This window comes from Nocardiopsis sp. NPDC057823 (assembly GCF_042797335.1).
Taxonomy (GTDB): domain Bacteria; phylum Actinomycetota; class Actinomycetes; order Streptosporangiales; family Streptosporangiaceae; genus Nocardiopsis; species Nocardiopsis changdeensis.
In genome coordinates this window covers 57672-113006 of the sequence record NZ_JBHVLR010000013.1, presented here as the reverse complement: position 1 = coordinate 113006, position 55335 = coordinate 57672, and the positions used below count along the sequence as shown (strand labels likewise).

General features: G+C 70.3%; 53 protein-coding genes, 1 tRNA gene and 2 pseudogenes (2 of these 56 running past the window's edge). 26 read left to right on the top strand and 30 right to left on the bottom strand.

Annotation, left to right across the window (positions count from 1 at the left end; genetic code table 11):
- Together ACFVNO_RS20855 and ACFVNO_RS20850 are read left to right on the top strand one after the other, a co-directional pair.
- Positions 1-643, top strand: the 3' portion of a protein-coding gene (locus ACFVNO_RS20855) for a protein phosphatase 2C domain-containing protein (protein ID WP_355262068.1). 197 nt of this gene lie to the left of the window's left edge; 643 of the gene's 840 nt are visible here — the last part of the coding sequence; the start codon falls outside the window, past its left edge; it ends in the stop codon at positions 641-643.
- The gene (locus ACFVNO_RS20850; RefSeq protein ID WP_355262065.1) at positions 640-1134 is read left to right on the top strand and encodes a hypothetical protein; all 495 of its coding nucleotides are present in this window, start codon (positions 640-642) and stop codon (positions 1132-1134) included. Before ACFVNO_RS20855 ends, ACFVNO_RS20850 begins: the two co-directional genes overlap by 4 nt.
- 25 nt (positions 1135-1159) lie before the next feature.
- On the opposite strand, the gene ACFVNO_RS20845 is transcribed toward ACFVNO_RS20850, so the two are convergent.
- Together ACFVNO_RS20845 and ACFVNO_RS20840 are read right to left on the bottom strand one after the other, a co-directional pair.
- Positions 1160-1648 carry a hypothetical protein gene (locus ACFVNO_RS20845; protein WP_355262063.1) on the bottom strand — a complete coding sequence of 163 codons (489 nt, stop codon included), beginning with the start codon at positions 1646-1648 and terminating at the stop codon, positions 1160-1162.
- Between the two features lie 178 nt (positions 1649-1826).
- Entirely contained in the window at positions 1827-2975 is a 1149-nt protein-coding gene (locus ACFVNO_RS20840) for an LPXTG cell wall anchor domain-containing protein (RefSeq protein WP_378894892.1), read from the bottom strand.
- Between the two features lie 583 nt (positions 2976-3558).
- On the opposite strand from ACFVNO_RS20840, the gene ACFVNO_RS20835 reads away from it, so the two are divergent.
- A complete protein-coding gene (locus ACFVNO_RS20835) occupies positions 3559-3990 on the top strand; it encodes a Fur family transcriptional regulator (RefSeq protein WP_220559484.1) in 432 nt (143 codons plus the stop codon).
- Positions 3991-4030: 40 nt separating this feature from the next.
- Positions 4031-6256 (top strand): catalase/peroxidase HPI, encoded by a 2226-nt coding sequence (gene katG, locus ACFVNO_RS20830; RefSeq protein ID WP_355262057.1) that lies wholly within the window; start codon positions 4031-4033, stop codon positions 6254-6256.
- Positions 6257-6387: 131 nt separating this feature from the next.
- Here the strand turns inward: katG and ACFVNO_RS20825 are convergent, their stop codons facing one another.
- Positions 6388-7071, bottom strand: coding sequence for a hypothetical protein (locus ACFVNO_RS20825; protein ID WP_378894888.1), 684 nt, complete (start codon positions 7069-7071; stop codon positions 6388-6390).
- A 268-nt stretch (positions 7072-7339) separates the two neighbouring features.
- On the opposite strand from ACFVNO_RS20825, the gene ACFVNO_RS20820 reads away from it, so the two are divergent.
- The gene (locus tag ACFVNO_RS20820; RefSeq protein ID WP_355262054.1) at positions 7340-8065 is read left to right on the top strand and encodes a CPBP family intramembrane glutamic endopeptidase; all 726 of its coding nucleotides are present in this window, start codon (positions 7340-7342) and stop codon (positions 8063-8065) included.
- Positions 8066-8072: 7 nt separating this feature from the next.
- Here the strand turns inward: ACFVNO_RS20820 and ACFVNO_RS20815 are convergent, their stop codons facing one another.
- The 4 genes from ACFVNO_RS20815 to ACFVNO_RS20800 all read right to left on the bottom strand — a co-directional run bounded on the left by ACFVNO_RS20815 (position 8073) and on the right by ACFVNO_RS20800 (position 13163).
- On the bottom strand, positions 8073-8474 hold the full coding sequence (locus tag ACFVNO_RS20815) for a hypothetical protein (RefSeq protein WP_378894884.1): 402 nt from the start codon (positions 8472-8474) through the stop codon (positions 8073-8075).
- Between the two features lie 143 nt (positions 8475-8617).
- Positions 8618-10342 carry an ABC transporter ATP-binding protein gene (locus tag ACFVNO_RS20810; RefSeq protein ID WP_378894881.1) on the bottom strand — a complete coding sequence of 575 codons (1725 nt, stop codon included), beginning with the start codon at positions 10340-10342 and terminating at the stop codon, positions 8618-8620.
- Complete coding sequence (locus tag ACFVNO_RS20805; protein ID WP_378894878.1) at positions 10339-12183, bottom strand: ABC transporter ATP-binding protein; 1845 nt, start codon at positions 12181-12183, stop codon at positions 10339-10341. The genes ACFVNO_RS20810 and ACFVNO_RS20805 overlap by 4 nt, the downstream gene beginning before the upstream one ends.
- Positions 12180-13163, bottom strand: coding sequence for an alpha/beta hydrolase (locus ACFVNO_RS20800; protein ID WP_378894875.1), 984 nt, complete (start codon positions 13161-13163; stop codon positions 12180-12182). Before ACFVNO_RS20800 ends, ACFVNO_RS20805 begins: the two co-directional genes overlap by 4 nt.
- 64 nt (positions 13164-13227) lie before the next feature.
- On the opposite strand from ACFVNO_RS20800, the gene ACFVNO_RS20795 reads away from it, so the two are divergent.
- Complete coding sequence (locus ACFVNO_RS20795; protein WP_378894872.1) at positions 13228-13776, top strand: TetR/AcrR family transcriptional regulator; 549 nt, start codon at positions 13228-13230, stop codon at positions 13774-13776.
- A 204-nt stretch (positions 13777-13980) separates the two neighbouring features.
- Here the strand turns inward: ACFVNO_RS20795 and ACFVNO_RS20790 are convergent, their stop codons facing one another.
- From ACFVNO_RS20790 to ACFVNO_RS20770, 5 genes are all read right to left on the bottom strand, one after another.
- Entirely contained in the window at positions 13981-14580 is a 600-nt protein-coding gene (locus ACFVNO_RS20790; protein WP_378894869.1) for a class I SAM-dependent methyltransferase, read from the bottom strand.
- Positions 14581-14616: 36 nt separating this feature from the next.
- On the bottom strand, positions 14617-15567 hold the full coding sequence (locus tag ACFVNO_RS20785; RefSeq protein ID WP_355262036.1) for an MBL fold metallo-hydrolase: 951 nt from the start codon (positions 15565-15567) through the stop codon (positions 14617-14619).
- Positions 15564-15986, bottom strand: a complete 423-nt coding sequence (locus ACFVNO_RS20780) for a hypothetical protein (protein ID WP_355262033.1) — start codon at positions 15984-15986, stop codon at positions 15564-15566. The genes ACFVNO_RS20785 and ACFVNO_RS20780 overlap by 4 nt, the downstream gene beginning before the upstream one ends.
- A 188-nt stretch (positions 15987-16174) precedes the next feature.
- The gene (locus tag ACFVNO_RS20775) at positions 16175-16765 is read right to left on the bottom strand and encodes a snapalysin family zinc-dependent metalloprotease (protein ID WP_355262030.1); all 591 of its coding nucleotides are present in this window, start codon (positions 16763-16765) and stop codon (positions 16175-16177) included.
- 144 nt (positions 16766-16909) lie between these two features.
- Positions 16910-17635 (bottom strand): SDR family oxidoreductase, encoded by a 726-nt coding sequence (locus tag ACFVNO_RS20770; RefSeq protein WP_355262027.1) that lies wholly within the window; start codon positions 17633-17635, stop codon positions 16910-16912.
- 83 nt (positions 17636-17718) lie between these two features.
- On the opposite strand from ACFVNO_RS20770, the gene ACFVNO_RS20765 reads away from it, so the two are divergent.
- From ACFVNO_RS20765 to ACFVNO_RS20750, 4 genes are all read left to right on the top strand, one after another.
- Positions 17719-18597: a LysR family transcriptional regulator gene (locus ACFVNO_RS20765; protein WP_378894858.1), complete on the top strand. Its 879-nt coding sequence runs from the start codon at positions 17719-17721 to the stop codon at positions 18595-18597.
- A 287-nt stretch (positions 18598-18884) separates the two neighbouring features.
- Positions 18885-20177, top strand: coding sequence for a pyrrolo-quinoline quinone (locus ACFVNO_RS20760; protein WP_378894855.1), 1293 nt, complete (start codon positions 18885-18887; stop codon positions 20175-20177).
- A 49-nt stretch (positions 20178-20226) separates the two neighbouring features.
- On the top strand, positions 20227-20595 hold the full coding sequence (locus tag ACFVNO_RS20755) for a BlaI/MecI/CopY family transcriptional regulator (RefSeq protein ID WP_378894852.1): 369 nt from the start codon (positions 20227-20229) through the stop codon (positions 20593-20595).
- Positions 20592-21557 carry a M56 family metallopeptidase gene (locus ACFVNO_RS20750; protein WP_378894849.1) on the top strand — a complete coding sequence of 322 codons (966 nt, stop codon included), beginning with the start codon at positions 20592-20594 and terminating at the stop codon, positions 21555-21557. Before ACFVNO_RS20755 ends, ACFVNO_RS20750 begins: the two co-directional genes overlap by 4 nt.
- A 71-nt stretch (positions 21558-21628) precedes the next feature.
- Here the strand turns inward: ACFVNO_RS20750 and ACFVNO_RS20745 are convergent, their stop codons facing one another.
- A complete protein-coding gene (locus tag ACFVNO_RS20745; protein WP_378894846.1) occupies positions 21629-22003 on the bottom strand; it encodes a BlaI/MecI/CopY family transcriptional regulator in 375 nt (124 codons plus the stop codon).
- A gap of 163 nt (positions 22004-22166) precedes the next feature.
- Between ACFVNO_RS20745 and ACFVNO_RS20740 the strand changes: the two genes are divergently transcribed.
- Both ACFVNO_RS20740 and ACFVNO_RS20735 read left to right on the top strand, forming a co-directional pair.
- On the top strand, positions 22167-23015 hold the full coding sequence (locus ACFVNO_RS20740; protein WP_355262009.1) for a DsbA family protein: 849 nt from the start codon (positions 22167-22169) through the stop codon (positions 23013-23015).
- Complete coding sequence (locus ACFVNO_RS20735) at positions 23012-23881, top strand: cytochrome c biogenesis CcdA family protein (RefSeq protein WP_378894843.1); 870 nt, start codon at positions 23012-23014, stop codon at positions 23879-23881. The genes ACFVNO_RS20740 and ACFVNO_RS20735 overlap by 4 nt, the downstream gene beginning before the upstream one ends.
- Positions 23882-24076: 195 nt before the next feature.
- Here ACFVNO_RS20735 and ACFVNO_RS20730 read toward each other — a convergent pair whose 3' ends face one another.
- The 3 genes from ACFVNO_RS20730 to ACFVNO_RS20720 form a co-directional block, all read right to left on the bottom strand.
- Positions 24077-25411, bottom strand: coding sequence for an aldehyde dehydrogenase family protein (locus ACFVNO_RS20730; protein ID WP_355262003.1), 1335 nt, complete (start codon positions 25409-25411; stop codon positions 24077-24079).
- A 73-nt stretch (positions 25412-25484) separates the two neighbouring features.
- Entirely contained in the window at positions 25485-26585 is a 1101-nt protein-coding gene (locus ACFVNO_RS20725) for an alcohol dehydrogenase catalytic domain-containing protein (RefSeq protein WP_378894839.1), read from the bottom strand.
- On the bottom strand, positions 26585-28075 hold the full coding sequence (locus ACFVNO_RS20720) for an APC family permease (RefSeq protein WP_378894836.1): 1491 nt from the start codon (positions 28073-28075) through the stop codon (positions 26585-26587). Before ACFVNO_RS20720 ends, ACFVNO_RS20725 begins: the two co-directional genes overlap by 1 nt.
- Positions 28076-28280: 205 nt before the next feature.
- Here ACFVNO_RS20720 and ACFVNO_RS20715 point away from each other — a divergent pair, with 205 nt between their 5' ends.
- Positions 28281-28955 carry a TetR/AcrR family transcriptional regulator gene (locus tag ACFVNO_RS20715; RefSeq protein ID WP_378894833.1) on the top strand — a complete coding sequence of 225 codons (675 nt, stop codon included), beginning with the start codon at positions 28281-28283 and terminating at the stop codon, positions 28953-28955.
- Positions 28956-29268: 313 nt separating this feature from the next.
- Complete coding sequence (locus ACFVNO_RS20710; protein ID WP_378894830.1) at positions 29269-29700, top strand: VOC family protein; 432 nt, start codon at positions 29269-29271, stop codon at positions 29698-29700.
- A gap of 756 nt (positions 29701-30456) precedes the next feature.
- On the opposite strand, the gene ACFVNO_RS20705 is transcribed toward ACFVNO_RS20710, so the two are convergent.
- A complete protein-coding gene (locus ACFVNO_RS20705) occupies positions 30457-31143 on the bottom strand; it encodes an SMI1/KNR4 family protein (protein WP_378894827.1) in 687 nt (228 codons plus the stop codon).
- Positions 31144-31802: 659 nt separating this feature from the next.
- Here ACFVNO_RS20705 and ACFVNO_RS20700 point away from each other — a divergent pair.
- The 3 genes and pseudogenes from ACFVNO_RS20700 (at position 31803) to ACFVNO_RS20690 (ending at position 34413) form a co-directional block, all read left to right on the top strand.
- A complete protein-coding gene (locus ACFVNO_RS20700; protein ID WP_378894824.1) occupies positions 31803-32282 on the top strand; it encodes a hypothetical protein in 480 nt (159 codons plus the stop codon).
- A gap of 465 nt (positions 32283-32747) precedes the next feature.
- Entirely contained in the window at positions 32748-32861 is a 114-nt protein-coding gene (locus ACFVNO_RS20695) for a helix-turn-helix transcriptional regulator (RefSeq protein WP_378895051.1), read from the top strand.
- A gap of 102 nt (positions 32862-32963) precedes the next feature.
- Positions 32964-34413, top strand: a pseudogene (locus ACFVNO_RS20690) (tyrosine-type recombinase/integrase).
- A 202-nt stretch (positions 34414-34615) separates the two neighbouring features.
- Here the strand turns inward: ACFVNO_RS20690 and ACFVNO_RS20685 are convergent.
- The 6 genes from ACFVNO_RS20685 to ACFVNO_RS20660 all read right to left on the bottom strand — a co-directional run bounded on the left by ACFVNO_RS20685 (position 34616) and on the right by ACFVNO_RS20660 (position 41887).
- A complete protein-coding gene (locus ACFVNO_RS20685) occupies positions 34616-35734 on the bottom strand; it encodes a hypothetical protein (RefSeq protein ID WP_378894821.1) in 1119 nt (372 codons plus the stop codon).
- A gap of 210 nt (positions 35735-35944) precedes the next feature.
- Positions 35945-37435, bottom strand: a complete 1491-nt coding sequence (locus ACFVNO_RS20680; protein WP_378894818.1) for a DUF6177 family protein — start codon at positions 37433-37435, stop codon at positions 35945-35947.
- A 153-nt stretch (positions 37436-37588) separates the two neighbouring features.
- A complete protein-coding gene (locus ACFVNO_RS20675; protein WP_378894815.1) occupies positions 37589-38248 on the bottom strand; it encodes a hypothetical protein in 660 nt (219 codons plus the stop codon).
- A 15-nt stretch (positions 38249-38263) separates the two neighbouring features.
- Positions 38264-38899, bottom strand: a complete 636-nt coding sequence (locus ACFVNO_RS20670) for a hypothetical protein (protein ID WP_378894812.1) — start codon at positions 38897-38899, stop codon at positions 38264-38266.
- A 35-nt stretch (positions 38900-38934) separates the two neighbouring features.
- Positions 38935-41463, bottom strand: a complete 2529-nt coding sequence (locus ACFVNO_RS20665) for a hypothetical protein (RefSeq protein ID WP_378894809.1) — start codon at positions 41461-41463, stop codon at positions 38935-38937.
- Between the two features lie 46 nt (positions 41464-41509).
- Positions 41510-41887, bottom strand: a complete 378-nt coding sequence (locus tag ACFVNO_RS20660; protein ID WP_378894806.1) for a DUF6507 family protein — start codon at positions 41885-41887, stop codon at positions 41510-41512.
- 963 nt (positions 41888-42850) lie between these two features.
- On the opposite strand from ACFVNO_RS20660, the gene ACFVNO_RS20655 reads away from it, so the two are divergent.
- From ACFVNO_RS20655 to ACFVNO_RS20630, 6 genes are all read left to right on the top strand, one after another.
- Complete coding sequence (locus ACFVNO_RS20655) at positions 42851-43495, top strand: DUF5959 family protein (RefSeq protein ID WP_378894803.1); 645 nt, start codon at positions 42851-42853, stop codon at positions 43493-43495.
- A complete protein-coding gene (locus tag ACFVNO_RS20650) occupies positions 43495-43830 on the top strand; it encodes a hypothetical protein (RefSeq protein WP_378894800.1) in 336 nt (111 codons plus the stop codon). Before ACFVNO_RS20655 ends, ACFVNO_RS20650 begins: the two co-directional genes overlap by 1 nt.
- An 80-nt stretch (positions 43831-43910) precedes the next feature.
- Positions 43911-44198 carry a hypothetical protein gene (locus ACFVNO_RS20645; protein ID WP_378894797.1) on the top strand — a complete coding sequence of 96 codons (288 nt, stop codon included), beginning with the start codon at positions 43911-43913 and terminating at the stop codon, positions 44196-44198.
- A gap of 269 nt (positions 44199-44467) precedes the next feature.
- Positions 44468-45124, top strand: a complete 657-nt coding sequence (locus ACFVNO_RS20640) for an SMI1/KNR4 family protein (RefSeq protein WP_378894794.1) — start codon at positions 44468-44470, stop codon at positions 45122-45124.
- 102 nt (positions 45125-45226) lie between these two features.
- The gene (locus ACFVNO_RS20635; protein ID WP_378894791.1) at positions 45227-46039 is read left to right on the top strand and encodes an SLATT domain-containing protein; all 813 of its coding nucleotides are present in this window, start codon (positions 45227-45229) and stop codon (positions 46037-46039) included.
- Positions 46036-47343 carry a nucleotidyltransferase gene (locus tag ACFVNO_RS20630; RefSeq protein ID WP_378894787.1) on the top strand — a complete coding sequence of 436 codons (1308 nt, stop codon included), beginning with the start codon at positions 46036-46038 and terminating at the stop codon, positions 47341-47343. The genes ACFVNO_RS20635 and ACFVNO_RS20630 overlap by 4 nt, the downstream gene beginning before the upstream one ends.
- 152 nt (positions 47344-47495) lie before the next feature.
- Here ACFVNO_RS20630 and ACFVNO_RS20625 read toward each other — a convergent pair whose 3' ends face one another.
- Together ACFVNO_RS20625 and ACFVNO_RS20620 are read right to left on the bottom strand one after the other, a co-directional pair.
- Complete coding sequence (locus ACFVNO_RS20625) at positions 47496-47864, bottom strand: hypothetical protein (protein ID WP_378894784.1); 369 nt, start codon at positions 47862-47864, stop codon at positions 47496-47498.
- Between the two features lie 26 nt (positions 47865-47890).
- Positions 47891-48687 (bottom strand): IS5 family transposase gene (locus tag ACFVNO_RS20620; protein WP_378895048.1). Its coding sequence is split into 2 segments (ribosomal slippage): positions 47891-48351 and positions 48351-48687, totalling 798 coding nucleotides; the frame shifts between segments, so codons are not numbered across the junction.
- A gap of 43 nt (positions 48688-48730) precedes the next feature.
- Between ACFVNO_RS20620 and ACFVNO_RS20615 the strand changes: the two are divergent.
- A pseudogene (locus tag ACFVNO_RS20615) lies at positions 48731-49744 on the top strand (tyrosine-type recombinase/integrase); the annotation flags it as partial.
- Positions 49745-49937: 193 nt separating this feature from the next.
- Here ACFVNO_RS20615 and ACFVNO_RS20610 read toward each other — a convergent pair.
- The 4 genes from ACFVNO_RS20610 to ACFVNO_RS20595 all read right to left on the bottom strand — a co-directional run bounded on the left by ACFVNO_RS20610 (position 49938) and on the right by ACFVNO_RS20595 (position 53025).
- Positions 49938-50438 carry a hypothetical protein gene (locus ACFVNO_RS20610; RefSeq protein ID WP_378894781.1) on the bottom strand — a complete coding sequence of 167 codons (501 nt, stop codon included), beginning with the start codon at positions 50436-50438 and terminating at the stop codon, positions 49938-49940.
- Between the two features lie 13 nt (positions 50439-50451).
- The gene (locus ACFVNO_RS20605) at positions 50452-52065 is read right to left on the bottom strand and encodes an alpha/beta hydrolase (RefSeq protein WP_378894778.1); all 1614 of its coding nucleotides are present in this window, start codon (positions 52063-52065) and stop codon (positions 50452-50454) included.
- A gap of 26 nt (positions 52066-52091) precedes the next feature.
- The gene (locus tag ACFVNO_RS20600) at positions 52092-52418 is read right to left on the bottom strand and encodes a hypothetical protein (RefSeq protein WP_378894775.1); all 327 of its coding nucleotides are present in this window, start codon (positions 52416-52418) and stop codon (positions 52092-52094) included.
- A 531-nt stretch (positions 52419-52949) separates the two neighbouring features.
- Positions 52950-53025: transfer RNA gene (locus ACFVNO_RS20595), tRNA-Arg, on the bottom strand.
- A gap of 472 nt (positions 53026-53497) precedes the next feature.
- Between ACFVNO_RS20595 and ACFVNO_RS20590 the strand changes: the two genes are divergently transcribed.
- Entirely contained in the window at positions 53498-54367 is an 870-nt protein-coding gene (locus ACFVNO_RS20590; protein ID WP_378895045.1) for a cobalamin biosynthesis protein, read from the top strand.
- Positions 54368-54434: 67 nt separating this feature from the next.
- Here ACFVNO_RS20590 and ACFVNO_RS20585 read toward each other — a convergent pair whose 3' ends face one another.
- The gene (locus ACFVNO_RS20585) at positions 54435-54953 is read right to left on the bottom strand and encodes a hypothetical protein (RefSeq protein ID WP_220559575.1); all 519 of its coding nucleotides are present in this window, start codon (positions 54951-54953) and stop codon (positions 54435-54437) included.
- 317 nt (positions 54954-55270) lie between these two features.
- Between ACFVNO_RS20585 and ACFVNO_RS20580 the strand changes: the two genes are divergently transcribed.
- Positions 55271-55335, top strand: partial view of a penicillin acylase family protein gene (locus ACFVNO_RS20580; RefSeq protein WP_378894772.1) — the beginning only. The gene runs 2869 nt beyond the window's last position; only the first 65 of its 2934 coding nucleotides appear in the window; it begins with the start codon at positions 55271-55273; its stop codon lies beyond the right edge, outside the window.

Below are 55335 nucleotides of genomic sequence, written 5' to 3'. Positions count from 1 at the left end.
GACCGTCGGCGCCGTCTGCGACGGCGTCTCCATGGCGCCCCGCGCCGAGCGGGCGGCCCGGATCGCCGCGGAGGTCACCGTCCGGGAACTGGCCCGAGCCCTGGCGGCGGGCGCCATTCCGGAGGACGCGCTCACCGGCGCCACCGCCCGGGCCGGCCGCGCCGTCGCGGCCCTGGCCGCCCCCGGCGGCCCGGACCGGGACCCCCTCGCGGCCGGGTCCCTCGCGCCCTCCTGCACCCAGGTCGCCTGCGTCGTCGGCGAACGCGGCCTGTGGGTGTCCTGGGTCGGCGACAGCCGCGCCTACTGGCTGCCCGACTCCGGCACCGGGATGCTCCTCACCGAGGACGACACCGGCGAGCACGACGCCCTCGTCGCCTGGCTGGGCGCCGACGCCGCCGACCCCGTTCCGCGTGTCCGCAGCCACCGGCCCCCGGGGCCGGGTCGGCTGCTGCTGTGCACCGACGGGCTGTGGCGGCACCTGCCCGCCCCCGACGACCTGCGCGCGGTCGCGGGAGGCGCCGGTCCGCGGGGCGCGGCCACCGCGGCGGACACCGCCCGCGCCCTGGTCCGGCACGTCCTGGGGGCCGGGGGCCGCGACGACGCCACCGCACTGCTCGTCCCCGTGCCGGCGGGGCACCGGTGACGGCCGGGATGTACGAGGTCCTCGTCGAGGGCCCGGTGACCCCGGAGCGGGCGCGCGCGTTGTGCGCCCGACACCTGGGCGTGCCCGTGTACACCGATGAGGAGCTGGCGGCCCTGCCCGCCCTCCCCGAGCGGTACGGGCTCTTCGAGGCCGCTCCGGACCCGGCCGCCGGGGGCACCCTGGTCTCCTGCTCCGTCACCCACGCCCGGCTGCCCGAATGGCGGTTCGCCGCCCGGGTCGCCCGCGGGACCGGATACCGCTGCCGGGTCCCCGACGACACCGCCAACCCCTTCCGGTGGCTGCTGGCCCGGCCCGACGGCCGGGTCCGTCCGGCGCACCTCACGGAGGAAGAGGACGGGACCGTCGCGTTCGGCGTCCACCACCTGTGCTGTTCCGCCTGTGCCCACTGCGCGGCCGAACCCCTCTGCCGCACCTCCCGCCACCCGCCCGACACCCTCCTGGTCGACCTCCCGGGGCATTCCGGCGGCTGAGCGAAGGCACGGGACGGCGCCCCGGTCACCGGATCCGGCGGTACACCAGGTCGAAGTCCTTCTCCCAGCCGCCGTCCCCGTGCGCGATCTCCCAGGCGCCGTCGATGACATTCCCGTCCGCCGAGAAGGTGCCGGTGAACCGCTGCCGGAAGTCGAGCGGTGAGAAGTCCGCCTCCTCCCGCAGCAGGGTCCACACCCCGTCGGCGAACCCCATCGAGTACAGGCGCACCACGCCCCGGGAGTCGAAGTAGTGCTGCGTGTAGGTCCCCGCCTCCCTCCCCGGCGCGACGACCATCAGGCCGTCGGGCGCCTCGGGTATCGAGACCTCGCTGCGCTGGACCAGGAACCTCCCGTCCAGGTCCCACTCGAACCGGCTGCGCGCCACGACCCGCTCCCCGCCGGGACCGGCCCCGCCGGGGCGCCCGGCGGCGAAGCGGGGCTCCAGGTCCCACTCGCCGATGAAGACGTCCAGGCGCGCCAGCGCCTCCGGCCTGGTTCCTCCTGCTGTTCCCATACCGGTTCCCTTCCCTCTCCGCGGGTCCCCTCCCGCGGCGGCCGCCGCCCGCCGCGGTCCGTCACCCGTACCGACCGCTGCCGGCGCCGGAACTCATCGCCCCCGCCCGGCCCCCGCCTCCCCGGAGAACGGCGGGGCCCCGGGAGCCGCTGCTCCCGGGGCCCCGCCACCGCGCGGATCAGGCCGCGGCGTCCTGCTTCTTCTTGCGACGCGCCAGGTAGGCGGCCGCGCCGCCGCCGAGCGCGATCGCCGTACCCGCGGCGATCAGGCCGACGACCGGGCTGCCGGTGCGGGGCAGGGCGTCGGTGGAGCGGTCCACGGGCGCGGAGGGCTTGCCCTCGGAGGCCTCGCCGTCGCCGTCCTCACCGCCGGAACCGCCCTCCTCGGAGCCGTTCCCGTTCTCCCCGCCCTCGGAGCCCTCCTCGCCGCCGCCGTTGTCGACCGTGGGCTCGAAGGGGGAGCCGACCCAGGTCTGCCCCAGCGGGTAGGTGACGGCCAGCCCCTGCTCGGGGAACTCCACGACCATCTCCACGAAGTGCGCGGCACCCCACAGGTACTCGCCCTGGTAGCGGTCCTCCCAGAGGACCTCCTCGGTGGAGAAGGAGATCTCGGCGCCGTACTCGTTCACGGAGAAGGACGTCTCGCCCTCGTCGAACTCGTACACCGGGCCGCCGGCCCAGGACTGCTGGAGCCGCAGCCAGACGCCGGTGAAGTCGGCGTCCAGCACGATGTCGTCACCCGCGGAGACCGGTGTGGCGGTGTCCTCGTCGAGTTCGACGACCGCGGCGACGCCGTCGCCCTCGGTGGCCGGGGCCTCCTCGACGATCCCTTCCTCAGGGGCGCCGGGGGAGGGGGTGACGGCGGGCTCCTCGGTCTCCTCGGGCTCTTCGGTGGCCTCCGGGGAGGGGCTCGGCGCTTCGGTCTCCGGCGCGGGGGACTCGTCCACGCCCTCGGAGTCGGCGGGGGCGGTGGAGTCGTCGACCCCGGCGAGCATCTCCTCGACGTCGGACTCGGTGAGCTGGATGCCCAGCTCCTCGAACCGCACCCACGAGCGGAGGATGTCCTGGTCCACGTCCACCAGGACCGAGGTGATGCCCACGGCCCAGATGTCGCCGTCGTGCAGGTAGTCCCGGACGCCGCCGACATCGCCGCCGCGCGGACCGAAGTGTCCGACCGCTCCGCGGTCGTTGATGGCCGACTCCGCGAACCCGTTCGGGTCCTCGTCGGCGGCGGCGGGGGCGGCCCAGGTCAGGCTCAGGGCCCCCAGGGCGGCGAACACGGCCCCGGCGCGGAGCGCGCGCCGTGCGTTCGGGGTGCTGGTCTTCACGTGTGTCCTCGGGGATGGGATCCGCTGCGGCGGACCGGCCCCTGACCGCGGCTGCCGTCCGGGACGAGCGCGCGGGCGGGGCGATGGGAGATGGGGGAGGGGTGCGCGGGGGCACCCTCTGCCGGGGTACCCGGAAAGGGCTCCGATCGCATGCGAGCCTACGTTCCCAAAGGAACGGAATTCGCAAAGGGGAATCACGAACCGATTGCGATTCATGTGCCCTTTGGGATTTATTCTCGCGATGTGTCCATATCTTCATCTTCCGCCGTAAACCGATTGCGCTCACGGGCGTCGCGCCTTGCGGCGTCGGCGATGCCGGGGGTGCGAGGTGCGGCGGAAGGGTGCTCCGCCGTTCGCCGTTGCGGATTCTCCGGGGGTTCATGTGTCCTTCCGTGTAATCCGCGCCCCGGGGTCGGAGAATGCGTTCCCGGGGTCCCCTTCCGCCCTCCCGCCGCCGTGGGGGCGTCGGCCGCCCTCCGTCGTCCGCGCAGGCCGGAGGGCCCTCCCGGCCGACCCGTGCCCGGCTAAGGTGGATCCATCACATCATTTGACTAGTTCCAGAAAAGGCGGCAGACTGGCGGCCATGCCAACCCCTTCGGATTTCGAGCGCATGCTGCGCGAGTCCGGCCTGCGGGTGACGAGCCCTCGGATGGCAGTGCTGTCCGCCGTGCACGACAACCCGCACGCCGACACGGAGTCGGTCATCGACCTCGTGCGCGGGAACCTCGGCACGGTGTCCGGCCAGGCCGTCTACGACGTGCTCAAGGCGTTGACCGGCGCCGGGCTGCTTCGGCGCATCCAGCCACAGGGCTCCGTGGCCCGTTACGAGACACGGGTCGGGGACAACCACCACCACGTCGTGTGCCGCTCCTGCGGTGCCATAGCCGACGTCGACTGCGCCGTCGGGCACGCACCGTGCCTGACCGCATCGTCCGACCACGGCTTCCGGGTCGACGAGGCCGAGGTCGTCTACTGGGGTGTCTGCCCCGACTGCGCCCGTACACGCGAGTCCTGAAACCAAGAGTTCACCTCTTCCCTGTTCCGGAAGGAAGACGATGTCCGAAAACAACGAGGTAGTCACCCCCACCGCCGAGACCGAGGCGTCCGGCGGCTGCCCCGTCGCGCACGGTCGCGCCCCGCACCCCACCCAGACCGGTGCCAACAGCACCTGGTGGCCCAACCGGCTCAACCTGAAGATCCTCGCCAAGAACCCGGCCGTGGCGAACCCCCTCGGTGAGGGCTTCGACTACGCCGAGGCGTTCAAGGCCCTGGACCTGGACGCCGTGAAGGCGGACATCGCCGAGGTCCTCACCACGTCCCAGGACTGGTGGCCCGCCGACTTCGGCCACTACGGCCCCCTCGTCATCCGCATGTCCTGGCACAGCGCGGGCACCTACCGCCTGTTCGACGGCCGCGGCGGCGGCAGCGCCGGCCAGCAGCGGTTCGCCCCCCTCAACAGCTGGCCCGACAACGCCAACCTGGACAAGGCCCGCCGCCTGCTGTGGCCGGTCAAGAAGAAGTACGGCCAGAACATCTCCTGGGCCGACCTCCTCATCCTCGCGGGCAACGTCGCGCTGGAGTCCATGGGCTTCGAGACCTTCGGCTTCGGCGGCGGCCGCGAGGACGTCTGGGAGGCCGACGAGGACGTCTACTGGGGCCCCGAGACCACCTGGCTCGACGACAAGCGCTACAGCGGCGACCGCGAGCTGGAGAAGCCGCTGGCCGCCGTCCAGATGGGCCTCATCTACGTCAACCCGGAGGGCCCCAACGGCAACCCGGACCCGATCGCCGCGGCCCGCGACATCCGCGACACCTTCGGCCGCATGGGCATGAACGACGAGGAGACCGTCGCCCTCATCGCCGGCGGCCACACCTTCGGCAAGACCCACGGCGCGGGCCCGGCCGACAACGTCGAGGCCGACCCCGAGGCCGCCGGCCTGGAGCAGCAGGGCCTGGGCTGGAAGAACAACTACGGCACCGGCAAGGGCGGCGACACCATCACGTCGGGCCTCGAGGTCACCTGGACCTCCACGCCCGCGCAGTGGAGCCACGGCTTCTTCAAGAACCTGTTCGAGTTCGAGTACGAGCTCACCCAGAGCCCGGCCGGCGCGCACCAGTGGGTCGCCAAGGACGCCGAGGAGATCATCCCCGACGCCCACGACCCGAACAAGAAGCACAAGCCGACCATGCTCACCACCGACCTGTCGCTGCGCTTCGACCCGATCTACGAGCCGATCTCGCGCCGCTTCTACGAGAACCCCGAGGAGTTCGCCGACGCGTTCGCCCGGGCCTGGTACAAGCTGACCCACCGCGACATGGGCCCGAAGTCCCGCTACCTCGGCCCCGAGGTCCCGGAGGAGACCCTGCTCTGGCAGGACCCGCTGCCCGCCCAGGAGGGCGAGGTCATCGGCGAGCCCGAGATCGCGGCCCTCAAGGCGGCCGTCGCCGAGTCCGGCCTGACCGTGTCCCAGCTGGTCAAGACCGCGTGGGCCTCGGCGTCCACCTACCGCGACAGCGACAAGCGCGGCGGTGCCAACGGCGCCCGCGTCCGCCTGGCCCCGCAGATCGACTGGGCGGTCAACAACCCGGTGGAGCTGCGCGAGGTGCTGAGCACCCTCGAGAGCATCGCCGACAAGTTCAACGCCTCCTCCGCGAAGAAGGTGTCGCTCGCCGACCTCATCGTCCTCGCCGGCGGCGTGGGCGTGGAGAAGGCGGCCCAGGCCGCCGGGCAGGACGTCGTCGTGCCGTTCACCCCGGGCCGCGTGGACGCGACCCTGGAGCACACGGACGTCGAGTCCTTCTCCTACCTGCAGCCGGTCGCCGACGGCTTCCGCAACTACTACGGCGAGGGCAACCGCCTCCCCGCCGAGTACCTGCTGATCGACAAGGCGAACCTGCTGGGCCTGAGCGCCCCGGAGACCACCGTCCTGGTCGGCGGCCTGCGCGTGCTGGGCGCCAACTACGACAACTCCGAGGTGGGCGTGTTCACCGACGCGCCGGGCACCCTGACGAACGACTTCTTCGTCAACCTGCTCGACCTGGGGACCACCTGGACCCCGACCGGTGAGAGCTCCGAGACCTCGCAGACGTTCGTCGCCAAGGACGAGTCCGGCGCGGTCAAGTGGACCGGCAGCCGCGTCGACCTGGTGTTCGGCTCCAACTCCGAGCTGCGCGCCCTGGCGGAGGTGTACGCCTCCGACGACGCGAAGAAGAAGTTCGTCGAGGACTTCGTCGCCGCGTGGACCAAGGTGATGGAGCTGGACCGCTTCGACCTGGCCTGATCCGCCACCGGGTCCTGCCCGGAACCGGACCCGGAGCCGGTCCGACCGCCACGGTCGGACCGGCTTCCCCCTTTTCAGGACGTCTCTCCCACCCGTTTCCCGGGCAGTCCTTCACCGCGCCCGCGCCCTCCTCAGGACGGACCCCGGCGACTGAACGCCTCCGACAGTCGGGTCCGGGCACCCTCTCCCACTGAGGAGAGGCTTCCGGGGCTGCGGGTCGAGTAGATCCCGTCGTTGACCAGGACCCCCGTCCCGGTGGTCGTCCAACGCGCCGGGTACTGTCCGCCCCGCTCCAACATCGCGGTGGCGACCGCGCGGGCGTCCTGCATCCCCATACGCTCGTACAGGGCTTGGGCCAGGCGGTGCACGGAGCCGGGCGGCACCCGGTCACCGCCCCACATCGGCAGCAGGAGGAGCAGGCGGGTGTACGGATCGAGCCGGTCGTGCCCCGAGGGGACTCCGTCCGCGGCGGAGAGCAGTTCCTCCCAGCACAATCCCGGCCCGGACCCGTTCCCGGCGCAGAGCCCGAGGGGCTCGGGCTCCTCCCACCGGTCGTGCACCACCTCGTAGGCGGTGTGGCCGTCTCCGTACCCCTCGTTGCGGTACGAGATGCGGATGAGGCAGCCCCCGACGAGGGGCACGGTGAAGGAGGGCCGCCGTGCCCACAGATGGCGTTCGAAGTGCCGGTAGCCGTCGCGACCGAGTCCGGGGCCGTACCACTCCTCGCCGAGCTCGCGCGGAACGCCGAGTTCGAGGTGCAGTACCCAGAAAGCGCGTTTCAGTAGGAACGCTCTGCTCTCTTCACCATCGTCCATGGAGACATCATGGCGACCTCCCCGGTCGCAGGGCCGCTCGGACCTTGAGACCCGGTGGCCGGGGCGGCGGGCCACCCGTGACGCAGCGTCATGGCCGCGACCGGGGAAATGTCATCCCCGGGCGGTGACGCGGCGCCACTGCCGTGCGGGCGCCGCCGGGGATGGAATGGGGGCATGCCCGGGGGACCGCGGGCGAGGGCGCCCGACGCGGCCGGAGCCGCGCGGGCCCGTGGTCCCCGGGGCACCCGACACCGAGGAGGGACCAGCCATGTCCAGCACCCGTTCCGACCACCCAGGACGGCCGGCTCCGGCCGCCGGCGCCGCCCCGCGGCGCCCCGGCTGGCCCGAGGTCATCGCCGGCCTGGCGGCCCTGACCGCGGCCGGCGTCCTGCTCGTGTTCATTCCGTCCGAACCCCTGGGGCCGGTGGCGTTCGGCCTCGTCGTGGCCGCCTGGTCGGGCGTCGCCGGGCTCTTCGGCTTCGCCGTGGCGGCGGCGCTGCGCATCCGCTCCCTGGCCGCCTTCAACGTCCGCCGCACCACGGCGCGCTGGATGCTCATCGGCGCGGCCTGGGGCCTGGCCGCCCTGCTCCTCAAGGGCGGGCTGATCCTCGCCATCACCGCCCTGACCGGGTACGAGGAGAACCCGCAGGGCATGTACTACGACGCCGCGGGCGGCGGCCTGCCCGCCTTCTTCCTGACCGTCCTGTTCCTGGCGGTGCTGACGCCGATCGGCGAGGAGTTCCTCTTCCGCGGCGTCGTCACCACCGCCCTGCTGCGGTACGGGCCCGTCATCGGGTCCCTGGGCGGCTCGGCGGTCTTCGCCGTGTTCCACGGCGTCAACATCATCCTGCCCGCGGCGTTCGTGGTGGGCCTCGTCGCCGCCGAGGTGATGCGCCGCAGCGGGTCGATCTGGCCCGCCGTGGCCGTCCACTCGGTCAACAACCTCGCCCTGCCGCTGCTGGTGCTCCTGACGGGGACCGCCGGGCCGGCCTGAGCCCCGCTCAGCGGTGCGGCGGGTGGGGAGGCCGCGGCGGGTGCCCCTGCCAGGGGCCCGGCCGGCCGGGCGGGCCGGGACGGTACTGCTGCTGCGGGTGCCCGTACCCCGGGCCCGCCCACTGCTGCGGATGCGGGGGGTGGTGCGGCCCGGGGTACGGCCGCTGTGCCTGTGCCTGCGCCTGTGCCCGGGCCTGCTCCTGCGCCTGGAGCCGGGCCCTGACCTGCCGGACCCTGGCCCGTGTGACGATCAGCGAGACGGTGACGAGCAACAGGCCGATGGCTCCTCCGGCGAGAGAGCCCAGCCCTCGTTCGACGTCCCCGCCGACCAGCGAGACCAGTCCGAAGACCAGCGCCACCAGGCTCAGGAGGGACAGGACGATCGTACGGATCACATAGTTGGGCGACACGGGGCCTCCGAAACGGGGGGAGTGGGGGGCGGATCCGGGGGACCGCGCCCTCGCGGGGACGGCCGCTCCGGGAGTGGGATGCCCGAGGTCCCGCCCCGGTTCGCCCCCGCCGCGGTTCCCGAGGTCCCCCGGCCGCCCCGGCGTCATCCGCCGCCCCCCGAGGGCACGTCCGCGGTGGAGGCCCGCCAGAAGTCCGCGTAGCGGCCGCCGCGGCGCAGCAGCCCCTCGTGGTCGCCCTCCTCCACGATCCGGCCGCCGTCCAGGAACACGATGTGGTCGGCGCCGCGGACGGTGCGCAGCCGGTGCGCGACCATCACCACCGTCCGGCCCGCAGACAGGCGCTCGATGCCCTCGTGCACCGCGGCCTCGCCGACCGGGTCCAGCGCGGAGGTCACCTCGTCCAGCAGCACCACCGGCGCGTCCTTCAGCAGCGCCCGCGCGATCGACACCCGCTGGCGCTCCCCGCCCGACAGCAGCGCCCCGCCCTCGCCGACCTCCGTCTCCCAGCCCCGGGGCAGCCGCTCGACCACCTCGTCCAGCCGGGCCGCGGCCGCCGCCGCGCGCACCTCCGCCGCCGTGGCGCCGGGCCGGCCCAGCCGCACGTTCTCCTCGATCGTCCCCGAGAAGAGGTGCACGTCCTGGAAGACCACGGCGATCCGCTCCATCAGCACCTCCGTGGGAACGGACCGCACGTCCACACCCCCCAGCCGCACCGAGCCGCCCTGTACGTCGTGGAACCGGGCCACCAGGTGCAGCAGCGTGCTCTTGCCCGCCCCGGACGGGCCGACGACGGCGAGCCGCCGCCCCTCGGGCACCGACAGGGAGAGGCCGTCGATCACCGTGCGGCCGCCGTACCCGAACTCCACGGACGCGAACTCCAGGTCGTGCCGCTGAGGCCGGACCGGTTCCGCGGGCTCGGGCAGCGGCTCGGTGCGCAGCACCGTGTCGAGCCGTTCCAGCTCGGCCCGCGCGGCGCGCAGCTGCCCGCCCAGGTCCGACAGCGACAGCAGCGGGTCGGCGCAGCGGGCGGCCAGCACCAGGACGGCCAGGAGTTCGGCCGCCCCGATGTCCCCGCCGAGCACCAGGTACGCGCCCAGGGTCAGGACCGCCGTGAACGCCGCCTGCACGGTCAGCGCCAGGCCCACCACGCCGGGCAGCGCCGCCACGAGCGAGCGGCGCGACGCGCGCCGGATCCCGCGCAGCGCCTCGTCCAGCGCCCGGAAGCGCTCGGTGCCCCGGCCTCCCGCACGCAGCACCGGCTGGGCGCCGAGGTACTCGATCACCCACCCCGTGGCCTCGTGGTCCCGCGCCGTGCGCTCGGCGTCGGCGGCCGCCGACGCACGCCCCGCCCGGACCTGGACCGCGGCCACGACCGGCACGGCGGCCGCGGCGGCCAGCCCCAGCCGCCAGTCGAAGGCGAGCATCACGACGACGATGGTCAGGGGCGTCGCGCAGGCCGTGAGGAACGGCGCCAGCAGGTGCGCGATCACGCCCATCGCCTGGAGCACGCCGCGTCCGGCCAGGCCGGACACCTCCCCGACCCGGTCGCCGGTGTACCAGCCGACGGGCAGCCGGGCCAGATGGTCGCCGAGCCGGTGGTACACCCCCCGCAGCAGCGTGGTCCCGGCCCGGAACCCGGACAGGTCCGCGAGGTAGCGCAGGACCCCGTACCCGGCCACCGCGGCGCCGAACGCCGCCAGCCAGGGCAGGGCCCCGCCGGGGTCGTCGCCGAACAGCGCCCGCAGCACCGGGACCAGCAGGGCGCAGGCCAGGCCCTCGGCCACCGCGGCGGCCGTCATCAGCACGACGGTACGCCGTACCGGTCGCGCGTACCCGTCCCCGAGCACGCGCAGCAGCATCCGGATCATCGGGGTTCGTCTCCTCGCACCGCGTCGCCCGCGGCGGTCGATTCTTCGGAGGCGGCCCGGTGGGTCCTCCAGAACGCGGCGAACTCGCCGTCCCGGGCCAGCAGTTCGGCGGGCGCGCCGCGTTCGACGACCTCCCCGTCCCTGAGCATCACGACGGTGTCGGCGTCGGCGATCGTCTCCAACCGGTGGGCGATGACCAGGACCGTCCGCTCTCCTCCGCGCGAGGTCAGGGCCCGGCGCACCGCCCGCTCGGTCAGCGGGTCGGCGAACGCGGTGGCCTCGTCCAGCACCAGGACGGGGGTGTCCGCGAGCAGCGCGCGGGCGATCGCGATCCGCTGCGCCTCACCGCCCGACAGCCCGGCCTCCTCGCCCAGCACCGTCTCGTAGCCGTGCGGCAGGGCCGTGACGCGCTCGTGGACCTCCGCCGCCCGGGCTGCCCGCTCCACCGCCCCGCGGCCGGCCCGTGGCACCGCCAGCGCGATGTTGTCCGCGACCGAGGCGCGCAGCAGGCGCGTGTCCTGGAAGACGAACGACACCTTCCGGTACAGCTCCCGGCCGTCGATCTCCCGCAGGTCGGCACCGCCCAGGCGGACCGAGCCGGAGGTCGGGTCGAAGAACCGCGGCAGCAGCCGGACCAGGGTGGACTTGCCGCTGCCGGACGGCCCGACGACCGCGGTGACCGTCCCCGGTTCGAGCACCAGGTCGATCCCCCGCAGCACCTCGCGGCCGTCCCCGTAGTCGAACCCGACCCCGCTCAGCTCCACCCGGTGGCCCCGGGGCGCGACCGGGTGCGCGGGCTCGGGGAGCGGGGGCACCGCCAGCACCTCCCGGATCCGCCCGACCGCGCGCCGGGCGGCCTGCAGGTCGTCGAACCCGTGGCCCAGGGCCGCCACCGGGGCGGCCAGGCCGGGGCCCAGCAGCAGGAAGGGCGGCAGGTCCGCCGGGGCCATCCCGCCCGCCGTGACCAGCACCGTCCCGCCGACCAGCACGGCCAGCAGCACGAACGGCGGCGACAGCACCAGCTGCATGCCCGCGGCGACCACGGAGAGGTTGCGCACCATGCGGAAGAACGAGGCGGTGAAGTCGTCCACGGCCCGCAGGAACCCGCGGTGGGCGCGCTCCTGGCCGCCGAACACCTTGACCACCGAGATGCCCCGGACGAACTCCACGGCGGCGTCCGCGATCCGCCCCTGGGCGGCGTCGAACTCCTCCTGCTCGCGCAGCCGGGCGGGGGTCATCATCAGCGGCACCAGCGCCACCGCCAGCACCACCGGGACCAGGGTGACCAGGGTGAGCCGCCAGTCCACGGTGAACAGGTAGGCCAGCGCCACCAGCGGTACCACGAACGCGGAGACCAGCTCGCCGGGCGCGTGGGCGATGAACGGGTGCACGGCGCTCACGTCCTCACCGACCACCTTGGCCAGTTCGCCGGTCCGGCGCCGGGAGAGCCAGCCGATCGGCGCCCGCCCCAGCCGCTCGGCCAGCCTCCGGCGCAGGGCCAGCTGCAGCCGGACGTCGACCAGGTGCCCGACCCCGGACGAGGCGGCCGTGAACAGCAGGCGGACGAACAGCCCGGCCGCGCCCACCACCACGGCGACCCGGACGCGGTCCGGGTCGGGCGGTCCCGACGCCAGCAGGGCCCGGCCCAGCTCGACCACCGCCAGCAGCGGGGCCAGGCCCGCGAGGGCCCCGACGACCTGGAGGACCACCACGGAGGCGAAGCCGCCCGCGTAGGGGCGCAGCAGCCCGCCGGCGCCCCCGTCCGGCGTGCGGCCCGTGTCCCGCGCCTCGGCGGGCGGGGCGGACCCGGTCGCCGCTCCGGCGGTGTCGGTGGCGGTCATCGCCGCTCCACCCCCGCCCGTCGCGCCGCGGGGTGCAGCCGGCCGTGCAGGAACGCGAGGATCCCGTCCCGCGCGGGACGGGCCTGCCGGACCAGGCCGGGCATGCTGAGGAACCCGTGGACGGCCCCCGGGTAGCGGTCCCGCCGGGCGTCGGTGCCCGCGGATCGGAGCCGCTCGGCGTAGCGGCCGCCGTGGTCCTCGAGCGGGTCCAGACCGCCGGTCACCACCAGCGCCGGGGGCAGGCCGGACAGGTCCTCGAGCTTGAGCGGGGACACCTCCCGCGGGTCCAGCCCCGGCGGCAGGCTCAGCCGGGCGGCGGTGCGGAACTCGGACAGGGAGAACGCGGGCTGCCCCGTGTTGGCGGCGATCGAGGGGTAATCGGCCATGGTCTCCGTCCAGTCCAGGGCGGGGTAGGCCAGCACCTGGGCGTGCACCGCGGGGCCGCCCTCGCGGGAGCGCAGGGCCATGAGCGCGGCGATCGTGCCCCCGGCGCTCTCGCCCAGGACCGCGACGGCCGCCGGGTCGACGCCCCAGGCCCCGGCCTCGTCGAGGATCCGGACGAGCGTGTCGTGGCCGTCCTCGACCGGCAGCGGCAGCGGGTGTTCGGGGGCCAGGCGGTACTCCACCCCCACGACCACCGCCGGACAGCGGGCGGCCAGGTGGCTGTTGAGCCAGTCGTTCTGCGCGGCGGTCCCGGCGATGAAGCCCCCGCCGTGGAACGACAGGACCAGCGGGAGCCGGGGGCCCGCGTCGCGCGGCCTGTGCACGCGCAGGGTCAGGCGGCGGCCGGGGAGGTCCAGGACCCGTTCCGTGATGCGGGTGCGCCGGTGGGGGAGGCCGGTGACCACGCGCATCGCGCGCGAGGCCCGCAGGCGGTTGGTCCTGTGCCGTGCGGCGATCACCTGTTCGTCGGTGAGCGACTCCCAGTCCGTGGTGTTCCTGGCGAGGATGCGGGTGCCCAGAGGGGCCTTTCCGCTCATGGCGTGTCCTCTCGGATCAATTACGCTACTTCCAGTAGCGTAATCGGCAAGATAGCCTGAACCGGTGCAGAAATCCACTCCGGCCGGACGCCCTCGCTCCGATCTGAACGCGACCGTCTTCGCGGCCACACTGCGCTCGGTGCGGGAACTGGGCTACGCGGGCGCCACGATGGACCGCATCGCGGCCGAGGCGGGGGTCGCCAAGACGACGCTCTACCGCCGGTGGCCCTCCAAGGGCGCTCTGATCGTCGACTGCCTGCTCGACGCGATCGGCGTGGTACCGCTGGAGGGGGAGACCCGGGACGCGATGCTGGAGACGGCCGTCCGCTGGGCCGCCGAGAAGATCGGGGAGCCCGGGGTGGGCGCGGCGTTCTCGGGGGTGTTCAGCGAGGCCATCAACGACCCCGCCCTGCGCGAGATCCTGAACACGCGCTTCCAGGCGCCGTACCTGGCCGTGCTCCGGGAGGCGCTGAAGGAGCCGGAACAGCGGATCCTGCTCATCGTCGACGTGATCGCCGGGACGCTGCTGCACCGCCTGGGCATCAGCGGCCGGCCGATGGTCGAGGAGGACGTCGACGCGCTGATCGCGATGGCGCAGGGCCTCCTGCGCTGACCTGCGGCCCTCCCGGCCGCTTACCGGGCCGGAGCGGCTTCGGCGGCATCTCCGGGAGGGGACGCGGCGGTCATCGGGGGCGGCCCCATCGGGGGGCGCGCCCGGCGTGGCCTGGAACGCCTCCCCGGGGGCGTCCCGGCGGCGTGGAACGGAGCCGGCCCCCGGCGCGGGGGACGCCACGGTGCACCGGCGCACCGCTCCCGGTCAGTCGGCGGCGAGGCGGAACCGGTACCACTGCGGCGAGGTCCGGTTCATCGGCCATCCCAGGCCCGCGGGGTCGGCGTCCTCGGCCGAGAGGAGCTCCCAGCCGGGGAACGCGGCCTCGACCTCGGCCCGCGAGACGCCCTCGACCAGGCGCCGGTAGCGGGACGGCCCGAAGGCGAGCATCAGCAGGGTGGCGCCGGGGGCGGCCAGCGCCGTCACGCCCCGCCCCTCGGCGGCCCGCTGCTCCGGGGTCAGGCCCTGGAAGCAGCCGATGTCGAGGAACAGGTCGAACGCCCCCAGGCCGGCCGACGGCAGGTCGGTCACGTCCCCCACGACGTAGGCGACCTCCGCCGGGCCTTTGCTCCGGGCGGCCTCGATCGCGGCCGGCACGAGGTCGACCCCCACCGCCTCCCAGCCGCGCCGGGCCAGTTCGGGGGTGAACTGGCCGCGCCCGCAGCCCAGGTCCAGGGCCCGCCCGGGGCCGCCCGGCCGCTCCTGCGTCTCCCGGTCGATCAGGCCGCCGAGCTGTGCTCCGCCGGCGGCGCCGTAACGTTCCCACGGGGTGAAGCCGAGACGGTACATCCGCGCGTATTTCGTCATGCCCTCACGGTAGAACGGCCTTCCGGTGGGGCGCCGTCACCCCCCGGACGCCGGACCCGCCGCAGGTGGGGGCGCCGCCCTGCCGTCGCCGACGGCCCGGAACAGCCCCGGCTCCACCTCGGCGACCCGCCCCTGCGCCGTCAGCACCTCCAGGTGCTGCACCGCGGTCCGGCGTTCCACCGGGTCCACGTGCGGCCCCTCGACGTGCGGGCGGTAGACCAGCCGGTGCGCGACGATGTCCTCCAGGGTCCGGGGCACGGCGAGGAGGTCCAGCAGAGCGGCACTGCGCCGGTCCACCACCCCGGCGTAGGCGTCGAGCCTGCGCCGGAACTCCCCGGCGCCCTCGACCACGCCCTTGTGGTGCCCGGTGCCGTACCACCGCGCCTCGATCTCCCGGCAGCGGCGCATCGACGCCTCGAAGTCGGCCAGGCTGCTGCCGGCGTCCCCGTAGAAGGGGCCGAACGAGCTCAGGTCGATGTCCGCCACGAACAGGAACCCGTCCGGCTCGACCAGGAAACCGCAGTGGCCCGCGGTGTGGCCGGGCAGGTGCACGACCGTCACGGTGCACCCGCCCAGGTCGAAGACGGCACCGTCCCCGAACCCGGTCGCGTCGGGGCGCTCGCGCACGTGGAACCGTTCCCGGTAGTCCTTCTCGACGGCGGCCGCCGCCTCGGGACCCAGGCCCAGCCCGGCGATCAGCTTCTCGGGGGAACGCACCCCTTCGAGGTCGTGTTCGTGGACGCCGACCGGGGCGCTGTGGTCCGCCAGGCCCGCCATGTGGTCCTCGTGCGCGTGGCTCACCAGGACCAGGTCCGCGGGCGGCGGGGAGCCGACCAGGGAGAGCGACGGGTCGATGAGCACCGTCGACTCCGTGCCGCGCACCAGCAGCGAGTTCGCGTAGGGGTAGGCGCCGCGTTCGGCGCCGACGAGCACCCGGACCCGTCCGTGGTCCACCGCCGTGTACCCCGTGGTGTGCGCGTCCGTCATCTCGGCCCTTCGTCGGAGGAGTCCTCCCCGGCGCGGGAGCCGAAGAAGCGCAGGCCGTCGACGACGGTCCCGTCCTCGATCTCCCGCAGCGTCCACGCGTGCGGGGAGTGGTCGTCGGCGGCGACACCGCCGTGTTCGAGCAGCAGCGCGAGCAGGGGGAGGAGTTCGGCCGCGCCCTCGACGCGCCTGGAGACGTCCACTTGGAGCGCCCAGTCGGGATGGCGGCCGAGTGCGGCGTCGATCCGCGCCACCTCCTCCGGCTCCCAGTCGCGGAACAGCAGGCCGGCCGGCTCGTCGTCGATGTGGGCGTAGAGGACGTCCGGCATGACCCACGTGCCGCCGGACCGGGGCAGGTGCCGGTCGAGCAGGGCGGCGGTCTCCTCCCGTCCGGTGCCGGGGAACACGAACACGGTGCGCATCGCCGCAGTCTAGAAGGTGCCCCCTGCGGAGGACCGGGGCGGGGGTCGGCCCCGGACGGCGGCACGGGGCGGGACCGGTCGGCCACGGCGTGCCCGCCGTGCCGCGCCCCCGTGCGCCGGCGCCGGCGGTGCCGACCCGCCGAGGCGGGCCGGCACCGCCGGCCGTCGGCTCCGCGGTCCGCGACCGCTCAGCCGCGGTCGACCACGATCTGCCCGTCGGGCGCGCTCTGACCGGCCGCGCCGCCGCCGTAGTTGGCCTCGACCCGGGCCCGCTCGGAGGCGTTCGGGTTGGGGTTGGTGCAGCTCACACCACCGGTGGAGCCCGACATCAGCGACGAGCACGGGCCGGGCTTGGCGTCGGGCAGCCCCAGGCTGTGGCCGAGCTCGTGGGCGGCGATGCGCACCGCGTCGTAGCCCTGCGCGGTGCCCTGGCGGCCCATCCAGACGGTGACCTGCCCGCCGGGCCGCACCGGGCCCAGGTGGGCCCGGGGCCAGCCGTCGTCGGCGATGACGCGGATCTCGGCGCGCCGTCCGGCGGGGGCCGGCTCCAGGCGGACGTTGCCGACGCTGGAGTTCCACACGTTCACGGCCGCCGCGACGGCGGAGGTGTACTCCGCGGCCCGGCTGGAGTCGTAGTACAGGACGGTCTGGGCCGCGGGCCGGACCTGATCCGCGGTCGGGGCGTGGACGGGCGCGGCGCCGGCGGGCGCGACGCCCACCAGCGTCATCGCCAGAGCACTCAGGGTGATGAGCAGGGGCGTGAGGATACGTCTCAGCATGCGGGGGCTCCCGGGGGTGAGGGTGCTGAACTGATCGGTGACCCGGTGGGGTCGGGGCGATGCTATGCGTAGCGCCCCGTCCTCACAAGGAGTGCAGAACGACCATTCGCGAACAACGCGCCCCCGCGCCGGGAGCCCCCGCCCTCACCAGGGGACGGCCCCCGCCTCGTCGAAGAACCCGCCGCGCGGCCCGTCGTCGGGCAGGGTGGCGAGCCGGATCGCGATCGCGGCCCCCTGCTCCGGGGTCCGCGAGCCGTTGAACCCCGTGAAGTCCGTGGCCACGTATCCGGGGCAGGCCGCGTTGACGATGATGCCGGTGTCGGCGAACCGGCGGGCGTACTGGACGGTGACGGCGTTGAGCATGGTCTTGGACGGCGCGTACGCCGCCAGCACCGGTCCCGTTCGCAGGGTCAGGGACCCCATGTTGCTCGACATGTTGACGATCCGCGGCGCGTCCGAGCGGCGCAGCAGCGGCAGCATCGCGTTGGTGACCCGGACCACCCCGAACACGTTGGTCTCCAGCACGGTGCGCACGACGTCCAGGTCCAGCGTGGTCGGGTCCTGCCCGCCGCCGTCGGAGCGGCCGGCGATGCCCGCGTTGTTGACGAGTACGTCCAGGCGCCCCGCCTCCTCCTCGACGGCCTCCGCCGCCGCGGCGACACCCTCGTCGGAGGTGACGTCCAGCGCGACCCCGAACGCGTCGACGCCCTCGGAGCGCAGCCGCTCCACCGCCGCCTCGCGCCGCCCCTCGTCGCGCGCCCCCACCGCGACCCGGAACCCGACCTGTCCGAGGCCCCGTGCGATGGCGAGGCCGATTCCCTTGTTCGCGCCGGTGACCAGCGCGGTCTTCGTGTCGTTCACGGGTCCCATCCTCGGGGGGCCGCGAGCCCGGCGTCCAAGACCGAGTGGGTCCACTGTGATACCCGCCGGGTATCGGCCGGTAGTCTGCCGACGTGGACCACCTCGAGACCCGCGAGCTGCGGTACTTCGTCGCCGTCGCCGAAGAGCTGCATTTCGGGCGCGCCGCCGAGCGGCTCGGGATCGCGCAGCCCCCGCTGTCCCGTGCGATCCTCCGGCTCGAACACCGGATCGGCGTCCGGCTCCTCGACCGGGACCGGCGCCGCGTGGAGCTCACCCCGGCGGGCGCGGTGCTGCTCCGGGAGGCCCGGTCGGCCCTCGACGCGGTCGAGGCCGCCGTCCACCGGACACGGCGCGCCGGGGACCCGAAGCGGCCGCCGGTGCTCGCGACCAAGGCCGGCGCCTCCCACGAACTGCTGCGGAGCCTCCTCGACCGGGCGGCCGGGGAGCCCGGCGCCGCGCCGGTCGACGTCCTGCTGTGCGAGGTCGGTGAACAGGCGGGCCTGCTGCGCAGCGGACGCGCCGACGTGGCGCTCATGCACCGTCCGTTCGACGACCTCGCCGGGTTCGACACCGAGGACCTCCACACCGAGGGCCAGGTCGCGATCCTGCCCGCGGACCACCCGCTGGCGTCGCACGAACGGCTCACGCTGGCCCAGGTGCAGGACGTCCCGGGGCTGCCGATCGCCCGGTGGCCGCGGCTCGACGGGACCTACCCGGACGGGCCCGGGCCGAAGGTGGGCACCCAGGCGCAGCTCGCCCAGCTCGTGGCGCTCGGCAGGACGCTGCTCGTCATCCCCGCCTCCAGCCGCGCCTGGCAGTGGCCAGAACACGTCGCGGTGCCCGTCGTCGACGCCCCGGAGGTCACCACGGTGATCGCCTGGCCGCCCCACAGCCGGTCCCGGGCGGTCGCCGCGCTGGTCCGCACAGCGGCCGGGCTCCACGGCGCCCCCCTGCCCGTGTCCTCGGACTGACCGCACCAGGGCACACCAGGGCACACCGGGGCCCGGTGGAGCCGGGGCGGGCACGGTGATCGCCTGGCCGCCGGGCGCCGTTCCCGGCCCCGTGCGACGGTCGGCGGTTCTCCGACACCCGCAGCGCGTTTCTCTCTATCCCGCATAGAATATCTTCTATTCTCGATAGAGAACAGAGTGGGCGCCGAGCCGCCGCGGCACCCCCGGCAGCCCCGCCCGGCCGGACACCGCCCCTTCCCGCCCTGTGCGGAAGGACGGCGCCCGCGCGACGACGTGAGGTGGTACCCATGCCGGAGCGGTTCCGCCGCCCGTCCCCGCCCCGCCGTGCCGCACGCGCCCGGCGCCGGCTCCCCGCCGCGGCGCTGTGCCTGCTCCTGGCCGCCACCGCCTGCGGCAGGCCCGGCCCCGCCGACCCGGTCGACGCCCTGCCGCTGGACGGGGAACCGACCCCCGCCCCGGAGGTGGAACCGGGCCGGTTCCCCGGACCCGTGGACGGTTCGGCCGGATGGGCCACGCCCTACTCCTCCGAGCCCAAGGGCTCCGACACCGGGTTCGTCGGCCCCGTGTCCCCGGAGGGCGGGGGCGAACTGCACTTCGTCGGCATGGACGACCGGGGCCGCACCCGCTGGTCCACCGAGCGCAACCCGAGCTGCACGGGGTTCGCCCTCACCCGCACGGGCGGCGGCGACGACCTGGTGGTGCTGCTCGACAGCGACGCGGCACCCGAGCGCGGGCTGCTGGCGACCCGGACCACGGCGGCCGCCCTCGATCCCGAGACCGGGCGCAAGGTGTGGGGGCCCGTGGAGGTGCCCGGTACCTGGGTGGGGCCGGGTCTGGTGTTCGCGCAGGTCGCGCACACCGTCATGAGCGCCGAGACCGGGCCCGCTGTGGCCCTGGCCGCGGACACCGGGCGCGTCGCGGCCGACGAACGGCAGGGGGACGCGGTCCTGCACGAGTACCAGGGCACCGTGCTCCTCCACCGCGACGGAGCGCTGCGCGCGGTCGACGCCGGCTCCGGACGGGAGCTCTGGGACCACACCGGCCTGGAGGTCCCCACCGCCCTGGAAGGGGCGGCGGGGGAGGCCGCCGTGTCCTACGGCCCCCGCCCCGTGAGCGACTCCGCGCCGGTGGCCGTGATGGCCTGGGAGCGGGGGGAGGCCGCGGCCTACACCGTCCACGGCCTGGAGGACGGCCGGACGCTGGCGGAGTTCTCCTCGCGGTCCGAGCCCGTACCGGTCGGCGACGAACACGGGCGCGCCGCGGTCGCGGGCACCTCGGCCAGGTCCGGCGCACCCGTGATCACGGGCTGGGACGGCGCCCCCGGAACCGGCGGCTGGACGGTGGAGGCGGAGGCCGGGGAGCGGCCCGTCCGCATCGTCTCCGGATACCTGTACACCGAGGCCGGCGGGGAGAACCGCGTCCGCTCCATGGCCGACGGCGCGCTCCTGGACAGCGGTGCGTGGGAGGCGCCCGTGGCCGGGACGGCCGGAGGGTCGGCCGCGATGCCGGTGCCCGGCGGAGGCGGCGCCTACGCCCTGTTCCCGTCACCGGGCGCAGAGCGCGGGCAGGGGGGTGCGTGATCACTATGCTGAGGGGGATTCCGATGTCGACCGGTGGGATGCGGATGCCATGATCGCTGGGCTGGGACCGCTGGAGGCCGCGGTCATGGAGGTGCTCTGGCGCGCGCCCGGACCCCTGCCCGTGCGCGGCGTCCTGGAGGGGCTCACCGACCACGAGGTCGCCTACACCACCGCCTCCACCGTCCTGGAGAACCTGCGCCGCAAGGGCTGGGTCGACCGCGAGCGGACCGGCCGCCTGTGGTTCTACCGCCCCCGGCGCGACCGGTCGACGCACGCGGCCGAGGTGATGCACGAGGCGCTGGCCGGCAGCCGCGACTCCGAGGCGACGCTGCTGCGCTTCGTGGACGCCATGCGGCCCGAGGAGGTGCGGGCCCTGCGGGCCCTGCTCGCCGACCTGCCCGACGAGGAGGAGCGGTGACCTGGTCCTTCGCCGCCCTGTGCGCCGTGGCCGCGGTCGGTGTGCGCGGACCCGCGGTACTGCGCCGCACCGCCCGCGACTGCGGCCCGGGACCACACGCCATGCTGGCTCTGTGGACCGCGGCCACCGCGGCCTGGGTGCTCTCCTGCGCCGCCCTGCTCGGCGTGCTCGCCGCGGAGCTGCTGGGGCCGGCGGTCAAGGGCGTCATCGCCGCGTGTGTGAGCGTCCTCCAGGCACTGGAGCGCAACCACGCCGGATGGGGGATCGGTGCCGGGTCCGTCCTGGTGCTGGCCGCCCTCGCGCGGCTGCTGTGGACCGCCGCCCGCCAGGGGCGCGCGGGGCTGTCCTGGCGCCGGGCCCACCACCGGGACCTGCTCACCGCGGCGCGGCGCCGCCGCCTGTACGGCCACCCCGTGTGGCTGCTCGACACCGCCGAACCGGGCGCCTACTGCGTCCCCGGGACCCGGGGCGGCGTCGTCATCACCAGCGGGGCGCTGGAGGTGCTCACCGCGGCGCAGGCCCGCGCGGTCCTGGCCCACGAGCGGGCCCACCTGCGCGGCCGGCACCACCTGCTGGTCGGCTGGGTCCGGCTCCTGGACCGCGCGTTCCCCGGGGTCCCGCTGTTCCGCGCCGCGGCGCGCGACGTCCCCGAACTCGTGGAGTGGGCCGCCGACGACCGCGCCGTGCGCGCCGTGGGGATGCGCCCCCTGGTCCACGCGCTGGGATCCCTCGCGCGGACCGGGCAGGCCGGGCCGACCGGTGCCGCGCGGACGCTGTCCATCGCGGGCGCGTGCCCGGTCGAGCGCGTCCGCCGCCAGGTCCAGCGCCCCACGGGGTGCCGGATCTGGAGGGGGCGGCTCCGCGCCGGGGCCGCCGCCGTGCTCGTCACGCTCCCCCTGGTGTTCACGGTCGCGTCCGCCCTGGCCGCGGTGCTGATCCCCCACTGCCGCTGCGCAGGCTGACCGCCCCGGACCCGGGGCACTCTGCCGGGCACGGGCGCGCCGGGGGAGCGGTCCGGCACGGCGACCGCGCGTCAGCTTCCGGGCTCCCCCTCGTCGGCCGCCTCCACCAGGCGCCTGAGCGTGCGCACGTCACCGGGGGACATGGCGCCGACGAACCTCAGCAGGGTGCTCCCCGGCCGGTCGCTGCCGGCCAGGGCCCGGTGCATGTCCTGCGCCGCCCGCTCGCTGCGGTCCAGCACGGGCCGGTAGAACCAGACCAGCCCCCGCTGCTCGCGGTCGACCCACCCCTTGGCGTGCAGGTTGCCGAGCACGGTGGCCACCGTGGTGTAGGCGGGGCCGTCCCCGCCGAGGTGCCGGGCGACCGCCCGCACCGTCACCGGCCCCTCCGCCTCCCAGACGGCGTCCATCACCGCCGACTCCAGAGGTCCCAGCGTTCCGCCGCCCATCGCCCGCGGCCACCCCTTCCCGTGCCCTGTCCGGCCCCGGCCGTCGCGGCGCCCACGGCCAGTATGCGCCGGTCCGGTGGAGGGGCGCGCCCCGCCCGATCTATCTTCCTTAGTAGGTCTACTATGGACGATAGAAACCACATCGGACGAAGGAAGGCCGAGCATGCCCGATGCGCCGAAGAGGGGGACCGGACCCGGGGGGCGTTCCGCGGGGGACGGTGAGACGGGCCGCGGCGGCGAGGGCCGCGGCACCTCCTGGAAGGTGCCGCTGGTCCTGGGGGCGGCCCTGCTCCTGATCGCCGCCGTGATCACCCTGGGGCGCTCCGGGCAGGACACCGGAGCCGAACAGGACCGGGCGGCGGCACCGGACACGGCCGGCGCCCCGTCCGAGCCCACCGGGGCGGACGGGGAGGCACCCGACTCCGCTGCCGCAGCCGGCACCGAGGCGCCCATGGCCCGCAGGCAGCCCGACGACCCCACCGCCCTGGGCGAGGTCGACGCGCCGGTCGTCATGGTCGTCTACTCCGACTACCACTGCCCCTACTGCGGGCGCTGGGTCGAGGAGACCCGGCCCGAACTCATGCACTACGTCGACTCCGGCGACCTGCGCATCGAGTGGCGCGACTTCCCCATCATCACCGACACCTCCGAGGCGGTCGCCCTGGCCTCCCGCGCCGCCGCGGCCCAGGGCGCCTTCTGGGAGTTCCACGAGGCCTACTACGCCATCGACGAGGGGTCCGACCGGCGCGACCCGGAGGCGGCCGTCGCCCGCATCGTCGACGACCTGGGACTGGACCCCGAGCGGTTCGACGAGGACCGCAACGGCGCCGCGGCTGCCGAACTGGTCGGGCGCGACTTCTCCGAGGGCCTGTCGATCGGCGTCACCTCGACCCCGGCCTTCCTCATCAACGGGCAGGCCGTCATGGGCGCCCAGCCGCTGGAGGTGTTCGAGACGGTCATCGACGACTCCCTGGAGGCCGTGGCCGCCCAGGCCGGGGGAGGGGGACGGTGACCGACATCGGGTTCGCCGCCGCCCTGGCCGGGGGAGTGCTCGCCCTGCTCAGCCCGTGCAGCGCCCTCCTGCTGCCCTCCTTCTTCGGCTACGCCTTCCGCGACCCGCGCCGCCTGGTGGCGCGCACGACCGTCTTCTACCTCGGGCTGTGCACCTCCCTGGTGCCACTGGGGGCGGGGTCGGCACTGGTCGGCCGCCTGGTCTACGGCGAGAGGGAGCTGCTGATCGCCGTCGCCGGGTGGCTCGTCATCGCCTTCGGCGTCGCCCAGATCGCGGGCCTGGGCTTCTCGTCCCGGCTGGCGCAGCGCATCCAGGGGCGCCTGGCGGGCAGGAGGGACACGGCGTCGGTCTTCGTCCTGGGCGCGGTGTACGGGTTCGCCGGGTTCTGCTCCGGCCCCATCCTGGGCGCGGTGCTCACCGTCGCCGCCACCGGCGGCACCGTGCGCGGCGCCCTGCTGCTGGCCGCCTACGCCCTGGGCATGGCGGCCCCGCTGTTCCTGCTGGCCCTGCTCTGGGACCGCTACGACCTCGGGTCCCGCCGCTGGCTGCGGGGCCGGACCTTCCGCGTGGGACCGGTGGAGTTCCACACGACCGCGCTGCTGTCGGGCCTGCTGTTCATCGGGGTCGGGGTCCTGTTCCTCGTCTCCGACGGGACCGCGGCCCTGTTCGGCGGCACGGGCCGCCTGGACGAGGCCGCCCACCGACTCCAGGAATGGATCTTCGGGATCGGCGGTTCCGGGGCCGACGCGGTCCTGCTGGCGGCGCTGGGGCTGGTGCTCATCGCGGTGGGGCTGCGCGGCCGGTACCGGCGCGGCAGGCGGGAGGAGGACGCCGCCCCGTCCGGCCCGCCCGCCGGCGACCGGTAGGACCCGGCCCGCCGACACTCCACGGCCGGGTCCCGGGGCCGCGTGGTGCCGGGACCGCTTCCGGGGGCGCGGCGCGCCGCCCCCGCGCCGCCGGTGCCGGCCCCGGTGCCCGGGGCGCCCGGACCGCCCCCGGGACCGGGATGACACCGGCCGCCGCAGCCCGTCCCATCCCCGCCCCCGCGGACCTTCACCGCACTAGGCGACCGTGCGGATGAGCTTCTTGTTGAGGAACTCCTCCATGCCGGGACGCCCCAGCTCGCGGCCGAAACCCGAGCGCTTGACACCGCCGAAGGGCAGTTCGGCGCCCTCCGCACCGACACCGTTGATGAAGACCATCCCGGTGTCGAGGCGGTCGGCGACGCGCCGCGCCTGCTCGGGGTCGGTGGTGAACACGTACGACCCCAGGCCGTACGGGGTGTCGTTGGCGATCCGTACCGCGTCCTCCTCGTCCGCGGCCGGGAACACCAGGGCGACGGGGCCGAACAGCTCCTGCCGGGCCACGGGGAGGTCGGTGGTGAGGCCGGTGAGGAGGGCCGGCGGGTAGTAGGCACCGTGGGGCTCCTCCGCCCTGACCAGGTGCGCCCCCTGGGCGACGGCGGCGTCGACCTGGCTCCCCAGGGTCCGGGCGGCGGCGGCCGAGGCCAGCGGCGCCCCGGACCACCCGGCCGGCAGCCGGGCGGCGAACCGCTCCACGAACGCGTCGTACAGCTCCGCGACGACCACGAACCGCTTGGCCGCGTTGCACGCCTGGCCGGTGTTGTCGAGGCGGGACGCCACCGCGGCGTCGACGACCGAGTCGAGGTCGTCGGTGGACAGCACGATGAAGGGGTCGGAGCCGCCGAGCTCGAGCACGACCTTCTTCAGGTGCCGCCCCGCGATCTCGGCGACGGCGGAGCCGGCCCGCTCGGAGCCGGTGAGCGAGACCCCCCGCACGCGCGGGTCGGCGATCATCGCGCCCACCTGCTCGTTGGTCGCGTAGACGTTGACGTACGCGCCCTCGGGGAAGCCCGCCCGGGTGAAGAGCTCCTGGAGGAGTTCGGCGGTGTCCGGGCACTGCGGGGCGTGCTTGAGGACGATGGTGTTGCCCGCCGCGAGGTTCGGGGCGGCGAACCGGGCGACCTGGTAGGCGGGGAAGTTCCACGGCATGATGCCCAGGAGGACGCCGAGCGGGGAGCGCCGCAGCACGGCTCCGCCGGGCCCGGAGGTGACGTCGAGCGGCTCGTCGGCGAGGAACTCCTCGGCGTGGTCGGCGTAGTAGTGGTAGATCTCGACGCAGAAGTCGACCTCCTGCCCGGCCTCGGCCAGGGGCTTGCCCATCTCCCGCACGATGCCCGCGGCCAGGGCGGCGCGGTGCTCCGTGTGGAGGTCGCCCAGGCGGCGCAGCAGCGCGGCGCGCTCGGCCGCGGCGCCGGTGCGCCCCCACTCCGCGGCCCGGTGGGCACGGGCGAGGGCCGCTTCGATCTCGGCGTCCGTGGCGGCCGGGCGGGTGGTGTGGACCCGGCCGGTGGCGGGGTCGGTGACGGCGTACATGGTCCTCCAAGCGGGTGGGCGTGTGCGGGACGGCGGGGCGGCCCGGGGCGCGGTGGGCCACCGGGTCACGGGGTCACGGTCGCAGGATCGTGCGCAGGCCGGATCCGGCCTCGAGGTCGGCGAACGCGGCCTCGACCTCGGACAGGGGGCGGGTGGTGCCGATGAGGTCGTCCAGCGGCAGCCGTCCCGCCAGGTACAGCCGCGCCAGCTTCGGGATGTCGATCTGGCCGACGCTGGATCCGTAGTTGCAGCCGAGGATCCGCTTCCCCTGGTCGGCGAGGTCGAACAGGTCGAACGCGCCGGTCGCCCCGGTGGGGGCCATCCCGACGAGGACGGCGGCCCCGCCCGAGGTGAGCATGGCCGGCAGGGTCTCGATCACCCGGGGGCTGCCGATCGCCTCGAACGCGTGGTCCACGCCCCCCAGCTCCCTTCGGCACCAGGCGGCGACGTCGGTCGCGGCCCCGTCCAGGGCGTGGGTGGCGCCGAACCGCAGCGCCGCCTCGCGCCGCTCGGGCGACAGGTCGACGGCGATGATGGGATCGGCGCCGACGAGCGCGAGCCCCATGACCACGGACAGGCCGACCCCGCCGGTGCCGATGACCACGGCCGACTCGCCGGGCCGCACCTCGGCGGTGTTGGTGACCGCGCCGATCCCGGTGGTGATGGAACAGCCCAGCAGGGCGCCCACCTCGAAGGGGAGCTCCCGGGGCACCTTCACCGCCGCGGACTCGGGAACGGTGAGGCGGCCGGTGAACGCGCCCAGGCCCAGGTAGGGCCACACCGGCTCGCCGTCGGCGTCGGTGAAGGGCGTGGTCCCGTCGGGCAGGGTGTTCTCGACGGCACGGGTCTCCGTGCACAGCCAGGCCCTGCCGGCCGCGCACTTGCGGCACCGGCGGCAGGGCGCGAACCAGGACAGGACGACGTGGTCGCCCGGTTCCAGGCCGGTCACCCCGGCTCCGGTCCCGGTGACCACGCCCGCCGCCTCGTGGCCCAGGACCAGGGGCCGGTCGGTGGGCCAGTCCCCGTTCACGATGTGCAGGTCCGAGTGGCACACGCCCGCGGCCCGCACCTCGATCTCCACTTCGCCGGGACCGGCGGGCCGGAGGGCGACCTCACGGGTGTGCATCCCCCGGTCGGGGTCGACGACGACGGCCGGGGAGGGGTGTGACGACATCAGGGCGTCTCCAACTTCTCTTTCTGGTTCTGGTTCTGGTTCGCGGGGAGGCGGGTGTGGGGCTTGGCGATCGCCACGTAGACGAGGCCGACGGCCAGCAGCACGGAGAAGACGAGGACCACGGCCCAGACCTGGACCCAGCTGCCGCCGACCGGCGCGAGCTCGACCCGCGGCCAGGCGATGTTGGTCGCCTCGAAGAGCAGCCAGACCACGGCCAGGACGTTGATCACCAGGCCGGCGCGGCCCAGGTCCACCCGCCCCCGGGAGGGCCGCCAGCGTCCGGTGAGGCGGGCGACGAGCGCCACGACGGCGACCGAGAGGAAGACGAAGTAGAACCCGCCGGAGCCGAAGGCGATCAGGGTCGCCGCCGCGTTGCCGTTCAGGCCGAGCAGCAGGCCGAGGCTGGCGAGGACCGCCGTGACCACGAGCGACACCCACGGGATCTGGCGCGGGCCGACGGTGGCCAGGGTGGTGGAGAAGGGCAGCTGCCGGTCGCGGGCGAACGCGTAGACGGCACGGCCGATGTAGGTCTGGATGGAGATGGCGCAGGCGATGAACGCCAGCAGGACGACGGCGATGAAGGGCTTCTCGCTCCAACCGCCCAGACCCGCGGTGACGGCGGTGAAGACCGGGTCCGCGAGCCGACCGGCGACGGCCTCCTCCGGGTTCGGCAGGGCCAGCGTGACGGCGAGACCGGTGAGCAGGACGGTGAAGGCGACGAACAGGTAGGCGCGGATGAGGGCCCGGGGGACGTTGCGCCGGGGCTGCTCGGTCTCCTCGGCGACCTGGGTGGTGGCGTCGAAGCCGAGGAACGCCCAGCCGGCCACGGCCAGGCAGGTCAGGAATCCGGCCAGGACCGATCCGCCGGAGGCGGCCTGGGCCCCCAGGGTCTCGAAGAGGATGCCGAACCCGTTGTTGTGCGCGAAGACGAGCAGGAACACGCTCACCGCGATGGAGGCGACGCCCTCGGCGACGATGCCCGCGTTGAGGAAGTGCTTGACCGGGTTGACGCCCAGGAGGTTGATCCCCAGCGCCACCGCGATGAAGACCACGCCCAGCAGCACGTGGTGGAGCGGTTCCAGCGGCCCGTCGCTGAAGAGCATGTGCAGCCACGTCGCCCCCAGGTAGGCCACGGTCGTCAGCGAGGCGATGGCCGAGGCGAGGTAGATCCACCCCACCAGCCAGCCCTGGCGCGGACCGGCCAGGCGCCGCACCCACTGGTAGACGCCGCCGGTGACGGGGAACTGGGAGGACAGCTCGACGTAGACCACCGCGACGAGCAGCTGCCCCAGGAAGGCGAGGAGGACCGCCCAGATCCAGGCGGGGCCGGCGAAGACGAACCCGAGCTGCACCACGGCGTAGATGCCCACGACGGGCGAGATGGTGGCGAACCCGATGGCGAACACGGCCCATACGGACAAGCTGCGTCGAAGTTCCTGCCGGTAGCCGTATTCGGCCAGTTCACCGGCATCGGTGCGTGAGTTGTCCACGTTCGTCTCCTGTGAGGGATGCGCGACGGCTCCCGAGGGCCGGCGGCGCCCGGGGAGCGGGGCGCGGTGGGCCGGGCCGGGGAAGGATCCGGTGCTGTCGGCGTTACGGCCGACGGAGCGGGTTCGAGCAGGTCACCCTACGGATCGCGCTTATTGTTCGCGAAGCCAATAAGATACTGGGTGCTTAGCCAATAGCATCTGTGGCATGACGTCAAGCGATCGCAGGAAACGAGTTCGCAAAGCCCCCGAGGAGCGCCGCGACGAGATCGTGGCGGCCGCGGCCCGGACCGGGCTCGTCGAGGGCCTGGAACGCATCACCCTGCGCCGGGTGGCGGACGACCTCGGGGTGCGCCCCGGCCTGGTCGGCCACTACTTCCCCGTGGTCGAGGAGCTCGTGGCCGAGGCCTTCACCAGCGCGGCCCTGGGGGAACTGGACGTCCTGCTCCCGGAGACGCCCGCGGAACCCGCCCCGGGGGAGGCGGCGCCGGCGGCGATGCCGATCCTGCGGGACTTCCTGAGCAGGATGTCGGGCCCCGTGTTCGACGACGTCAGCAGGCTCTGGCTCAACGCCCGGCACCTCGCCCGCTACCGGCCCGCCCTGCGCGAGAGGGTCGTGAGCCAGGAACTGCTCTGGTGCCGGCGGGTGGAACAGGTCCTCGCCCTCGGCGTGGAGCAGGGGAGCTTCCGCTGCGATGACCCGTGGGGCGCGGCCGTGCGGATCATGGCCGCCATCGACGGGGCCAACTCCTACATCAACACCAGCGCGCCACAGCGCTCGGAACCCCTGACCGAGATGGTCCGCACCCTCGTGGAAGCCGAACTGGGACTGGGCCGGGACGCCCTCCGCGCCCCGAGCCCGGCCCCGGCCCCGAACACCTGAGCCCCGGGCCCGGGGGCGCGGCCGCATGGGCGTGCCGGCACTCCCCGGCCCGGCCGGAGCACACACCGGGACGGAGCCACCGGCCGCGCCGCGGCGCGCCCGCCTCCCGGAAAGCCGCCCGCACAGCGCTGCGCGGGGCCCCGACCCCCGGAGCCGCCGGGACGGAACCGGTGGCACGGCCGGCAGGGGAGCGGCCCGCCCCAGGCCCGCGTTCGGCGCCCACGGAGAACGCTCGACCGGCGATGACGGTGTCCTGTGCCGGGTGCGACGGAGGCCCCCGAGGGATGAGCAGGGCCCCTGTTATCCTGCCCTGGTGTCAGCGATCAAACAGTTCCAGGTGACCTTCGACTGCGCGGAACCCGCGCGCCTCGCCGCTTTCTGGTGCGAGGTGCTGGGGTACGTCATACCGCCGGTCCCGGAGGGCTTCGCCACCTGGGAGGAGTACCACCGCTCGCTGCCGCCCGAGGACGAGATCTACTTCGCGTGCACCGATCCCTCCGGTGTGGCTCCGCGCCTGCTCTTCCAGCGGGTTCCCGAAAGCAAGGTCGTCAAGAACCGGGTGCATCTCTGTGTGCGGACCGGCGCCGGGCTCGTGGGTGACGAGCGCCTGGCCACCCTCGAGGCCGAATGCGCACGGCTGATGGCCCTGGGCGCGAAGCACGTGCTGACGCAGCGCGCCGACGGCGTCAACGAGTCGTGCATCACGATGCAGGACATCGAGGGCAACGAGTTCTGCCTCTCCTGAGTCCCCTCCGCGACCGCCAGGTCGAGATCCGCCTCCACTGGTCCTCTCCGGTCCCGTATATGGCAAGAGCCATCCCGTGAGAGCGGGGCCGTGCAGACGGGCGGTGCCGGGGATGGCATGAAGGACGCCGTCGCCGGTGTCGGCCCAGACCTCCGGCCCGTTTCGCTCAGAACACCCCCGCCCGGTGCCTCCGGACGTGGCCGAAACGGCGGCATCGCTGCTGCGCCAGCTGGCGCGCGTGCCGGATATGGGCGGCCGGCAGGTCCGGACGGCCCCAAGAGCGGGGGCGTGCAGCGTCGGGGGCGGACACGGTGGTACAAGGTCCGTGGTCTCCCTCCCAGCCGGGAACCGAGCGGACACGGGCCCGCCCATAGGCTCACGGGATGGCGAAGCGCTCCGCGAGGTCGCCCCCACTTGCACTGGGGAAGCGCGCATGGAGCACCCAGGGAATGGAAACTCGGCGAGGGCCTCTTACGGGGTCCTTGAACTGGGGTTTTCTGGCGCTCCCGGCAGGATTCGAACCTGCGGCCATCGGATGAGAAGTCCAGCGCCCAGGTGCCGTCACGTGTCATTTCGTGCCGTTTTGTCCCATTCGATCCGCCGTGTCGTTTGGTGCCATGCCATGGCACCCGGTGTCGTCCCGTTCCAAAACCGCGGAGCATCAACGGAGCGCGCACGGGCCGACGATGACACCGATGGCACCACGCCAGGTTCTCGCGAGGTGTGCGCTTCCCCTGGTCGGCGTTTCCGTTTCTTCTAGAAAGCGCGCCGGACGGTGGCCTCGGCATTGACAATCCAGTCGAGATACCAGTCCGCGAATTCGATCTTTGCACCCTGTGTGCTCAGGGGACGCATGCCACCCTCGGCAGGGAAACCGTCAACCCACATGGTTCCGCGTTCGCACCCTGTGACGACGAGCCAGAGACAGTGGCCGCAGCCCTCATGGCTCAAGCACAGCGCCCCGGCGGTGAACCGGTCGAAGAGCCTGTCATCGGCCTCCTGCCATACGCGGTAGGCGGTGTCGAACTCCTCCTGTGTTACGAAGCCGGAGCGCACCGGTTCCCGACCCTCGTGCTCGGCTAGGATTCGCGCTCGTTCCTCCGCACCGGGAAAGACGATTCCGAGGGAGTCGTGCCGCATATTGCCACTGGGGTCGGTCCATTCCCATCCGGTGCCGGTTCGGCGCAGGGTGCTGAGCCCGTACCCCGGGCCGGCGCCACCGGCACCGACCTCGAGCAGGAAATCGCGGTAGTCCCCAGGCAACGGAATGCCCCAGAGGGTTTCCGCCGCGGAGACCTCCTGCTCCGTCAGCGGGGCGTCGAGCCGGAAACGGTGCCCCGTCGCCCCTTGGCGGTCATCGGCACCGAAGACGTCGCGTGCTCGTTCCTGGCGGGCCAGGGCCTCGACGCGTTCGCGGACACCATTCCAGATCGTTGCTCGCACGGGCCGAAGCGTACCCAGGAAAGCTGCGATATCCCGAGGGGGGCGGGGCGTTGCCATGAGTGAAACCGGTTCGTGCACCGGAACGAGCACAAGGCAAGGTGTCGGACTCACAGACCTCGACCCGCAGGGGCCTGGAATGCGGCGAGGACCTCTTGCGAGGGCCTCGTAGAACCCCTTTGAACTGGGGTTTTGTGGCGCGCCCGGCAAGATTCGAACCTGCGTCCATCGGATTGGAAGCTAGCTGGTCTGGTGCCGCCGCGCGTCATTCTGCGACGTTCCGTTCCGCAGTGCCATCTGCTGACGCCGGATGCCGTCCCCATGTTGTTTTGGTCCAGGACGCTGGAGCACGAACGGAGCATGAACCGGTGACCGACTGCTTCCGATGCCGGCTCGCGTGGTCCAACCGGATGTGGTCCCGATTCTGCGGCAGGCCCATTCGGGTATCCGTGACATCGGCCGGGAAGGAGAATGCCGTTATGGCAACTGTTTCCTCTGCCTCGAAGCTGGTGGCTGCGGCGGCTCGTGTGCGGCTTCGTCCTCTGGGTCTTCGACAACGCGGCAGGTCCCGGTTGTGGTTGGACGACCGTGGGTGGTGGCTGGGGCTGGTGGAGTTCCCCTCCCCTCGATGGAGCCAGGGCAGTGGGCTGCACGTCGGAGCGATGTGGCTGTGGCAGGACGTCGACCACTTCACCTTCAACGTCAGTGAGCGGTTGCGAGGAACCGCGGATTACCGTGACGACGGGCAGTTCGCGCCGGTCGCGGAGGAGCTCGCCCTTCTGGCGCGAGAGCGGGTAGAGGAACTGCGGTGCAGGTTCGTTGATCTGGCCTCGGTAGGGAGGTATATGGCGGCGCAGCCCGTCGGACGTGGGCTTGTGTGGGAGTCGTGGAACGCAGGGGTCGTGGCGGCACTGGTCGGTGATGCCGCATCGGCCCAGCAGCGGCTCTCGGTAGTCCTGGGGGAGGATCCCTTTGTTCCCTGGATGGATGAGGCTCAAGGGGCAGCGCGAGAACTGCTGTGCATGGTGCACGACCAGCGGGCTGTTCGGAATTGGGTGGTGGACCGCGTCTTGTCGTGTCGGAAACGCCTGCCGCTGGAACCCCCGAAGCCTACAGAGGAAGTACTCGCCGGACTCTTGTGAGCAAGGAATCTGATTGCAGAGAAGGTGCCGGGGCTCGGGTCGGGAGTTTTGGTGATCGTGTGTACCAGGGTTGCCTCCCGTCACTCAGTCGGGGTACGGACGAATCCGATGGGCCACGTTTTGGCTCCGGGCTATGCCCAACCGCGGGTTGGGCATAGCTGCCACCTTCGCGCAGATCTGGGAGGACGGCCACTTCCTACCTCTACGGTGTGGGGCGCCCCTAGACCGGCCGGACGTCGAAGGCGCTAACGCTCGTCTGCGACGCTCCACCGACAGCCGTGCGTTGAACACAGCGAAAGCGCGACGCGCTCTGGGCTCGCCAACGATCCTCACCGGCCGTAGACCTGGCTTGCACTCCGTTCATGATGTGGTGAGGAGGGGGATGTGGTGAAGCGGGATGCTTCGGTTCGGTTGGACGGGATCGGTTGCCTGCCTCTTGTTCTGGATCCGGTCGCGGCCGGGCGGATGCTCGGTCTGGGCCGCACCACCGTCTACCGGCTCCTCCGTGAAGGGGCCTTTCCGGTTTCGGTTCGAAGAGTGGGCTGCAGTTGGGTGGTGCCGACCGCTCTGGGCTGCTGACCTATCCCGGCCTGGACACCCCGGCCACCTTCACCGTCACTACCGGCGGTGGGTGCGGGTGCGGTGCGCGTGTGAACGCCGAGGAGAAAGTAGAGACCGCAGGTGGCAGCACGTGAGGGGTCCACGTTCAAGCGGTGCGGGTGCCGCGACGAAACCGGTAAGGCGTTTGGGGGTGAAGTGCCCTCGACTCAAGCGCAAGGGCGGGGGATGGAGTTCGTCCCATGGGGCGTGGGCGTTCCAGTACGAGCTTCCCCGGACCACGGACGGTCGGCGCCGTCAGGCGCGCCGGGTCGGGTTGGCCTCGCACACCGAGGCCGCCCAGGGGTTGGAGCGGGTCAAGGCGCTGATGGCATTGGCCTCCGGAGAGACGGAGGCCGAGGTGCAAATTGCTGACCTCATCCAGGCCTCCCTCAAGGGTCGCCGGCCCCTGTCGGGGGTGGAGGAGGTCCGCAAGCGGATCGGCGCGGGGGCGGACGTCCGGCGGGAGCCGCCGCCGGTGGGGGAGTGGTTGCGCGAATGGCTGGACGGCAAGCCCGATCTCGCCGAGGGAACTCGGGCCTCCTACGACGGGCATATCCGTAAGTACCTCATCCCGCATCTCGGCGGGATCCGTCTGGACCGGCTCCAAGCACGTCACGTCGAGGCGATGTTCGCCAAGGTGGAGGAGGCCAACGTGCACATCCTGGAGTGCCGCGACTCCAAGGACCCGAAGGTGCGGGGGCGGCGGGTGATCTCGCTGTCCACGAAGCACCGTATCCGGGCCACGTTGCGCAGCGCGCTGTCGGACGCGGTCCGCTCCCCGGACTTGCCCATCACGGTGAACATCGCCTCCCACGTACGCCTTCCTTCCTGCCCCCGCAAGCGGCCCCTGGTCTGGACGGCCGACCGGGTCCGTCAGTGGGAGAAGGACGGCACGGTGCCAGGTGAGGTGATGGTCTGGACCCCCGAGCAGACCCGGACCTTCCTCACACATGCGAGACGGTACACGTGGCTGTTCCCCATGTTCCACCTCATCGCCGTCAAGGGGCTGCGCCGTGGTGAGGCGGTGGGGTTGCCCTGGGCGAACACCCGGTTGGTGGACGGCCAGATCGACATCCGCGTCCAGGTCGTGCAACTGGCGTGGGAGACGATCACCTCGACCCCCAAGAGCGCGGCGGGCCAGCGCACCATCACCCTGGACGCTGACACCGTCAAGATCCTGCGGGGGAGGAAGAAGTTCCAGAACGAGGCCCGACTCCAAGCGGGTAAGAACTGGCAGGTGACGGGATTGGTGTTCACCCGTCAGGACGGTTCGGGGTGGCATCCGGGGCAGGTCAGTGACTAGTTCTGCCGTATCGCCAAAACCGCCGGGCTCCCGCCCATCACCCTGCACGGGCTGCGCCACGGGGCCGCCTCGCTCGCCCTAGCGGCGGGCACGGACGTGAAGGTGGTCTCCTCCGAGCTGGGCCACGCGACTACGCACTTCACCCAGGACACCTACCAATCGGTCTACCCCGACGTCGCCAAAGCGACCGCTGAGTTGCTGCGCTGGACGCTGGCGTCGGCCGGGTAGCGGACGGGGAGCACACCAGGAGCGATTCAGCGCCCCGAGCCCCGGGCCGTGCGGTGAGTTCGCCTCGTCTGGCCTGGGGCTTCGCTGTTGGCGGAGGTGGCTGGCCATCGGATCAAAGGTCCCCTGGTGTACTCCAAGGCTGAGAAGGGCCGTGTATTCGGCTCCACCATGCTGATCGTGATCGTGGGCCTGCTGGTCTTACCTAGCCTTTGTGGGCTGGGTAGACGCCGAGGATCTCGGGTTGATAGGCGCCTTCGGGCCTTTCCTCGTACGTGAGGTCGTCGAAGAGCGCTACCGGCTCGTCATCGGAACCGGGTGTGTAGGCGAAGTAGGAGCTTCCGGTCAAGAGGATCAAGCGGTGGTTTTCCTTGTCAGCCCACATACGGCTGATGCTGTTGCCGGTAGCTTCAAGGTCGATCCCCTCGTCAGAAACGGTTCCGTCATCAGAGACCGAGAGCGCGTGCAGCTCCGTGAACGTGCTGCGGTTGAAGTTGATCGGCCCGAAGAACTGGCCGGGCACCCCCTCGACGAAGTTCCAGGGGACCACACCGGTGGCGTCTCCTACGAAGTAGTCCAGCCCCATCTCCTCGTCCTTGACCCTCTCCAGAACCTCCAACTGGTTATCTTCGGTGATCGCATAGACGTTGTCCGGGCCTCGCCAGGCTCCCTGCCCACTCATCACCCGCGAGTCGACTCTGTGAATGGTCCCGATGTCGCGTGGAGCGTCGCCCCGATGCTCCGGTTCTCCTTCTGGGGCCGCGACGTCGACGGAGAGGACGCGCGAGTCCCCCTCACTGTGCTCCAGCTGTTCTTCGAACCAGAGCTGGCTGCCGTCAGGGGAGAACTGAGGGGAGAGATACTCGACCGCGCCACCGCTGAACGTGGCCGACTCCTCCGGTTCCACGGTCCCCGTCCAGTCGTAGGAGTAGGTCTCGGCGTTGAGTTCGCCCAAGCGGAGTCCGCCGTCGTGCTCGTAGGCGGCGAACTTGAAATCGGGGGAGAAGGCGAACTTGTCCCAGAAAGCATTGATCCCCGTGCCAGCCGCCTCGGCCATGGCCAGGTCAGTGAGGTTGATCAGGCTTGTTTGGGTTCCGTCTTCGACGTCGTGGAAAGTGAGGAACACCCCTCTCGCCCCCGTGTGGTGCACCAGCAATCCAGACAGCTCCTCTGCTAGGAGCGCGGTCTCCTCCGGTTCGGCGTTGGCCTGTGATGCCTCCTCTGGCGCGGCCTCGTTCCCTCCAGAATTGCAAGCGGTCAGTGCCAGCACGGCGGTAAAGAAGACGGGGGCGATCCGCTTCAACGTCACTTTCTCTCCGGTCAAGGTGTGTTCTTCGGTTCGTCGGCCGACCAAGGGAAGGGGGCCGTACAGGGGGACATGGTGATGGGCCCGGTGACGAGCTGCCTACCGACTGGAAGGCCGCCGCTGGAGGATGATCTCACCGGTGTTAAGGATGGGTGGCTTTCGCCTGTCATTGTCATTCGAGGTTGCTCTGCAAGGCTTGGGGTTTCTCTACGGTCGAGGCCGATCGGATCAAAGGTCCCCCGGAGCCAGGGGCTCTCTTACGTCGGACGTTCCGGCGTGCGAGCACGGCCTGGAGGCGGTCTTCGTGTGCGAGGAGCGGCCGTATGTGCCGCCTCCGTTCCTCTCCTGCCGCTCTGCGGGGCTGGTGCTTTCGGGGCGCAGGTGGGCGAGCAGACTCCGGTGGAGTTCCAGATCGGACGGGTCGGTTCCGTCGCCGATGGCGTACCAGACGCAAGGGGTCATCGGCGGTCCGAAGGGTACGCCCCTCACTGGGGCTGCCAGGGCGTGATCGACGCCCAGGCCGGTCGTTGCGGCAGGGCCGATCCCCAACCCGATCGGGATGACCGGCGTGGTGGTGTCCGGAGTGTAGGTCAAGTCCGCCCTGCTCCGGGTACGGTGCACGGCGATGCGGTGGAAACCCTCTTCTTTGGTGAGTTCCTTGACTAGGGGGGTGAGGGTGTCCGGGGTGAAAGTGGTGTCCGCGGGGCCGCCGATGGCCAGGGTGACGTCCTCGCGGACCCCTTCGGGTACACGGGTGACGCGCAGGGTGCCGCTGAATACGCGGGAACCATCGTCATGGCCGGTGGGGCCGTTGAAGATCGTCCAGGTTGCCTTCGGGGCTCTGCGGCGGGCCAGCCCGGTGAGGTCGTCAGGGCTCCATACCAAGGGCGCAGGCTCGCTGGTGCCCCACAAGGCAGGGAGGGAACCGGTCAGGCTCAAGGTCAGGGTCTCCACGCAGGTGCCCAACCGAAGGTCCCGTCCCGGGGGGTGAATCACGCTCAGATCCACCAACAGGAGGGCCTGCGCGTCCGCGTTGTCTTCGTACTCGGTGATCTGCCCGGTGTCCGATGATCTCTCCGAGCACACGAAGCCCAGTTCCTCGTGCCAGGTCAACAGTGCTCCGGAGAATCCGTCCCGGTGGGCACCCCGGGGAGTACGCACCACCCAGCGGGTGAAGGGGCCGGTCAGGGCCGATCGGAGGATGTGGGTCAGCCTTGAGGTAGAGGGGGTGACCAGTTGGAAGGCGCGTCGGGCGTGGGCGTGTGTGTGCAGGGCGTCGACCATCCAGGGGTCCATAGCCACCACGGGGCGGTCCTGAACGGCCACGGCCACCTTGGGGGTGGTGACGGTGACGGTCGGGTGGTCGGTGACGCCGGTCAACAGGGGGTCGTCCCATCCCGGAGTGGGGTCGGGCGACCAGACGGTACCGCCGAATTGCTCGACCAGGGCATCGGCGAACCTGCGCACGATGGCTCTGGTATCCGGCCCTTGGGCACCGGTGCGGGTGCCTCTGGCCTCCACCCAGTAGGGCTGCTCGGCCAGGGCGCGGCCGAGGCCGGGTGTCAGGAGCCGGTCGATCTCGGTGGTGCAGGAAAGTCGCTGCGCGGCCTGGACAGCGGCGATCATTCGGCCGGCATCGTCGCGGAGTTGGACCAGCGCCCCGTCCGCGACCGGGCGTACCCGTAGCTCCGGGCCTGCGTGGACCAGGGCTCGTGTCATACCGCGCAGGGTGGGTGCCCTGTCGAGCAGAGCGACCACGTCATGTGTCATTTGCGTCCTCGTGCCAACGGCGATCGGTCACGGCGAGACCCACGTCACGCGATCCGTTGCGGTGAGCTTTCACGTCGCGCGCACCTTTTGCTGTCACGTGATTCAGAGCCGGTCTGTCGCATCGAAACCGAGGCCTTCTGATTCAGTGGTGGGCGTCAGAATCCCATATTTTTCCGGCGTTGCGAAGTAAGTGGGTTCACCCTCCTCGATCTCAACGTCCAGCGAGGTTTCGATTTCCTTGAGAACGGAGGCCAGGCGCGGTTCGTTGTTATTGTAGACCTCAGGGTGTGGCTGTCCGGAGAAATCATAATAGGACCAGATGTCGTGCATCACCCAAAGTGTGCCCCAGACCGCGAACTTATCCATGGACAAGAAGGCACCAATCAGCTTTTGCTCCCGCTTGGTATGGCCTTCGTCGTTTATCCATACTCCGGGTCCTAGGAGCTCGAGTTGACCGGCGCGAGCATCCGTGTGCCCAGCCGGTTGGCTCGCTGAAATCATCTGCACCAGATCATCCGGAGAGGTGCTCGCACCTTCGTGCATAGAGATGAGAGATCGAAATCCAATGGGTCCGACTCCTGTCCGGTGCCACGAGACCATAATCTGAGACAGATCCAGTAGACCGTGTTTTTTGAGAATTGCTGCCATGGAGAGCGCCGCGCGGGCGCCACGCCCAAGATTGCCGTTCTCTTCATCGCTTTCCGTCTCGATCTCCCAGTTCCATGCTGCAGTGGTCTCCGGAGAGCCGAGCGGGTGTGGCATATTTAAATTTTCCCCTCAAAGACGATCTGTTACATCGAGTCCACTTTTAGAAACTCCTCCTCTGGGGGATTCGACTCCGTGCCTTAGAGAGGTTCCGAAGTAGGTCGGGTCTCCTGCCTCTGCTTCGACGCCGAGAATTTTTTCAATATTCTCCAGTGCTCTCTCTAGGCGGGGGGCATTGGCATTGTATGTTTCGTGGTGAGGATTCCCGAAGAAATCGTTTGAGGCCCAGATGTCATGGTACACCGACACCTCTACCTGCGTGTCTTCTGTGGCTATATCGATTGAGGCGACCAGCAGTTCTGGCTCGCCTCTTTTTTTCCCCTCTGGTGTGATCCAATTTCCCGGTCCAATGATTCTCAGGGTTTCTGGGTAGGAATTTGGGCGAGAACGGGGTTGTGATTCCAGGGTTTTCTCTTTGAGTTTTTCGGTCGTCATATCCTGGCAGTGGAGTATGGTGGATCGGAAGCCGGTGTTCCCGATGCCGAACTCGAACCAGTCCACTTCGATTTTTTGCAGGTACAGAAGGTCGTGAGCCTGCAGGATGTCCGACACTTTAAGGACGGCGGGGGCTCCCGCTGTGAGGCCGTCAGTCCCCTCGGGTCCCTCGAGGGTCCACGACCAGGATGCAACGGGTACGGGTGCTCGCATGAGAAAAGGCATTTTTCCTCTGTGGTGGTTTGAGCCTATGGGTATACTCGTGAGCCTTCGGGAAAGGTCATTTCTCCATCTGAGAAGTATACCTTGAACGAAGTATTGTAGCGCCGTGCGTTGGCAAGGATTTTTTCCATTGCCTTGTCAGATATCTCGATCATGGGCGCGTTGACCTCAAGGATGCCCACGGTATGGGTTTCCCCCATTTCGGGGGGTATGTTCCTTAGCTGCTTGCCGATTTTCTGGGTATTGTTAACCAGGGCACTCTCTCGGATCGCGCCATCTGTAACTTCGAGTCGCTTGATCTGATAGGCGTAGTTCCCTGAGGTTCCATCGGATCTTATAAGTGTATCGATGTCGAAATTTTGAGAACTATTCGAAGTTGCTTCTTGGTCTTTCTTTTCTGCGAACTCGAGACGCTCGATCGGATAGCCCGAGCTTATGAGATTGTTAACGAACCTGAGCTCTGTCCCTGCGGCTGGAACCATGTTCTGATTTGAGAAATCAGAGACGAATTCATCAAATCTTTTGACGCTGCTTACTTGACTATCCAGTAGGATGTCGGCGATTTGGCCTCCAAGTTTTGTGTCGCCATCCTTCAATGTCGCGATGATATCGTTGATCTTCTGCTTGTTAAGTCCTGTTGATTCAAGTAGATCTCTGATTCTGCTTTCTTGGGCGTCCGACATGGGGCCTGTCGGGTTCTCCCTCGTTGGAACACCTGGTTCTGGGAAATGCTCACCTGAAGAGCTCCCAGAGTTGGGAGTATCGGGCGGGTCGTTCGGGCCACCAAAAGACGACCCACCGAAGTCTTGTTCCTCGGTTTCGTGGATGGTGATGGGGTTCTCATCGCGGCGGGGCTGTGGTGCGGGGCCGCCGCTGTCGGTGTTGTTGGTGACCTCGTTGTCCGCTCGCAGTTCGGCTCCGTCGGGGGTGACGGGCACGCGGGATCCGTCGCCAGGGCCGTCACCGCTTCCCGTGGTGGTCTGTGTGGGGTTGATGGTCCAGGCCGCGTCCGGGTCGAGTTCTGCCATCCGCCCCCCGTCTTGCCGGTCCATCCGATCGGCGAGATCTTCGTTGTTCTGAGCGATCTCCGCGAAGGCCTGGCCGATCTCTTGGGCGGTCGGGTCCGGTTTCTGTTCTTGGCCGGTGTTCTGCTGCGGGGCACCGTCGGTGGTGGCCGTGTCCGGGGAACGGTCCGGTACCACGGGCTCAGGCCGGGGTACCGGAGCCGTGTTCTCCGGGGGTGGGGCCGGTGTGGGATCCGGTGCGGGGGTCGGGTTCTGCGCTGCTTCCAGGTCGGACAGAACGGTGTTCATGTCCTCGATATCGGAGGGCTTCCACTCTCCGTCGGAGGAGAAGGCCCCCTCCCCAGGGGTGGAGGAGGGAGAGGGGTGTGTCCCGTTGCTATGAGAACCGGAGCCGGAGCCGTTGCGGTCTTGCCCGCCCGCGGTGTCGGAGCCGTCGCCACTCGGCAGGTGGGGTCCGGCTCCACCACCGACGCCGCCGAAGATTCGCACCACACGGCTGACCGCGAGTGGGACGCCCACCACCGCGCCGCCGCCGGTGGCGGTCAGGGCCACCCCGGCTCCGATGATGGCCAGGTTCGTGCCGAGCGTGCCGAAAGCGTATCCGGGGCGCTCCTCCAGCTCCGTCCAGGGGAAGAAGCCGTGCACCGCGTCCAGGCGGGCGTTCGTGTAGACCTCGAAGCCCTCCCCGAAACTGCCCACCCAGTCGTTGGTCTCGGGGTTGTAGACACCGGCCCAGGCGCCCATGCCGACCAGGGCGTCGCCCCAGTAGTCCCCGGCGTTAGCTCCCCAGTTGTCGGTGAACCAGCCGGGTTCCCCGAACGCCCCGACCATGCCGCCGACATCCTCGGCCCCACCACGTACCATGTCCCACGCGGCCAGGGCCGCGTCCATGGTCCAGTAGTAGTCGGTGCCCTGCGGGGTCCCCCACGGGGTCGCGACGTTCTCCAGCGGCTCGTCGAGACCGTAGACGACCTCGCCCGGGCCGGCCTGGGTGGTGCCCTCGAGGTCGCCTCCGATGAAGGTGGTGCCGCCGAAGGTCCGGGTGATCGCGTTGGCGCAGTCCCGTTCGGCCTGCTGGTACTCCTGGACCAGTGCGTTGACCTTGCCGAGCAGGGCGTCGTGCTCCTGGCCCTTCTCACTGACGAAGTCGAAGGGGTGCTCGCTGCTGTTCCAGCCCTCGTCGCTCTTGATCTCGGCGACCAGGTCACGGGCCTCGGCCCGCAGCGCGGTCAGTTCGCCGCGGATGCGCTGGGCGGTCTCGGCGAAGTCCTCCAGCGCGCGGGCGGCGGTGTTCAGCGCCTGGTCGGTGTCCTCGCCCTTGGTGGGGACCGGGTCTGTGGCGGCGAAGAGCGTCTCGGCCTCCGGGGCGCTGTAAACCCCTTGGAGACCGGCCCATGCGGAGGAGATGTCCGCTCCGGATTGGGAGATGTTCTCGCCGTCGGTCTTCATCCCGGCGGCGGCGGTCTGGAGTTCGTAGACGTTCGCCTCGGGGATGGGAATGGCTTCCGGGTCGATGAGGCCGTCGCTCACAGGGGGTCTCCACACAGTGGTCGGGGAGGGGCGGTGCCGGAGGGGGTCAGAAGGCGGTGGGGAGCTGTCCGCCGTTGCCGTTGCCGTCCACGGGGGTGAAAACTCTTCCTGCGTTGGCCTGGGCGTCGGCAGCCATGTCGAGGTTGCCGTTGACGTAGTGCGTGGTGGCCTCGCCGGCTCCGGTGACCGCGCTGGAGGTGATGGCGATCATGTCGCCGACCTCGCCGAAGAAGTGTTCGGCGAACTCGCCCAGTGCCATCTCGATCGGTGGGCTGTGGGCTCCAGAGGCGGCGTCGGCCAGGTGCCCTTCCAGGGAGGTCAGGTGGCCGGTGAGTCCTTCGGTTCCCTCTTCGTCTCCGACGTGTCCGGAAACGGTACTCAGGATCGTGCCGACCTCGGAGGGGCGGATGTTCCATGCGGACACGGGGATCCTCCCGGCGTGGTGTGGGGGACGCAGCGGGGTGGTGCGCTGCCGTTGCGTGACCGCATCATGGCACAAAAGGAGCGAACGCCTCCATTGTCCCCTGGGAAGAGGGCAGCATTGTGGAACCGCGTTCCCCCTGGTAGGGGGCGTCGTTGGTTCCGGGCAAGTGTCTGGGTGGTGTTCTTCACTGACCGGAACCGGTCATGTTGTCGTGGGCAGCCGTGTTCTGGGTCGGTGGCGCGGTGCCGGACCGGTGGTGTGCGCTGGCAGCGGTACGACGGTACGGCGGTGTGGCTGGGGGAGGCGTGTCGTGGTGTGCGGGCGATTGGCGCGCCCGGACGGGCCCATACCGAGCTGTCCGGGGGCGCTGTCGCCGCTGCCCGGCCTGGGGCATTTACGGGTTCCGGGCGTGCGGGCCATGGCGGATGCAGGGCGCTGGCGGGCGGACGCGGGGTGTCCTGGCCAGGGGTCCGCCGGGTCGCGGGAGGGCAAAGTGCTCCGGGAGGTGGAGCGCCGGATGTACGGGGGCTTGCACTGGGGAGTACGCATGGAGCACTTGGGCCCCCAAACGCGGCGAGGACCTCTTGCGAGGTCCTCGTGGAACCCCTGTGACCTGGGGTTTTGTGGCGCACCCGGCAGGATTCGAACCTGCGGCCATCGGATTAGAAGTTAGCTGGTTGCGTGCCGAGACGTGTCGCTACATGCCGTTTAGTGCCACCCCATCCGATCCGTCCTGCCGTCCGGTGCCATGTCATGCCGTCCGGTGTCGCACCGGTCCAAAACCGCGGAGCACCAACGGAGCACGCGCGGATCGACGGCGGCGTCCGATGGCACCTCGCGAGGTTCTCGTGAGAATCGGGCGGGCGTTTCGGCGCTCTGGTCCCTGCCGGTGGGAATTGCCAGTGATGACAGGCCGGGGCTGAGATCACCGGTCGGGTGCTGTGCGAGAAGATCAGGACTGCCTTGACCGAACGGATGAATGGCAGGGAAGCCGTGGCAGACGAAGTTCAGACGTTGGAACTCTTTCTGTCCGCGGATCCGGTGCAGAGCGTCGCTGTTGAAGTGGTGTGCGGTGATCCTCTAGTCATGAGCGAGGAGCGGTACTACGCCGCCTCCATCGTGCTGAAAAGCGACTTCGTCAACGGCCATGCCCGTCTGATGGTGTCAGTCAAGGACCTGGACGATTGGGAGCGCTGCCTCGACACGCTTCGGGGTGAGGAGGGGACGGCGTGGCCCAAGGGCGATCGGACCGCTTGGTTGGAAGCCTCGCCCAAGGATCCGCTGGAGGTGACCGTGCATGACATGCCGTCGACACAGATCACGGTGGGCATGCCGATCGATGTCACCTCTGCCTGGGGGAGGAGAACCAGCGACGCTTGGAGCGCATCCGCAACGCCATCGAACCGTGAGCTGCTCCGGGGGTCGGTATTTTGGGAGCGCCTTCCGTCATCTGGCGCACCTCAGAGTCGCCGTTACACCAGACGCGAAACAGTGCCGAGACGAGACCGGGATGGTGTTCCACCGAAGGGCGTAAGCTCACCAGCTCACGAAGTGGCAGCACCTGACCCAGATCCGATCTCGTTGGGTCCCTGCTGGCTGCTCGGGTAGTGAGCGTCCTCGCCCAGCAGTTCGATCATGGACGCCTCGGAGAAGTAGCGTCGATCACTGACCTGCCATTCATTGTGCATCTCGGCCAGCACCGTTTGGCCGATCCGCCCAACGTCGCGGGGTCGGCGAAGGCCCGTGCCACGTCCGCTCTGTGTTTGACCTCCCGGTTCAACTGCTATAACAGGCTGGTCGGCCAGATCTTCTTTCTGTGCCTGGTCGGAAAGTCAGCGAACGCGGCCACCAGTACGCTTGAAGCTGGTGCCGGTTTGAAGGTCGGTGCTGATTGGGGCATGGGTGGTTTGGATTTCACCGAGGTTCCTGCCTGCCTTGGATAAGGGAGGCGATTTTCAGGACCCTGGGTGAAGCTTTTATTTCGTCTGTTTTCCTGGTGGCGCTGATAGGTGGGGAGGTTTAGATGCTGGGATATCTCGTGCTGGCGGCTGTCCTTATGTTTTTGGGTGGCTTGTTGGTGGCCTCTGGGTATGGAAACTGGAGGAACTGGGATGAAATTCAAAGATCTTCTCTCTTTCTGCTTCCTTTTATGTTGAGTGCTTGGGAGAAATCTCGAGGAGGGCGGATTGATTCGGCCAATAGGGCGATGTCATCTCTTGTTTGGGTTGTGCTGGGGGCTGCACTTTTTGTTACGGGCTTGATGACTTTGGTGGAGGTGGTGAGGCAGTTAATCGCTGTGGGTTGGTGGTAGTCGATTTCCTGGTGCAGGCTGGGAAGCAGTTGTGCTCGGGAGGGCCGAACGGTCGCTGTGGTCAGGGGGGACGCCTTTGTTGGGGTGGTAGGGCGCTTCGGGCAGGCGGCATGGTGTTGTGGCCGTTGCGCGGAGGACGACAGGTACTGAGGAAGTGACAGCGGGTCGCCGGTGGGTGTCGGGGTACGGTCCACGGAGTCCGGCCGCCAATGCTTGTCGGAGGAAGTCAGGGGAACGTGTTCGTCACGGCTTGCGGGCACACTGGGCGCGTGACACATGATGACGATGCGGTGTTCGAGGCCGTACGCGCACGCGTGCTCTCCGGTGAGTACCTGGACCACCGGCTCGGCCTGCCAGAGGACGACAGCGATGGTGCGGTTCGGTGCTGTGCCGACCAGGGCTCGTGGCGAACGGTCTACTTCAGGGGCACACCGGAGTACGACACCGCGCTCGCCGCGGGGCGGCTCGACTTGCCGCCGCCGTTGAGGCCTGTGGCTGAGGATGTGGTCAACGAGTGCGAGGAGCTTCTCGGTCGCCCTTTGCCATCACTCCTGCGGCGCTGCTACCTCGAGCTTGGCGACGGGGGATTCGGTCCGGGCTACGGCCTGTTGCCGTTGTGGGATCCGGAGAACGGTGTCTCCGTCATGGACGCCTTCCGGCGGCGGGAGGGGTGGCCTCAGGAGTGGCGGCCGATGGCGGACTCATTCCTGACTCTGTGCGACTGGGGCTGTGGTGTCGAGTCGCTGATCGACTTCCGGAACCCGTCCGGCGGGATGTGGGCCATCGACCCCAACTCGACAGCCGGGGACGACCCGGGCGTCATGCTGTTCCCCCAGGAGTTCACTTTTCCCGAGTGGATGCGTCGGTGGGCGGACGGGACACTTCGACAGCCTCAACTGGTTCTGGGAAAGGGCGCAGGAGGTTAGCGGGTCTGTTTCGTGCTGGGAGCGGCGGAAGCTGCGGTGCGTGCCTGGATCTCCTCCCGCCACCTATGAGAGTCGGGTGCCGCCGGAGCAGGAGTGGAGCAGGTGGCCAGTTGGCGTGGCGCTTCGTTGCTGACCGCTCAGGAGGTGATCGGCAGGAGCGCGATTGCCTTGGTCGTCGCTGCCTCGACTGTCAGTGCTCCCGTCCATACTTGGAGGGCGTGCGGCGATTATCAACGGTGGCTGCCCTTCCGGGAGGCGAAGACCGGGGGTTCCAAAGCGGAAGCGCTCCTGGGGGACGATGATCGGAGTGGATTGGCTGACGAGCGAGGAGCGGTGCCCGGCCGCGACCCGTATCTGCTGGCGCAGGTGCGCGAGTCATTCGGGCGAGTGGTGTACAGCCACAAGACCCATGAGAAGCAAGCGGACATCTGCTTCAACAAGCACCGGTTGCAGCAGGGCGTGCTCATCGCCCTCACCGCAATCAGTTCCGGCACCTTCCTGGCCGCCGTCGTCGGCCTGTTGGGCAACCCGGTGCTGACCACTCTCGCGACATCGTCCATCGCGCTGCTCGTGAGCTGGATGAGCCTCGGCACGAAGACCTTCAAATTCGAGGAAGAGTCCAACGCCCACCGCGACATAGCCTCGCGGCTGTGGGACGTCCGCGAGTCCTACATTTCGCTCATCGCCGACCTGATGTCCAGCACCGTCTCTGACGCGGAGGCCAGGGAGCGTCGCAACGAGCTCCAGCAGGCCACGCGCGACGCGTATGCCAACGCGCCCAGGACGAGCACCAAGGCCTTCGCTCAGGCTCAGGACGGACTGAAAAACAACGAAGAGATGACGTTCACGACCCGCGAGATCGATCTCTTGCTTCCCGATACGCTTCGACTCGATGAGGGTGAGGGCCGGTCATGAAGACGTCCGAGATCTTCGACGCCCTGCTTGGGAACCTCAAAGTGGGCGAGACAGCAAGCGTGATCGCATCCCGCCGGGACGAGATCACCAAGGCGCTCAACAAGGACTTCCGTTCCAAGGAAGGCTGCACCGACTACAAGCTCATGGTCGGCTCGTTCGGTCGGCACACGGCCATCAAGGGCGTGTCCGACCTTGACATGATCTTCATTCTCCCGCCAGGGATCCGCTCGAACTACAGCAGCGATACCGGACCACGCCGGATACTCGAGCGCGTCCGGGACGACCTCAAAGCGCGGTACAAGGACACCGAGATCCGCGTCGACCAGTGCGTCGTACGGGTGCAGTTCAAGAGCAACGCCTTCAAGTTCGAAGTCCAGCCGGCGTTCCAGAACTCTGACGGTAGTTTCGACTACCCGGACACGGTCGCCGAGGGCTGGAAGGTCACCAAGCCGCGTGAGGAGATCGCCGCGACCAAGGAGTGCAACGATCGCACGTCGACGAACATGCGTCACCTGGCGCGGATGGCGCGGGCGTGGAAGAACGCGAACGGCGTGAACATGGGCGGCCTGCTCATCGACACCCTGGTGCACAATTTCTTCGCGCAGACCGATGACTACGACTCGGCGGGGACGGGTTCGTTCGACCTCATGGTCCGCGACTTCTTCGCGTTCCTCAAGGACGAGCCGGAGAAGGACTACTACCTGGCGTTGGGCAGCAGGCAACGGGTCAAGGTGAAAGCGAAGTTCCAACCGAAGGCCAAGAAGGCGTACGGCCGCTGCTTTGATGCGATCGAGAATGCAGGGAAGGCGGCGGCGAACAAGAAGTGGCGCGAGGTCTTCGGGACGTCCGTGCCTCTGGCCGTCAGGGAGGGAGCCAAGTCGTACCGGGACACCGAGGAGTTCATCGAGGACTGGTATCCAGTCGACATCTCGGGGACGGTCCTGATTGACTGCGAGGTCACGCAGAACGGCTGGCGACCGACTCGGCTGAGGGAGATGCTGCGCATGGGTGTGCTGCTCAAGGCCGACAAGGACCTGAAGTTCTCGGTCACCAGCTGCACTATCGCGCATCCGTACGAGCTGAAGTGGAAGGTGCTCAACCGGGGCCCCGAGGCTGAGAACCGGAACGCGGTTCGTGGTCAGATCGTCGGGTCGAGCAAACCGGGCATTCGCATCGAACACTCCGACTTCAAGGGTGAGCACGTCGTCGAGTGCTACGTCGTCAAGGACGGCGTCGTCGTCGCCCTTGACCGCATCGACGTCCCGATCAGCAACACCAGCGTTAAGCCGACGAGCGACTCGTAGACGTCATGTCCCGGTGCATGACGAGGCCTTCGCGATCCTGCGGGGACCTCGTTCTCAAGAGCGTGGCCACACAAACGAACGTCCGGGATCTACACCCGCGGATTTCGGGCCAATCCCGGTGCACCGACACACTGGCATCGGGGCGTGGTCACTCAGGAAAGGCCGTCGGCATCGAGCTTCTCCTGGAGTCGGACGAGAAGATTCCACATAAGGGCTGCCCGATGTTCATCCCCGGTGGCCTCGAACAGGTCCACTGCCCGCTGCACCGCCTCGGCCGCCCCAGATGGTCGGCCGCAGCCTAGGAGTGCCAGGCCGAGGTTGTTCCACGCCTGAACTTCGCCGTAGGCATTCTCCAACTGGTGGTGTAGGTCGCGTGCGTGGGTGAGGGTGTCGATGGCCTCGTCGAGTCGGCGCGCCTGCGCGAGCGCGGTGCCGAGGTTGGTCCATGTTCCAGCTTCGCCGTGGAGGTCGCCGGTCTGGCGGTATAGGTCGCGTGCGTGGGCGTCGATGGCCTCGTCCAATCGGCGCGCCTGCCTTAGAGCTCATCTCATTTGGTGAGTCGGCGGTAGCAGATCAGCGTGCAGGCGATGCCGGTGAAGGCCAGGAAGTGGTCGGCCTTGCGCTCGTAGCGGCGGTGCAGGCGGCGGCATCCGGCCAGCCAGGCCAGGGTGCGCTCGACCTGCCACCGGTGCCTGCCCAGCCGCTGCGAGGACTCCACGCCCCGGCGGGCCAGACAGTGGACGATCCTCCGGCGCCGGAGCCAGCGGCGCAGGTGGGCGTAGTCATAGCCCTTGTCGCCGTGCAGATTGCCCGGTTTGCGCCGCCGGGGTCCGCGGCGGGAGCGAATCGGAGCGATCCCCTCTACCAGGGGCTGCAACGCTTGGCTGTGGTGGGTGTTGGCCCCCGAGATCGCCATGGACAGGGGCAGACCGGACCGGTCGGTGATCAGGTGGATCTTCGACCCCTTCTTTCCCCGGTCGACAGGATTGGGACCTGTCAGGTCCCCCCTTGGAGAGCGCGCATGTTCACCGAGTCGATCGCGCACCGCGACCAGTCCAGCTCACCGCGAGAGCCGAGTTCGTCCAGGACCAGGCGGTGGAGCTTGGCCCAGACCCTCGCCCGGGTCCACTCGGTGAAGCGCCGGTGCGCGGTGGGCCCGGAGGGGCCGAAGACCGGCGGGAGCCGGGCCCAGGTGCACCCGGACGTGGCCACAAAGATGATCGCGGCCAGCACTTGGCGGTCGCCGTGTCTGCGCCGCCCACCGCCCTGGGGGCGGGTGGGCGCCTCGGGGACCACCCGTTGGAACAGTTCCCACAGCTCGTCCGGCACCAGCCGTTCCACCATCGACACAGGAGCAGGTTACCGAGAACCCAAATGAGATGAGCTCTATGACGGGCACATCCGCAAGTACCTGGTCCCTCACCTGGGGAAGGTTCGGGTGGATCGGTTGCAGGTGCGTCATGTGGAGGCGATGTTCGCCAAGGTGGAGGAGGCCAACGTGCACATCCTGGAGTGCCGCGACTCCGAGGACCCGCAGGTACGGAGGTCGGTGCGGGGGCGGCGGGTGATCTTGTTGTCGACCAAGCATCGGATCCGGGCCACGCTGCGCAGCGCTCTGTCGGACGCGGTCCGCTCCCCGGACCTGCCCCTCACGGTGAACATCGCCTCCCACGTACGGCTTCCGTCCTGCCCGAGGAAACGCCCCCTGGTGTGGACCGCGGACCGGGTGCGCCAGTGGGAGAAGGACGGGACCGTTCCGGGCGAGGTGATGGTCTGGACACCCGAGCAGACCCGCACCTTCCTGACCCATGCGAAGAAGTACACGTGGCTGTTCCCGATGTTCCACCTCATCGCCGTCAAAGGACTCCGCCGGGGTGAGGCGGTCGGGCTCCCGTGGGCGAACACCCGGCTGGTGGACGGCCAGATCGACATCCGCGTCCAGGTCGTCCAGCTCGCTTGGGAGACGATCACTTCCACCCCCAAGAGCGCGGCGGGTCAGCGCACGATCACCCTGGACGCCGACACGATCAAGATCCTGCGAGGGTGGAAGAGGTTCCAGAACGAGCAACGCCTCGCAGTGGGGGGCCTCTTGGGCGAACACCGGTTGGTGTTCACCCGCCAGGACGGTTCGGGCTGGCACCCAGGGCAGGTCAGTGATTGGTTCTGCCGCATCGCCAAAGCCGCCGAACTCCCGCCCATCACGCTGCACGGGCTCCGCCACGGAGCTGCCTCGCTCGCGCTCGCGGCGGGCACGGACGTGAAGGTGGTCTCCTCCGAGCTCGGCCACGCCACGACGCACTTCACCCAGGACACCTACCAATCGGTGTACCCCGACGTCGCGAAGGCCGCGGCGGAGGCGACCGCCGCGCTGTTGCGCGGGGAGCCGGTGTCGGTCGGGTAGCGGGACGGGGGAGCACACCAGGAGTGATTGAACCCCCGGGCCCCGGGTCGTGCGGCGGCTTCACCCCGCCCGGTCTGGGGCTTCGCCGTGGGCGCTGCCGGTCGGCCATCGGATCAAAGGTCCCCTGGGTGCCGGGTACCCCTTCCGAGAGGCTGTCTCATGCGGGAGTGCTGAACCGGGCGTTCTCACATTCTCAGGCTTCCGGGGTGCCCTCCGGCCACACACAGGGGGAAGACGCGCCGATGGAAAGGTCTCCCTGAATACTGACGCGGAGAGACATGAGGAAGCCGTCTTCCTCGTTCTCGACCGCGATCGACAGTTTGTCAGGGCGTTCGTCGCGGATGACACGGTAGCCGTTGGCGGTCCAGTACTCGTACAGCAGTTCGGCGTTCTGTTCGTTCTCCTCCACCAGCAGCCCATTCAGCCACTGATCCTGACTGACGGTGACACGGCCTCGAGGGCCACCGTCGGTGGGGTCATCGCAGGAAGCGAAGGCGACAGGGCCGACGGGTTCGAGTTCGACGGTTTCCGGCAGAGCGGATACGGCACCGGTGATGTGCTGGTCGACCTTGGTAGCGGCTTCGTCCTGGGTCATCGTTTCTTGCATCGTCGTTTCCTGATCGGCGCCGGGGCTGCAAGCGGTCATCGCGAAGACGGCCAGGGGCAGGTAGGCCGCCTGTTTCAGTCGCTTCATATCTTGATAGGTCCTAATGTTGTCCGGCGATGACTTCGCCCATGTATTCCAGGGAGGCAGTACCGCGGTTGAAGTATTCCGAGTGGGCGGCTCCAAGCGGCCACGGGCCCCCATCGCTGCCTTCGTCGGATTCGAACACGGTCGCCCCGAAGTCGGGGCTGGTGGGATCGGCGCCGTGTGTCAATTCGGTGAGGTTGGTGATTCCGTCGTTCTTCGCTGTCGAGGTGTGCACGTCCTCAGGCGCGAATCCGAGTTCGGACACGTGCTCGGCGTCGGCTCCGGGACTGCCGACCAGGACGATCTCGTCGGCATTGAGGCCGACCTCGCTCTGCGCGGTGTGACCGACCACGGTGGATCCGTAGCTGTGCCCGATGACGGTGTTGTGCGATGCGGACGTGTTCTCGTGTGTGGCGCGGAGCCCGTCCTGGAAGCCGCTCAACTCGTCGACGGCACCCTCGGCCCGTCCCCGCCCTGCTGCTTCGGGCACGTTGGGAGCGTCGTAGCCGATCCAGCTGATGACGGCATGCTCGCCTTCCCTGTCCGCGATCGAGGCTGATTGATGCAGTGCCTCAGCTCGCCCCAACTGGTCGTTGACGCTTTGCCAGGTGGTCGTGGTGCCCGGCACGAGGGTGGCGACGTTGTCGGCGGTGTCGGGGTTGCCGGTGGACACGATGGCGCGCCCGCGGTTCTCGGTGTCCAGAGCGAGCAGGTACCGGTCGGCGTTCTCGTCGTTGAGGTTGGTGTGCAAGGTGGTGAGCGTTTCGAGTTCCTCTTCGAGCTCGCTCAGGTCCGTCTGGGAGCCGTAGGCGCCGATCCCGCTGCTGGAGTCGCTCAGGGAGTCCATGGCCTCATCGCGTTCGCCCTTCGCGTCGGCGATCTCCTCTTCCAAACGGGCGATCTCGTCGTCCAGGTGGTCCCGGTTGAGTTCGTCGCGCACGACGGTGGGGATACCGTCGAGGTCGCGCAGGAGTTCGGGGTGGTCCTCCATGGCCTGGCGCTGTTCCTGCTCGTCCATGGAGTTCCACCAGGTGTTGACCACCGAGGGGTGGTCTTCTGGGCTGGGGAGTCCGTCGGGCAGCATGCCGGGGTAGCTGTCGCCGAAGTAGGAGAGCTGGGTGCCGGTCAGCAGCCCGGCTTCGACCATGCGCTCCAGGGCGTCCGCGGAGGGACCGTTCCTGAGGGATTCGACGGCCTCCTGGGCCTGTTCCATCAGGGTGCTCCAGTACCCCTGATGCTCTTCCAAGAGCATGTCGATGAGGGGCTCGAAGGGTTCGTCGGCGACTCTTTCGGCGACGGCGGTGTCGAACCTGGTCTGGATGCTCGCGCGTTTGGTCCGGTAGTCCTCGACGTCCTGTGCCCACTGCCGCAGGGTCGCGGCCCCGTAGGTTAGGTCCCGGGTGGTGTCCTCCCAGAGCATGAGCTCGTCGGCCGCGGCCGAGGTGATGTCCCAGGCAAGGAGGTCGGTGAACTCGCCGGCAGAGCTGCGGAACTGGGTGTCGGTCTCCTCGGTCTGCCCCGTGAGGGACAACCGGAGCTCGACCAGCGCGTCCGCGCCGCCTCTGATGGCTTCGACGTCGGCGTCGATGTCCCCGGGCAACCCCAGAGTCGGGGCGGATCCTGTTGTCATATCGATTCGCTCGTCCGGTCCAAGGCTCAGAAGTTGATGGTGATGTCGAGGAGGCCGAGGCCTTCCTGGAACTCTTCGGCGCTGTCGTGGTCGGTCGCGGCGATCTCCAGATCGGCGCCCTTGATGTTCTCGGCCAGGTTGATGGAGTTCTGCGCGAGCTGGCTGATGTTGTCGAACATTTTGGTGTCGAAGCTGAACAGGCCCGAGGTGACGTAGGAGGAGACCGCAGGTTGGAGGTCTTCGATGATCCCTTCGAGCGCGGGCGCCGCAGCGGTGGTGCGGATGGCGAGTTCCTCGGCTTGGTCGGCCTTGCTCATGGCCGTGACGGGGTTGACCCCGATGGGAGTGGACACAGGGGAGCTCCTGATCAGCGTGGGGTGAGGGGAGCGAAGAGGACGTTACCGTATGTGCCGGGTTGATCTCAGGGCGGATCGGTGTTTTTCGGTGTCCGAAAGCGGTCAAGAGGGGGCGGATCGGTGGTCACGCCCCATCGGATTGGTGTCCTGGGTGGTTATAGGGGGTTGCGCAGCGGTTGGAGGCTTCCCGGCTTCAACGAGGGTGCGTCCAGGCGGTCCGCTGTGTGGGGATCGTGCGGTGGTGCGCGTGGGTGGCTGGTGTCCCCTTGGGTGTCCCACGGGTGCGAAGCCCGTGTTCGTGGGGTCTGGGCGGCCGTGTGGGCGCTACCTGACCGCGCTGGTGGGCTGGCGCGGGGGTGTCTGCGGGCGCGGCCCTGCTGGGTCACGGGACGGCAAAATGCTCCGCGAGATGCGCTCCCACCTGTACTGATCTTGTACTGCGGAGCACACACGGAGCATTTCAGGGCTCCAGACGGGCTTCGCACCTCGTCTGTCCGAACAACAAACCCCATCTGAACTGGGGTTTTGTGGCGCACCCGGCAGGATTCGAACCTGCGGCCATCGGATTAGAAGTCCGGTGCTCTATCCACTGAGCTACGGGTGCTCGGTTCAATTGTGGCCCGCGGTGGCGGGTCGTGACCACGTTGTGACCCAGGGTGTGGTCGGGGTGGCCTGCGACCGGGCGGTCCGCCCGTGTCATGGTGTCCCGGGCAGACATTCTAGGGTATTTGGAAGATCTCGCCCACAGGTGGGCAAAGCCTCATCAACTACGGTGATTCGTGGTTGACACTCGTTACCGCGCGTGTTCCGTCAAACCGGTCGCTATGGGCCCCGTGCACCACGTTACCGGTGATTAACTCCGGGTGTGCTGCACCCCCGCTGGTGTTTCGTGAACTCCTGGCCGCCTGGCGTCAGAAGTGCCACCACTGGCCGACGAGCACGGCCAGCCAGGTCAGGGTGTACATGGGTGCCCTCTGAGATCGGTCACTCTGTGTGCACAGATTATTACTCTAAGTAATCAAGCGGAGCGTGCCAGGACCCGGAGTCGCTACCGTGGTGCGGTGCGATCACGAGGAATGGCGGCGGGCTACCTGCTGGACATGCTGGTGCGGGACCCCCGGAGGGGGCATCCGGTGGCGGTGTTCGGCCGGGCCGCGGGGTGGTGGGAGCGGCGCGTGTACCGGGACTCGGCGGTCGCCGGGGCGGTGTTCGCCGCCGGGGCCGTCCTGCCCGCGGTGGGGCTGGGGCGGCTCGCCGAGCGGGGCGGGGAGGCCGCGACCGCCGCGGTCACCTGGGCGGTGCTGGGCGGGACCATGCTGTGCCGGGAGGCGGAGGGCGTGGCCCGGGCCCTGGAGGACGGGGACGTGGAGCTGGCCCGCGAACTGCTGCCGCGGCTGTGCGGCCGTGATCCGAGCGGGCTGGGGGAGCGGGAGATCGCGCGGGCCGTGGTGGAGTCGGTCGCCGAGAACACCTCCGACGCCGTGGTCGGCCCCCTGGTCTGGGGCGCCCTGGGCGGGGCCGCCGGGCTGGCCGGCTTCCGGGCCGTGAACACGCTGGACGCCATGGTCGGCCACCGGAACGCGCGGTACCGCAGGTTCGGCGCGCCCGCGGCGAGGCTGGACGACCTGGCCGGCTGGGCGCCCGCGCGGCTCACCGCGCTGCTGGCGGTCGCCGCCGCGCCGCTGGTGGGCGGGAACGCGGGGGAGGCGTGGCGGGTGTGGCGCCGCTACGGGGACCGGCACCCGAGCCCGAACGCGGGCCAGTGCGAGGCCGCCTTCGCCGGCGCCCTGGGCGTGTCCCTGGGCGGGGCGAACGTCTACGGGGACCGCGAGGAGCGGCGGCCGCGCATGGGTGAGGGGCCGCCGCCCCGGGTCGCGGACATCCGCCGGGCGGTCCGGCTGTCCCGGGCCGTGGGCGCGGGAGCGCTCGCGGTGGCCGCCCTGTGAACGCCGCCCCGGGGCCCGCCGGGGCCCCGGGGCGGCCGGCCCCACTCCCTCGGGGGCGGGGCCGGGGTCAGGCCGCGAGGCTGCGGGCGTAGTTGACCTGCTGGTTGATCTGCGCCGACAGGCCGCGGTGCGAGGCCGGGATGGAGGCCGCGTGGTAGTGGCCGTGCCCCTGCACGGTGACCTGGATGTGCCCGCTGGTCTTCTCCTCCTTGACCAGCAGGAAGAGCAGGCCGAGCAGACAGGTCCACCAGAACACGAGGATCGCCACGATGACGGCCCAGACCGGGGTGCTGCGCTCGGTGCGGGTCATGTCGGTGACGGTCCACACCGTCCCCCGGATCGGGAAGCGCCCGCCGGGGGTGATGACGGTGTTCTGGGTGATGGCGATGTCCCCGATGGTGCTGAGCACGGGCTCGTTCGCCCCACCGGGCGTCGGTCCGGCGGGGACGGGGGCGTAGCCGCCGGTGGGGGCCCCGTAGGGCTCGATCGCCCCGTACCCGTCGGCGGGGTTCCAGGCCGACGGGTCGGGCTGCTGCTGGTTCTGCTGCTGCCAGGGGTCGCCGTCGGGGGAAGGGTAAGGGTTCATGGGCCGATTGTGTCAAAGCGCGGGGGCCCGGGGAACGCGATCCCGGGCACGACCTCGGCCGGGAGGGCTTCGGAGCCGTGGCCGGATGTGGCCACTCCCGCCGTGTCGGGGACCGTTCGTGACGGCGTCCGTTCGCTGTGTGCCGGGACGTTCCCGCTGGACGTGGCGTGGGTCACTCTAAACATGCCACTTCTCGCGGGCGCGCGGCGGGGGAGGGGGCGGGTCCGGGCATCAAACGTGAAACTCTTTCGCGATTTACTTACCCGTACGTAACATGCCGCTGAACCATCGCCCGCACCCCCAGGTGGTGACAGCACATGCCCCCTTCTCCCCCCTCGCTCGCAAGGCGGCTGCGCGCCGGTGCCTCCGGTGTCGCCTTGGC

Excerpts from the sequence above, each read along its gene's own strand:
- ACFVNO_RS20805 (WP_378894878.1), bottom strand. The coding sequence starts at position 12,183 with ATGACCGCCACCGACACCGCCGGAGCGGCGACCGGGTCCGCCCCGCCC.
- ACFVNO_RS20760 (WP_378894855.1), top strand. The coding sequence starts at position 18,885 with ATGCCGGAGCGGTTCCGCCGCCCGTCCCCGCCCCGCCGTGCCGCACGC.
- ACFVNO_RS20725 (WP_378894839.1), bottom strand. The coding sequence starts at position 26,585 with ATGTCGTCACACCCCTCCCCGGCCGTCGTCGTCGACCCCGACCGGGGG.
- ACFVNO_RS20695 (WP_378895051.1), top strand. The coding sequence starts at position 32,748 with ATGCTCGGTCTGGGCCGCACCACCGTCTACCGGCTCCTCCGTGAAGGG.
- ACFVNO_RS20785 (WP_355262036.1), bottom strand. The coding sequence starts at position 15,567 with ATGACGGACGCGCACACCACGGGGTACACGGCGGTGGACCACGGACGG.
- ACFVNO_RS20845 (WP_355262063.1), bottom strand. The coding sequence starts at position 1,648 with ATGGGAACAGCAGGAGGAACCAGGCCGGAGGCGCTGGCGCGCCTGGAC.
- ACFVNO_RS20605 (WP_378894778.1), bottom strand. The coding sequence starts at position 52,065 with ATGACAACAGGATCCGCCCCGACTCTGGGGTTGCCCGGGGACATCGAC.
- ACFVNO_RS20755 (WP_378894852.1), top strand. The coding sequence starts at position 20,227 with ATGATCGCTGGGCTGGGACCGCTGGAGGCCGCGGTCATGGAGGTGCTC.
- ACFVNO_RS20790 (WP_378894869.1), bottom strand. The coding sequence starts at position 14,580 with ATGACGAAATACGCGCGGATGTACCGTCTCGGCTTCACCCCGTGGGAA.
- ACFVNO_RS20590 (WP_378895045.1), top strand. The coding sequence starts at position 53,498 with ATGGCGGCGGGCTACCTGCTGGACATGCTGGTGCGGGACCCCCGGAGG.
- ACFVNO_RS20800 (WP_378894875.1), bottom strand. The coding sequence starts at position 13,163 with ATGAGCGGAAAGGCCCCTCTGGGCACCCGCATCCTCGCCAGGAACACC.
- ACFVNO_RS20825 (WP_378894888.1), bottom strand. The coding sequence starts at position 7,071 with ATGGACGATGGTGAAGAGAGCAGAGCGTTCCTACTGAAACGCGCTTTC.
- ACFVNO_RS20810 (WP_378894881.1), bottom strand. The coding sequence starts at position 10,342 with ATGATCCGGATGCTGCTGCGCGTGCTCGGGGACGGGTACGCGCGACCG.
- ACFVNO_RS20745 (WP_378894846.1), bottom strand. The coding sequence starts at position 22,003 with ATGGGCGGCGGAACGCTGGGACCTCTGGAGTCGGCGGTGATGGACGCC.
- ACFVNO_RS20730 (WP_355262003.1), bottom strand. The coding sequence starts at position 25,411 with ATGTACGCCGTCACCGACCCCGCCACCGGCCGGGTCCACACCACCCGC.
- katG (WP_355262057.1), top strand. The coding sequence starts at position 4,031 with ATGTCCGAAAACAACGAGGTAGTCACCCCCACCGCCGAGACCGAGGCG.
- ACFVNO_RS20715 (WP_378894833.1), top strand. The coding sequence starts at position 28,281 with ATGACGTCAAGCGATCGCAGGAAACGAGTTCGCAAAGCCCCCGAGGAG.
- ACFVNO_RS20780 (WP_355262033.1), bottom strand. The coding sequence starts at position 15,986 with ATGCGCACCGTGTTCGTGTTCCCCGGCACCGGACGGGAGGAGACCGCC.
- ACFVNO_RS20775 (WP_355262030.1), bottom strand. The coding sequence starts at position 16,765 with ATGCTGAGACGTATCCTCACGCCCCTGCTCATCACCCTGAGTGCTCTG.
- ACFVNO_RS20675 (WP_378894815.1), bottom strand. The coding sequence starts at position 38,248 with ATGCCACACCCGCTCGGCTCTCCGGAGACCACTGCAGCATGGAACTGG.
- ACFVNO_RS20700 (WP_378894824.1), top strand. The coding sequence starts at position 31,803 with ATGTGGCTGTGGCAGGACGTCGACCACTTCACCTTCAACGTCAGTGAG.
- ACFVNO_RS20820 (WP_355262054.1), top strand. The coding sequence starts at position 7,340 with ATGTCCAGCACCCGTTCCGACCACCCAGGACGGCCGGCTCCGGCCGCC.
- ACFVNO_RS20670 (WP_378894812.1), bottom strand. The coding sequence starts at position 38,899 with ATGCGAGCACCCGTACCCGTTGCATCCTGGTCGTGGACCCTCGAGGGA.
- ACFVNO_RS20585 (WP_220559575.1), bottom strand. The coding sequence starts at position 54,953 with ATGAACCCTTACCCTTCCCCCGACGGCGACCCCTGGCAGCAGCAGAAC.
- ACFVNO_RS20835 (WP_220559484.1), top strand. The coding sequence starts at position 3,559 with ATGCCAACCCCTTCGGATTTCGAGCGCATGCTGCGCGAGTCCGGCCTG.
- ACFVNO_RS20630 (WP_378894787.1), top strand. The coding sequence starts at position 46,036 with ATGAAGACGTCCGAGATCTTCGACGCCCTGCTTGGGAACCTCAAAGTG.
- ACFVNO_RS20740 (WP_355262009.1), top strand. The coding sequence starts at position 22,167 with ATGCCCGATGCGCCGAAGAGGGGGACCGGACCCGGGGGGCGTTCCGCG.
- ACFVNO_RS20610 (WP_378894781.1), bottom strand. The coding sequence starts at position 50,438 with ATGAAGCGACTGAAACAGGCGGCCTACCTGCCCCTGGCCGTCTTCGCG.
- ACFVNO_RS20770 (WP_355262027.1), bottom strand. The coding sequence starts at position 17,635 with ATGGGACCCGTGAACGACACGAAGACCGCGCTGGTCACCGGCGCGAAC.
- ACFVNO_RS20680 (WP_378894818.1), bottom strand. The coding sequence starts at position 37,435 with ATGACACGAGCCCTGGTCCACGCAGGCCCGGAGCTACGGGTACGCCCG.
- ACFVNO_RS20645 (WP_378894797.1), top strand. The coding sequence starts at position 43,911 with ATGCTGGGATATCTCGTGCTGGCGGCTGTCCTTATGTTTTTGGGTGGC.